Origin of the sequence: Bradyrhizobium sp. 482_C4_N1_8 (genome assembly GCF_052075965.1) — a bacterium.
Classification (GTDB): domain Bacteria; phylum Pseudomonadota; class Alphaproteobacteria; order Rhizobiales; family Xanthobacteraceae; genus Bradyrhizobium; species Bradyrhizobium barranii.
In genome coordinates, this window is record NZ_CP197231.1 from 1,352,428 (window position 1) to 1,408,127 (window position 55,700).

Genomic DNA, 55,700 nt, shown 5'->3' on the forward strand with positions numbered 1-55,700 from the left:
TTCATGTCGGAAGAGCCTACGCGTCAGCGCTATTGGGCGCGCAGCCTGATCGGCTGGCGGCGGTTCGGCCAGGCGAGGCCGAACGATGCGCATCATGCGCTCGCCCGTCTCGAGGCGAGCGGGCGCTGCGAGATGCTGCTGACCCAGAACGTCGACCGGTTGCATCAATCCGCCGGCCACCGGCAGGTGATCGACCTGCATGGCCGGCTCGATCTGGTGCGCTGCATGGGCTGCGGAGCGAAGACCCCGCGCAACGAATTCCAGGATAGGCTCGGCCGTGCCAATGCGGAATGGCTGACGCTCGACGCCGCCGATGCGCCTGATGGTGACGCCGATCTCGAGCATGCGGATTTTTCCTCGTTCAAGGTGCCCGCCTGCGAAGCCTGCGGCGGCATCCTCAAGCCCGACGTCGTGTTCTTCGGCGAGAACGTCCCGCGCGATGTGGTCGCCACCGCGCAGGATCATCTGGCGCAGGCCGACGCCATGCTGATCGTCGGCTCCTCGCTGATGGTCTATTCCGGATTCCGCTTCGTGCAGGCTGCCGCGAACCGGCAGATCCCGATCGCCGCGGTCAATCTCGGACGCACCCGCGCCGACGATCTCCTCACGCTCAAGGTCGAGGAGCGCTGCGAGGCGGCGCTTGCATTCCTGCTCTGAGCGCGTGGGCCGCACCCTTCTACCGCATAGGTGCCACGCAAAACGGCTCGGACGCTTCACCCCGGGCGTTGTCGCTGGTATGAAAATTGCTGCGGTTTTCGCACAGTTTGTCGATCAGCACGGAGAATTTGGAATGCTTGAGGGAGCCGAGGTGCGGCTTGCCGTTGATATCGGTGGCACGTTCACCGACATCGTGCTGGACGTGGGGCAGGATCGCAAGACGCGCAAGGTGCTGACGACGCCGCAGCGGCCCGAGCAGGCGGTGCTGGATGGCATGCGTCTCATTCTCACTGACGCGCGCGCGCATATGAGCGACATCGACGTCTTCATTCACGGCACGACGCTCGCGACCAATGCGATCATCGAGCGCCGCGGCGCCAAGACCGCGCTGATTGCGACCGACGGCTTTCGCGACGTGCTCGATATCGGCACCGAGAGCCGCTATGACCAGTACGATCTCAGCATCGACAAGCCGAGGCCGCTGGCGCCGCGGTCGCTCCGCTTCACCGTGCCGGAGCGGATCGACGCACACGGCGCCGTTCGCCTCCCGCTGGACGAGGCGGCAGTGCGTGCACTCGCGCCAAAATTGCGCGCGCTGAACGTCGAGAGCGTTGCGATCGCCTTCCTGCACTCCTACGCCAATCCCGAGCACGAGCGCCGCACGGCCGCGATCCTCAGCGAGGAGATGCCCGGCATCTCCGTGACCGTGTCCTCTGCGGTGTGTCCGGAGATCCGCGAATACGAGCGCACGTCGACCGCGGTCGCCAACGCCTATGTGCAACCCCTGATCGACGGCTATCTCGCCCGCATGGCGGATGCCTTGCAGGTCGAGCAGTTCCGCGGCGCGATCTATCTCGTCACCTCCGGCGGCGGCGTCACCTCGATCGAGACGGCGCGGCGCTTTCCGGTGCGCCTCGTCGAATCCGGTCCCGCCGGCGGCGCGATCTTCGCGGCGCAGATCGCAGCGCGGCTCGGCGAGAGCAAGGTGCTGTCCTTCGACATGGGCGGCACGACCGCAAAAATCTGCCTGATCGAAAAATACCAGCCCGAGACCTCGCGCGTGTTCGAGGTCGATCGCGCGGCACGCTTCCTGAAGGGCTCCGGCCTGCCGGTGCGCATCCCCGTGATCGAGATGGTCGAGATCGGCGCCGGCGGCGGCTCGATCGCGCATGTCGATGCGATGAAGCGCGTCACCGTCGGTCCCGAGAGCGCCTCGTCGGAGCCGGGACCTGCCTGCTACGGCCGCGGCGGCCAGCGTCCGGCCGTGACGGACGCGGACGTTGCGCTCGGTATGATCGATCCTGATGCCTTTGCGGGTGGCACGATCAAGCTCAGCCCGGAGCTTTCGAAGGCGGCGCTGTTGCGCGCCGTCGGCGAGCCGCTCGGCCTGTCGGCGGAAACTGCGGCTTATGCCGTGCACGAGGTCGTCTGCGAGAACATGGCGAGCGCGGCGCGCGTGCATGCGGTCGAGCGCGGCGAGATCGTCGGCCAGCACACGCTGATCGCCTTCGGTGGCGCCGCGCCGCTGCATGCGGCGCGTGTCGCCGAGAAGATCGGCGTCTCGCGGGTCATCGTGCCCTCGAATGCCGGCGTCGGCTCGGCCGTCGGCTTCCTGGCTGCTCCCATTGCCTATGAGCTGGTGCGCAGCCGCCATGTCCGCCTTGATGATTTCGACACGGAGGGGGTCTCGGAGCTGCTCCAGGAGATGGTGACTGAAGCGCGCGCGCTGGTGGAGCCGGGCGCGGCCGGTGCGCCGGTGCGCGAACGCCGCGCGGCCTTCATGCGCTATGTCGGACAGGGCCACGAGATCTCGGTCGAGCTGCCGAACCGGCGGCTGACATCGGCCGATCTCGCCGGCCTGCGCCAGAAGTTCGAGGCCGACTATTCGGCGATGTTCGAGCGGCCGATCCCGGGCGCCGCGATCGAGGTCCTGAGCTGGTCGGTGCTCGCGACCACCGATGCGCACAATCCTTCCGTCGTCGCTTCCGTTGCGCGCAAGCCCGCCGGCAAGGCCTCGGGCAGCCGCAAATTCTTCGACGGACGCGCGGGGGAAGTGATCGAGATCCCGCTCTATCGCCGCGAGGACATGGCACCGGGCGCGACCATTGCGGGTCCCGCCGTGATCGCCGAGGACGAAACGTCCACCTTCGTCTCCAACAGTTTTGACGCCCATATCGACGGTGCCGGCAGCATCGTCATGGAACGAAAGGCGGCCTGACCATGAGCAAGGCAAATGGCGCGAGCCTGATCGACCTCCAGATCATGTGGCACCGGCTGATCGCTGTGGTCGAGGAGCAGGCGCAGGTGCTGCTCCGCACCGCCTTCAGCCCGATCGTGCGCGAATGCGGCGACCTCTCTGCCGGCGTGTTCGACCTCAGGGGACGGATGCTGGCGCAGGCGGTGACCGGCACGCCCGGCCACGTCAACTCGATGGCGGAATCGGTCAAGCACTTCATTGCGCATTTCCCGATCGAGACGATGGAGGAAGGCGACGCCTACATCACCAACGATCCCTGGATGGGCACAGGTCATCTCAACGACTTCGTCGTCACCACGCCCTGCTTCAAGGACGGCAAGCCGGTCGCGCTGTTTTCCTGCACCAGCCACCTCATGGACATCGGCGGCATCGGCTTCGGCCCTGATGCCACCGACGTGTTCATGGAGGGGCTCTACATCCCCATGCTCAAGCTGATCGACCAGGGCGTCGTCAACGAGACGCTGATGGCGATGATCCGCACCAACACGCGGCTCCCGATCGATACCGAGGGCGACACCTATTCCCTGGCCGGGTGCAACGACGTCGGCTGCGAACGTCTGGTCGAGATGATGACCGAGTTCGAGATCGACACGCTCGACGAGCTCGGCGACTATATCTGCGATCGCTCGCGTGAGGCCGTGCTGGCCGAGATCGCAAAGCTGCCGAAGGGCAGCTGGCGCAACAGCATGGTCGTGGATGGTTACGATGCGCCGGTGACGCTCGCCGCGACGCTGACGATCTCCGAGACGGGCATCCATGTCGATTTCGACGGCACCTCGGCCGCTTCGAAGTTCGGCATCAACGTGCCCCTGTCCTACACCACGGCCTACACCGTGTTCGGCCTCGGCTGCGTCGTCGCCTCGCAGATCCCGAACAATGCCGGCTCGCTCTCGCCGCTGACGGTGTCGGCTCCCGCGGGCGCGATCCTGAATGCGCCGAAGCCGGCGCCCGTGGCGTCGCGTCATATCGTCGGACAGATGCTGCCGGACGTGGTGTTCGGCTGCCTGCGCCAGATCATTCCGGAGCGCGTGCCGGCGGAAGGCACCTCCTGCCTGTGGAATCTCAACGTCCGCGGACAGACCCGCTCAGGTGCCGGCGGCAATTACGGGTTCTCGATGGCGGTGACTTCGAATGGCGGTACCGGCGCGCGCTTTGCGAAGGACGGGCTGTCGGCCACCGCCTATCCGAGTGGTGTGCGCGGCACGCCGGTCGAGATCGCGGAGACGCAGACGCCGCTGATCTTCTGGCGCAAGGAGCTGCGCCCGGATTCCGGCGGGGCAGGGCGCACCCGCGGCGGCCTCGGCCAGATCATCGAGGTCGGCAGCGGCATCGATGCGCCCTTCGACATCCTCGCTGCATTCGATCGCATCGATCATCCGCCGCGCGGTCGCGACGGCGGCAAGAACGGCGAGGCCGGCTATGTCGGATTGAAGTCCGGCCAGAAGATGCGTGGCAAGGGCTTTCAGACCATTCCACCGGATGACCGGCTGCTGGTGATGACCCCGGGCGGCGCCGGTATCGGCGACCCCAAGGAGCGCGATCGTGCAGCGATCAAGGATGACGTTGAGAGCGGTCTCGTGTCGGCTGACAACGCTGTTGCCGTTTATGGGTAGCTAACGCTCCGGCAACGACTGCGGCGATTGCCCGCCGCAGTCGTTCGGCGCCGGCTTCCCGGTAAAGCGGTCGGTCATCCAGTTCACAGCGGCCATCGTGCTCGCCTGCGCGGCGCGGCCGTGTCCGATGTTGGGAAGGGTGACCATTTTCACGGGGCTGCCCGCCTTGCACAGCCGGCCCATATAGGCGCGCGTCACCGCGGGCCGGATGATCTGGTCGACAGTCCCTTGAGCGAGGAACACTGGCATGCCGGCGGGCAACGTGGCGGCGCTGTTCTTCTCCAGCAGCGAGCGCCAGGGCTCGCGCTTGGTCGGATCCGGCACGGTCAGAAAATATTTCTGGAGCGGCCGCTCGGTCCGCTGCCGGATGAAGATATCGAAGGGACCTTCGATGCATTCGCGCGCCAGCCGGTCGATCGCCGGAAGTGCGCGCGGATCGACGACACCGTCGAGCGCGGCGTCGTAGACGCGATGCCATGACCACAGCGTCATCGCTGTGATGTTCTTGCCGCCGACTGAGTTGATGTCGTCGCTCATCAGCGTGGCGAGATCCGTCGCGGGCGCCGCAGCGGCAACGCCGAGCAGATGGAGATCGGGCGCATAGGTCGGCGCCAGCTGCCCGGCAAACAGCACAGCCTGTCCGCCCTGCGAGTGTCCCCACAAGGCAAAATTCTTGGCCCCGCCGGCGCCCGGCAGATCGCGCGCGACGCGCACGATGTCGAGCACGGCGCGGCCCTCGCTCTCGCCGACGAGATAAGGATGCGGACCCGGCGTGCCGAGCCCGGGATAGTCGGTCGCCGCGACGATGTAGCCACGCGCCACCATCGAGCGCAGTCCCTGGATCTGCTGGAACAGGAAGATCGCGAGCGACGGCGCGCAGCGCGGCACGATGCCCGAGGTCGGATGCGCCCAGGCGACGATCGAGCGGCCGCCCGGTGGCGGCGGTCCTTGCGGCACGATGACGACGCCCGAGACGAGAATGGGCTCGCCCTTCAATCCGGTCGAGCGATAGAGCACGCGAAAGGCCGATGCGCCGAGCGGCGCGCCATCCATTGGCTCTTGCCGCACCAGACTGCCAGGCGGTCCGTCCGCAAGCGATGCCGGTGCGTCGTAAAATGCCGATTGCGCGTGGGCAGTCACGATGCCGGCGGCGAACATGACGAGTGCGGCCATCAGAGCGCGGGCGGCGACAAGCATTTGCGATCCGCTCCAGCGCACGATCACATCCCGTACAGGATTTTCAGCTCGCCGCTCGCGCGCAACGCGAGTGTGATCCCGTCGGCAAGCAGCAAGGCCTTGTCGAACTGCACCGAGGAGAGCTTGCCTTCCATACGGAAGCCGTCCTTGAGCGGACGCGTCAGCCGCTGGTTCGCCGCCATCAGCAGGTTCTGGTAGGAGACGCCATAGTCAATGTTCACGGCCTGCTTCAATTGCGCGACGATCGACTGCAAGCCGGGGTTTGCCTCTCCGTCCTGCGCGGCGAGATCGAGATCGGCAAGCGCGACGCTCTTGCTGGTATCGTCCACCTTCAGTGCGCCGGAGAGATAGCTCCATTGGCCTGCATTGGGGTCGCTGTCCGACGTCTTCGCAAGACGCAGGCCGATCACAAGCTTGCCCGCCGACGGATAGACCTGAACCTCGCGCAACGCGCTGTCTTGCGCCGGCAGCGCGGCGATCGCCTGGCTGATCTTGTCCTTGATCGCGTCATAGCCGAGCCGGACCGGAAGGATGACGTCGAACGTTCCCGGCGTGGTCACGTCGGTGCCAAGCGGCGGCAGCGATGTCGGGGTGACGCTCGTACCCTGCTGCCCAATCGACGTCACGGCGCTGCCGGAGAGTTCGAGCGAGCCGGACAACACCTTGTCGTTGGCCCGCACGCCGGCAAATGCGGCAGCTTGCGGCGTCACTTGCAGCCACACCGGCGGCTCGTCGGCGAGCTTCATCGGTTCGAACGCATGCGTCCAGGCAGCGGCCGCCTTGTCGCGCAGATTGAGTTTCCTTGCTGCGGCCAGGGCACGTGATCGCACGCGCGCGAGCTGCGTGCGGATGCGCGGCTCGACGTAGGGCGCAAGATCGACCTCGCGGCCGAGCACATGCAAATAAGGTGCTTCGCTCCAGTGGAAGGAGTCGCTGAAATTCAGGTCGAGCGACCAGTCCTTGCGCAGCGCGGGCCGTGCCTCGGCCTCGATCGTCGCGCGCGCTTCGGTCTGGCCGCGGATGCGCGCGGTGAAGCGGTTGGCGCCCTGGCCTTCGGCCGCGCCGTAGATCGAGACTGCACCATAGACTCGGTCGCCGCGGCCATAGAGCGAGACGCCGCTGGTGCGATTGACGAAGCCAAACACGTCGCAATTGGCGTTGACACGGAACATCAGTACGCGGCGGTGCACGCAGTTGACGCGCTCGTCGATGGTGGCAAGCCGCTTGGGGATATCCTGCTCGATCGCCTTGGCGAGCGCGGGAAGACCGAACTCGATGGTTGCGGACACTCGCGAGGTCGCGGCGAGCGGCGCCGGCGGATCGGGAGCGAGCGGCGGCTTGTCGGCGGCGTGCGCGACTTGCGCGAGTGCGGTGAGGGCGAGCGCAACAAGCCCGGCACGTTTCGTCGAACGAACAATTCGCAAAGAAACGGGCATTCTTCTTATTCCAGCTTGGCCCTGCTTCGCGCCCAGGCCGCCGGCCGCGGGGCCATTCGGTCTTCAGAGCAAAATCGCGGTAGGAGAGGGCGGTCGGTGGATCAATTATTGCTTGTATTCAATGGTCGCGTATCGCGGCACTTGTATGGCGCGGCGTCGCGCTTTGAGCAAGGCTTTGTATATCGCTCCGGCATGATGGCCGTTCTTGAATTGCTCAAAAGAGATTGACGCCGCCCCCGTCCAAATGATCACGCGATGAAGCTTCTCCGTGGGCGCTGCGATTTTTGAGTCCGAGATCTGCGGCCAAGACGAAACGGTCAGCGCAGCTGACGTTTCGAATTCGTGCTGCGCGTTAAATTCGCGCCGCTCGCGCATTCCATCTTTGCGCCCTCCCTCATCCGGCGTACTCTGTGAGAGCGAGCAGGAGTGCAACAGCAACCAGTCCAGGAAACGTAGCTCCTTTTGGCGATGTCCGCCGAGAGAGATCGAGAGCTGTTGGCAGCTCATATGCGATGGAGAAGAACCGACACTTAGCGAGCTGCAAACATCCCTCGCAGCGTCTGCGAGACACGAGTTCAACAAAACACAAAAGCGGGAGGAACGGATGAAGAAGCGTTGGTGTAATTCTGGTCTACCTCTTGTTGTCGGCGCGACACTTGCGGCGTCGGCGGCGTTGGCCCAATCCGTGGATACTGCCCGGATCGAGAACGCCGGTCAGAACGATTGGCTCACCTATCATGGTTCATACAAATCCCATCACTACAGCCCGCTCGCGCAGATCAATGCGAGCAACATCGGCAATCTGGGCGTAGCCTGGACGCACATTCCCGGACGATCGACGCGCGGCCTGCAGTCAATGCCGCTCGTGGCCGACGGCGTGCTCTATTATTCGGGTTCGTACAGCCGGGTCTTTGCGCTGAACGGCGCGACCGGCGAGGTCATCTGGTCGTTCTTTCCGGAACTCGATGAGGCGCTCATCAGCCGACAGACCCACTCGCCCTACAACCGCGGTGTAGCCCTTGGTGAAGGCAAGGTCTTCGTCGGTACGATGGATGGTCGTTTGTTCGGGCTCGATGCGAAGTCGGGAAAGGTTCTCTGGGAAACCAGGCTGATCGACTCGCAGAAGCTCACGGTCGGCTTCACCGGCGCGCCGCTTTACGCGAAGGGAAGCGTCATCATCGGCTCGCAGGGGGGTGAATGGCCAGGTCGCGGCCCGATCTTCGCCGTCGATGCCACCACCGGCAAGAAGAAGTGGGAGTTTCTGACGGTCGCGGGCACCGACGAGGCCATGAAGACCTGGGGCAACGATTCCTGGCGCACGGGCGGTGGCGGCGGCTGGATGCCGGGCACCTACGACTCCGAGACCAACTCCGTCCTGTGGGGCACCGCGAACCCGGCGCCGCTCTACGATTGGTCGGGCGCTGATTACAAGACGCAAGGTGCGCGTCCCGGCGACAATCTCTATACGAGTTCGGTCATCGCTCTCGATATCGATACCGGAAAGCTGAAATCCTACCATCAGGAACTGCCTCACGACGCCTGGGACTTCGACAGCGCCGTCGGCGAGTTCGTGATGCTTGAGCGCGATGGCCAGAAATACGTGGTTCATCCGAACAAGGGCGGCTTCGTCTTCGTCTACGACCGTAATCTTGGCGTGAAGAACGTCTGGCGGCTGGTTGAGAACATCAACTTCGTCAAGGATATCGATCCCAAGACGGGCGCGCTGATCGGCCGTCGCGATTTCCCTGTCGGGAAAGTCACTGAAGTACCGCTGTGTCCCTTCATTGGCGGCGGCATCAGCTGGAATGCCGGCTCGTACAACCCGAAGACCGGTCTTTATTACAAGATCGGCCAGGAATGGTGCATGACGCTGGATATTCAGAAGACGACGCCGGTCACCGCGCCCCAGGTCCAGCTCAACATCGGCGCCGACTTCAAGATGGTGCCGCCTCCGAGCGGCGAGATCTACGGACATCTCGACGCGCGCGACCCGATAACGGGCGCGAAAAAATGGGAGGTTCGCTTTCCCGAGCCGCCGCTTGGGAGCGTTTTGTCGACCGGGGGTAATCTTGTGTTCGTACCCGACTCCCGTGGCATCCTTCACGCCTACGATGCCGAAACCGGGGCCGAGTTGTGGAAGCACAACAACGGCACCGGCCACCAGGGCGGTATCGTCAGCTACTCCGTCGGCGGCAAGCAATATATCGCCGTGGCGGCCGGCTTCGGCGGCATGCTGGCGGACGAATATGCGCCAAACTTCGGCGGCGTCTACAAGAGCATGCCGCGTGACGACGGCGCCCTCGTCGTCTTCAGCTTGAAATAGTCTGTCTCAAACGATCTGCCGAGGAGCGGGTGGCAAACCCGCTCCTCGGTCGATTGCAGCGGCGGGCGTGATTCAGGAATGGAGCGGACGTGTTGAAACTGCATTTGAAGTCGCTTCCGGCGGTGCTGGGCGCTTCGTTGCTGTGCGTTGTGGTGGCTCGAGCTCAATCTGCCACGCCGGCGCCGGACAACGGGTCACTGGACGTCGAGCAGTTGTTCGCAGGCACCTGCGGCTTTTGCCACTCCGACGGCGGCCGAGCTGCTGGCAGGGGACCGCAACTGATGAATTCGCAACGAGACGACGAATTTCTGCACAACCGTATCAAGATCGGCAAGCAAGGTGCGATGCCGGCATTCGGCGAGAGCTTCAGTGACGCGCAGATCGACCAGATCGTCAAATATATCCGCGCCTTGAAGCCGCGCGAGGGCTGACCCGCCGGGACCTGATCCATCCAGATGAGACGCGGCATGAAGGCAATTGTCCTGATTATCGTCGGTGCCGCCATCGGGCTGTCCGGACCGGCGCAGGCGCGAACCCTGGAGGCGATCCGCGCGAGTGGCGCGCTCGGACTCTGCGCGCATCCCAACTCGCTTCCTTTTGCGCGCAAGGGCGGCGATCCATCCGGCTTTCAGGTCGAGTTGGGACAGGTGCTGGCACGCGAGCTCGGTGTCTCGCTACGGCTCGACTGGATCATCACGCAGTACCAAATGCGCAGCGCCAATTGTGACATTCTTCTGGATGTCATCGCCGATCGCGAAGCGCAAGGCGAGACCCGCTTGAGGATCTCGAAACCGTACTATCGCACGGGCGTCGCGCTCGCGGTGCCGTCATCCAGCGCGCTCACATCGTTCAAGAGCCTCGGCGAGCATACCAAGGTGGGGGTGCAGGTCGGCTCTGTCGCCGCCATGATCATCGGTCAGCGGCACGTGCCCATATCGATCTTCGGCTTCGAGACCGACAGCCTCGACGCCGTATCAAACAAGGAGATCGATGCGGCTGCGGTCACGCCCACCGCGGCGGGCTACTTCAATCTGACGCATCCTGACAAGGCACTCCGGATTCTGGATCGCGACGAGGGCGTGGCCGATCTCAACTGGAATGTCGCCGTCGGCATGGTCCGCCCGGATGATGCGTTGCGCGAGGCGATCGACGGAGCGCTGGAACGGCTGCGCAACGACGGCACGATCGATCGGATCTACGGTCGCTATGGGATCGTGCTGCAAGCGCCGAGGTAGCTGAATTGCCGAACGAACGACGCCGTCCCGGTTTGGCCAGGACGACGTCGTTATGAATATCTCGCTTTGGCTTAGGCCGCCGCTTTCTTCCGCGCCTGCTCGGCCTTGTACAGCTCGAACTCTTCGGCGATCGCCTTCGCGACCGACGGCCGCTGGCGCAGGCGGTCGTGGTACGCCTTCACGTTCGGCCATTTGGCGAGCTCGATCGGCGGGGTCGCCATGGTCCAGTTGATGACCGTGACGAGATAGGCATCCGCCACGCTGAAATGGTCGAGCAGGAAGTCGCGCCCCTTCAGGTAGTTCTCGAGATAGTCGAGCCGCGACAGGTTCTTCTCCAGCGCATAGGCCTTGGTTTCCTGCGGCGCCTTGCGGTCGAGCAGGGGGATGAACAGGCCCTTGTGCAGCTCGGTGCCGATGAAGCAGAGCCATTGATGCAGCCGGGTGCGATCGATACCCTGGGCCGCACCGAGGCCGGATTGCGGGAACCGATCCGCGACATATTGCAGGATCGCGGCGTTCTCGGTCAGCACCACGCCCTCGTCGGTGCGCAGCGTTGGCACGAGCCCGATCGGGTTGACCGTGCGGAAGTCGGTGCCGTCGTTCAGCACTGTCTTGGTCGGCGGATCGACTTCGAGATAATTCGCTTCGGCGCCGGCTTCATACAGCGCGACGCGGGTCGCCATCGAACAGGCGAGCGGCGAGAAATAAAGATCCATCTTGGGCCTCCTTGGGCAATTCCTCTTTGGGTGTCGCTCAACCTGGCCAGATTGATTTTTGTACCATCTTGTATAATATCGCGGCGGTCAAGGATTAATTTGCGAAATGGTACAAAAATCGAAGCCGCCAGCTGCCGCCAATGAACCGAAGCGGCGTGGCCGTCCGCGCGCCTACGAGCCCGACGTCGCGCTCGGCAAGGCGCTCGACCTGTTCCGCCGGCAGGGTTTTGCGGCGACGTCACTGGACGATCTCAGCGAAGCGACCGGCATGAACCGGCCGAGCCTCTACGGCGCCTTCGGCGACAAGCGCGAGCTCTACATCAAGAGTTACCAGCGCTACCGCGAGGACGCGCGCGCCTCGATGGTCGAGATCTTTCGCCAGGAGATGCCGGTGCGCCAGCGGCTCGAGCGCATCTTCGCGTCCGCGCTGAACATCTATCTCTCCGGCGAGACCGGTCCGCGCGGCTGCTTCACGGTGGTGACCGCGGCGTCCGAAGCCGTCGGCGATCCCGAGATCCGTGCCATGGTTCTGGATGGACTGACCGAGCTCGACAAGGCCTTTGCCAGTTGCTTCCGCCGCGCCAAGGAGAAGGGCGAGCTGCCCGCGAGCGCCGACCCGGCCGTGCTGGCGCAGCTCGCCTCCGCAACCGTGCATTCGATCGCCATCCGCTCCCGCGCCCGCGTGTCGCGCAAAGAGCTCGAGGCGATCGTGAAGGGTGCGATTGACGTGATGGTGGGGGCCAAAAGTTAGGCCGTCGTCCCGGGGCGCGCGCAGCGCGAGCCCGGGACCCATAACCACAGGGAGTGGTTTGGCGACGACTGGTCGTTCGGTACTGCGACCATCCGCAACGATAAATCACGCGGTATGGGTCCCCGCGTACGCGGGGACGACAGCGAGAGTGGGGCGCGTGCGTGCCTCTCTCAGTCTGCCGAAGCGTCTAATATCCCCGTGCCCGGTCCACCACGTTCTCCAGCGCCCCGCCGGCCTCGAACTTTGCGATTTGCTCGGCGACATAGGCCGAGATTGCATCCGCGTCGGTGTCGGCCGCGTTGTGCGGGGTCAGCAGCACCTTGGGGTGGGTCCAGAACCGGCTGTCGGCAGGCTGCGGCTCCTGCACGAAAACGTCGAGCGAGGCCGCGCCAAGCGTGCCGTCGTCGAGGCAGGCCAGGATGTCGGCCTCGTTCTGCAAGCCGCCGCGACCCGCATTGATCAGCACGGGCGCGCCGAGCGGGCTGTTGCGGTTGAGCTTGGTGAAGACGTCGCGGTTGAGGATGCCGTGCGTATCCGGCGTCAGCGGCAACAGTGAGACCAGGATGTCGGTCTTGCGCAGGAACGCATCGATCTGTGCGGCGCCATGGAAGCATTCGACGCCCTCGATCGTGCGCGGGCTGCGGCTCCAGCCGGTAACGCGGAAGCCGAGCCGGCGCAGCACGTCGGCGGCATCCGCCCCCAGCGTGCCAAGCCCCATCACGCCGACCGTGACGGCGCTCGCCGGCCACTGATATTGCGGCTCCCAGCGTTTTGCGCGCTGCGAGTCTCGCAAGTACAGCTCCTGGCGGTGGTGCATCAGCACGTGCAGCACGACATATTCGGTCATGCGATTGGTGAGATCAGGCACGGCGACGCGCACCAGCGGCACGTCGGGCAGGCTCTTGTCGGCCATCAGCGCGTCGACGCCCGCGCCCAGGTTGAAGATCGCACGCAGGTTCGGAAAAGAGCCGAGGTCGCCCGGCACCGGCTTCCATACCGCGGCATAGTGCACCTCGGCCGGATTGAGATCGGAATCCGGCAGCAGAACCACACGGCGACCGCCGCAGACCGCGTCGAACCGGGCCTTCCAGCGCTCCGGCAGCCAGTTCTGCTGCGTGCTGTTGATCAGGACGGCCAGTGTGCCCATGCTCATTCGAAGTGCCTCGTCGGTTCCGTTTTGAAAACCCTCCTTGGCACGATCCGACGGATTTTTCTCGCAAATTTTTTCCGCAGCCCTGTCGGGGCGGGGCATATTGGATCGTCTTAAAAACAAGCGTTCAGGAAGGTGCTGCCCATGCTTTATGCGATCCTCTGCTATCACGACGAGGACTTCGTCGGCTCCTGGAGCAAGGACCAGGACGAGGCCGTGATGAAGAAGCTCGCCGTGGTGCAGGACAAGCTCACACAGCAGGGCCGGCTCGGTCCGGTGGCGCGGTTGCTGCCGACCACGGCCGCGGCGACGCTGCGCAAGGAAGACCCGCCGCTGGTGCTCGACGGCCCCTATGCGGAGACCAAGGAGCAATTGCTCGGCTTCTACATCGTGGATTGCAAGAACCTCGACGAAGCCCTCGACGTCGCGCGCGACCTCGGCGCGGCCAATCCCGGCGGCGCCTATGAGGTGCGCCCCGTCGGCGTATTCCGGCCCGGAGGAATTTCGACGTGAGCGAGGCCGACACCGCCTGGATCGAGACCGCGCTGACCTCGGCGCGACCCCAGGCGGTCGGCGCGCTGCTGCGCTATTTCCGCGATCTCGACACCGCCGAAGAGGCCTTCCAGAACGCCTGCCTGCGCGCGCTCAAGACCTGGCCGCAGAACGGGCCGCCGCGCGATCCTGCGGCCTGGCTGATCATGGTCGGCCGCAACGTCGCCATCGACGAGGTCCGTCGCGCCCGCAAACAGCAGCCGCTGCCCGAGGACGACCAGGCCATCTCCGATCTCGACGACGCCGAGGGCGCGCTCGCCGAGCGGCTCGACGGCTCGCACTACCGCGACGACATTTTGCGGCTGATGTTCATCTGCTGCCATCCGCAGCTGCCGGCGACCCAGCAGATCGCGCTGGCGCTGCGCATCGTCTCCGGCCTCACCGTGAAGCAGATCGCGCGCGCCTTCCTGGTCTCGGAAGCGGCGATGGAGCAGCGCATCACCCGTGCCAAGGCGAAGGTCGCCGAGGCCGGGGCGCCGTTCGAAACGCCTGGCGCGGTCGAACGCTCCGAGCGGCTCGCCGGCGTTGCCGCAATGATCTACCTGATCTTCAACGAAGGCTATTCGGCCAGCGGCGACACTGTGGAGATCCGAAAGCCGCTGTGCGAGGAAGCGATCCGGCTGGCGCGGTTGCTGCTGCGGCTGTTCCAGAGCGAGCCGGAGATCATGGGGCTCGCAGCGCTGCTGCTGTTGCAGCATGCGCGCAGCGCCGCGCGCTTTGCCGCGGACGGCGCGGTGATCCTGCTCGACGACCAGGATCGTACGCTGTGGAACGGCAACATGATCGCGGAAGGCCTGGCGCTGATCGACAAGGCGATGCGCCATCGCCGCAGTGGTCCCTATCAGGTCCAGGCCGCGATCGCCGCGCTGCATGCGCGCGCGTCGACGCCCGAGGAAACCGACTGGACGCAGATCGACCTGCTCTACGGCGCGCTCGAACTGATGCAGCCTTCGCCGGTGGTGACGCTCAACCGGGCGGTTGCGGTCTCCAAGGTGCGCGGGCCGCAAGCGGCGCTCGAGCTGATCGAGCCGCTGGCGCCGAAACTCACCAACTACTTTCATTTCCACGGCGTGCGTGGTGCCTTCCTGATGCAGCTCGGCCGTAACGACGAAGCCCGCATCGCCTTCGACCACGCCATCGCACTCGCCAATACTTCGGCGGAAGCCGCCCATATCCGCATGCACATTGATCGCCTGATCCGGGACAGCCAGCCGAAGGGCGCCAATGGCGGCGCCAGGCAGGGCGCAAAGGCAAAGTGACGGCCAAAAATTTCGTCCCGCCGATTGTCGGCTCCCGCCGTTCCCCTTCGTCTTAATTCCATATCCAGGGAGCCACTCATGCTGAAAGCCATTGCCATCATCGCCGTCGTCCTCGCCGTCGGCATAGCCGCGGTCCTCGTCTTCGCATTGACAAAACCCGATACGTTCCGTGTCGAGCGCTCGCTCGCCGTGAAGGCGCCGGCCGATGCGATTTATCCGCACGTTGCCGATTTCCATTTCTGGATGAGCTGGTCGCCCTATGAGGATCGCGACCCCGGCATGAAGCGGACCTTCGGCAGAACCGCGTCAGGCAAGGGCGCGACCTATGCCTGGGATGGCAACAATAATGTCGGCGCCGGGCATATGGAGATCCTCGAGGCGAGCACGCCGTCGAAGCTTCGGATCAAGCTCGATTTCGAGCGCCCGTTCGAAGGCCACAATACCGCCGAGTTCACCTTTGTGCCGCAAGGCGATGCCACATTGGTCACATGGGCGATGTACGGTCCGGCGCCGTTCATGTCCAAGGTGATGCAGGTGTTCATCAACATGGACAACATGATCGGCAAGGACTTCGAGGCCGGCCTCGCCAGCCTGAAGAAGCTCACCGAGAAGTAACGAGGCTAGCTGCCCCAAGGAGCAGCCAAGGAGCAGCCAGGAAATCGCCAAGAAACTGCGAGGAACTGCCAAGGAATCGCCAAGAAAACGAAGAGGAGAGAAACGATGATCAATGCCTATCTGTTCTATCAGGACACCTGCGAAGCGGCGTTCAACTTCTACGCCAAGGTTTTGGGCGGCAAGATCGACGCCATGATGCGCTCATCGGAAGCGCCGCCGGACATGCCCGCCGCGCCCGGCCGCGAGAAGATGATCATGCATGCGCGGATGTCGTTGCCCGACGGCAGCGTGCTGATGGCCTCCGACGCGCCACCCGAGCATTTTCAGAAAGCCCAGGGCTTTTCGATCTCGCTCACGGTCACGGACCCCGCGGATGGTGAGCGCAAGTTCAACGCGCTCGCCGACGGCGGCACCGTCACCATGCCCTTCAGCAAGACGTTCTGGGCCAAGGGCTTTGGCATGTGCGTCGACAAGTTCGGCATTCCCTGGATGGTGAACTGCCCGGCCGAGGGCATGTGACGGGCGCGTCGGCCTGACACGCCAAGCCGCGATCCCACTCCCGTTGTTACGGGAGCGGGTCACTCATGCCGTCGTCATGTCACACGGCTGATCGCCGCGTGCTCGTTCACCGGAGCGATCCGGTCGCGTCATCGCTTGGCGGCGGCGATTCAACGCAGCGAGGGCAGATCACGAGTTTCGTGCCAAGCTGCCTGTCGTTCTCCGCCTCGATTTCGTCATGGACCACCCACCACGCCTCGGAGAACGGGCGCAACGTGCCGAGCACTCTTTCCCGCTCCTGATTGGGATTGTCCTGCGCAGGCGCCGGGTTCGCGGCGCGCCGCTTTGTGACAGAGGAGCGGTGAGGGGCCTGGTTCGGATCCCGGCCGAGGCCGTCCCATGCGATCGGTCGGCGCTCCTGCGCCGGCGCCGCCGCGCATCCGAGGAGCGCTGCGCAAAAAGTGAGCAAGACGAAGCCGTGACGCAGCATGCCGGACCCTTGGTGCGGTACGCGACACGCAAACTCCGCATGCGGAGCCTTGCGTCGCGCCGGTTAAATGGAACCTAAGGGAAACGACGTGGCCGCCATGGCCCAATATGGAATCGTGCTGTCGCATCACATTGCGAGAGCAGTGAGGCCGCTTCGTGAAATCATGCGGATCGCATCGCACAACAACTGGCGAAATATTAGGCTGTAAACTCCACGACAGAATCGCTAATAATTTCTTCATAAATTCTACAAACTGGGGTGGGCGTAACTTGGGAAGGGAGCGACCGATGGCAGCGGCGCTACAAATCAATTTTGCACTTTGGGGCATGCTCATCTGCGCGACCTTGGAATTGGCGCAGACCATCCAGAGGCTCTACTAGGCCCGACGAAATGCGTGACCGGCGCAATTTCGCCGTCGCGCTTGCCTGCTAGCTCACCAGCAACGCGATGAGCGTGAAGCTGACGCTCGCGATCACGATCATCGAGAGGATGTAGTTGCGCGGCCGCGCCGTTCGCGCACGCGGCGGTCTCCGCCGCTGCAGTGGCTCGCTCGCCTGCCATGCGAGCTCCGACGGCGCGAGCGCAGCCTCTGCGCCCGAGCCGATATATTTCACATAGAGCTCGAGCAGCCGCAGCTCGGACGGCAGGTCCATCAGACCCTCGCGGTGGCGCCGCGACAGCAATTCGAATTCGACGGTTTCCTGGGAGCTCAACTGGCCAAGGACAATGCGTCCTTGGTCCGACAGGCGGTAGTGAAAATCGATGGGCTGCACGGCCTGCGACCGGTTTGAAAATGTGTAATCTTGAAAAAGCGGAACCATCCTAGTCTGTGACCATTGCTGAGATTATGACGGCCCTGCAGCCATCGTGACCCGAGCGGCCTCAATCTGGACGGGGACCATCATAGACGGTCGGGAAAGGCCGCAAACCGCGTAAATTGGGCAGGCATTGCCAAGCGGTTGAGCGGATTTCGTGTCCGGATCGTCGGAATTTTGCAAAACTGCCTAATCGCCGGACAGCGGCGGATGCAACCGGTCACATCGCTGGCGGCCGCCTGTTGCTCAGCGGCAGCGCGGATAGATCGCCGCAAGGTCGCGGCCCTTCAGCAAAAGCAATCTGGACGAGAGGCCACCGTGCCGGCTGATCCAGTCGCGCACCGGGCCGGGATAGGCCTGCAGCACCGCGTCGGAGGCTTCGGGCTCGGCATAAAAACGCCCGCGCCGGTCGACCGAACGCGCCGCGTGGAAGCCGAGTACCGCGCGTTTGGTGACGCAGATGCGCTCGCCCGGCACGATGCTGAGCACCAGCGTGCAGGCGGACAGGCACGGACCGTCGATCACCACGCGCTCGCCGCTCTCGCGCACCTGCTCGAACAGGTCGAGGAACGGCCCGACCTGTCCGCCCGGCGACTGGATGATGCGGATTTCGGCCATGGCGGGGGTAGTGGTAAAGAGCGCAGATGCGAGCATCCAGGCACCCACAAAGAACATGCGTCGCATGGAGCACTCCACTAACTCGATCCCGTAGGGTGGGCAAAGCGTAGCGTGCCCACCAATGGCATCGCAAATCTGGAGGGAAGGTGGGCGCGGCGCTTGCGCGCCTTTGCCCACCCTACGACGTTCACCCGTTCCGCCGTTCGCCGCGCAGCGTCGGCAGGCCGATGCCAGCCGCATCGAAGCCGCCATCGACGGCCAAAATTTGGCCGGTGATGTAGCTCGATCGTTCCGAGCACAGGAAATAGATCGCTTCGGCGAGTTCCTCCTCCAGGCCGTAGCGGTTGAGCGGAATGGCGTCGTGATAGTCGGCGCGGATCTCCCTGCTGTGCACCTGCTTCGCCATCGCGGTGTCGACCGGCCCCGGCGCGACTGCGTTGACGCGGATGTTGAGCGAGGCGAGCTCGACCGCGAGCTGCTTGGTCAGGTGCGCAAGGCCCGCCTTGCTGGTGCCATAGGCCGAACGCAGGGTCGAGGCGCGCACCGCCGAGATCGAGGTGACGTTGACGATGGCGCCGCCGCCTTGCTCGCGCATCAGCGGCGCGGCCGCCTTGGTGCACAGGAACGGGCCGGTGAGATTGACCGCCATGATCCTGTTCCAGTCGGCGTCGCTGGTCTCCAGCACTGGCGCGAACACGGCGACGCCGGCGTTGTTGACGAGAGCATCGAGCCGACCGAAGCGGCTCATGACCGCCGCCATTGCAGCTCCTACGGCGGTTGCGTCGGACACGTCGCAGGTGATTGCCAGTGTGTTATCGGGATTCTTCAGGGCCGCCGTCGCGCCCGCCTGCAGCTCCCCCTCGATATCGAGCAGCGCGACGCGCCACCCTTCGGCCAGGAATTTCTTGGCCGTCGCCAGCCCGATGCCTCGCGCGGCTCCGGTGACGAGGGCGACGTTTTGTGGGGCCTGCGGCATTTGCTAATCTGTCCTGTGTTCGAAAGGGGGCGCGCACGAGCGCCGGCTCCTTTTACTTCGCTTTCGTCCCGGCAAGAAGGGCTCCAGGCCATGCTCATCGATCCCAGCACGATCCCGCTCGAGGAATGGCGGCCAGGTGTGAAGACCCGCATGGTCACATCCGCGCGCAACGGCGCGACCGCGCTCTGCATCTTCGAGCAATGGGTCGATCCCGGCGCCGGCGCGCCGACGCACAGCCACACGGTCGAGGAGGTGCTGACCGTGCGGGCGGGCGAGGCGGAGATGTGGATCGAAGCCCGGCGGATCACGGTGACGGCCGGACAGGTGCTGCTGGTTCCCGCCGGCCGCAAGCACGGTTTCCGTAATTCGGGAGCGACCATGCTGCATGTGCATGCGGTGTTGGCCTCGCCGGTCTTCGAGATGCTGCCGGAAGGGGCGAGTGAAGCGACGCGACGCTGGGAGCGGTAGGATAAGAGCGTCGGTCTCTCTCTCTCTCTCTCCGTCACCCCTGAGGTGGCCGCTTCTTCAGCGGCCCTCGAAGGATGACGGGGATCGTGATAAAGCGAGAGCTTACGCCAGTTCCGCGGATGCGCGCTGCATGTTCGACGACATGTCGGAGGTCACGATGCTCTGCTCCTCGACTGCGGCCGCGGTGGAGGCGATGAACTCGTTGACGCCGGCGATCGCGGCCTTGATCGCGGTGAGCGAGCTCGCAACGTCGCCCGAGATGGTGTTCAGCGCGTCGATTTCGGAGGTAATCGTGTCGGTGGCCTGCTTGGCCTGGCTGGCGAGGTTCTTCACCTCGGAGGCGACCACGGCAAAGCCGCGGCCCGCTTCGCCTGCCCGCGCCGATTCGATCGTGGCGTTGAGCGCAAGCAGGTTGATCTGACTGGTGATGCCCGAAATCATCTCGACGATGCCGCTCATGGCCTGGGCCGCTGCAGTCAACTTCTGGGCCTGACCGTCCGCGGACTCGACCCTGGTGGTCGCGACCTTGGAGGTCTCGCGCGATTTCGCCATGGTCTCGGAGATCTCGCGGATCGAGGCGCTCATCTGCTCGCTGCCGGCCGCGACCGCCTCGATCAGCCCGCGCGCATTGTCGGCCTTCTTGCGGCCGATCGCCTGCGCGGTGATGTCGGTGGCGTATTTCACCACCTTGTAGGGTTTTCCGTTGAGATCCAGAATCGGATTGTAGGACGCCTGGATCCAGATCTCGCGGCCGCCCTTGGCGATCCGCTTGTATTCGGCGGCCTGGTATTCGCCGCGGTTGAGCGTCTCCCAGAAATGGCGGTAGGCCGCCGAATTCTTCTCGTTCGGCTCGACGAACATGGAATGGTGCCGGCCCTTGATCTCGGCCAGCGAATAGCCCACCGCCTTGAGAAAATTCTCGTTGGCGGTTCGGATCGTGCCGTCCATGTTGAACTCGATCACCGCCTGCGACTTCTGGATCGCGGCGAGCTGGCCGTCATTGTCGGCGGCCTTCATCTTCTGCGCGGTGATGTCGGTTGCGAACTTCACCACTTTGAACGGCTTGCCGGTCTCGTCGAGGATCGGGTTGTAGGTCGCGAGAATCCAGATCTCCTTAGCCCCCTTGCCGAGCCGCTTGTACTCGGCCGCCTCGAACTCGCCGCGGTTCAGCCTGGCCCAGAACGCGGTATAGGCCGAGCTCGCGCGGTCCTCGGGCGTCACGAACATGCTGTGATGCTTGCCCCTGATCTCGTCGAGCGAATAGCCCATCGCGCCCAGGAAGTTCTCGTTGGCGGTGACGATGGTGCCGTCCATGTTGAACTCGATCACGGCCTGCGCGCGGTTGATCGCGGCGATCTTGCCGGAGTCTTCCATGGTCTTGATCTTGTACGCCGTGATGTCGGTGGCGAACTTGATGAAGCTGACCACCTTGCCGTTCTTGTCCAGCAGCGGGGCGTAGGAGGCATGAACCCAGACTTCCTTGCCGTTCTTGCCGAAGCGCTTGTATTGCGTGGTCTGGAATTCGCCGCGGTTCAGGCTGGCCCAGAAGTCGCGGTAGCGGGCGCTCTCGCGTTCGGCCGGGCTGACGAAGATGCTGTGATGCTTGCCCTTGATCTCGGCGAGCGAATAGCCGCTCATTTTCAGAAGGTTCTCGTTGGCATCGAGGATGGTGCCGTCGAGATCGAATTCGATGACGGCCTGCGAGCGATCGAGGGCGTCGACTTCTGCGAGCGCGTGCTGGATCCTGGCCTTGCTGTTGAAATTGAACACTTGAAGGTCCCCGGAATGGTTCAACTATGCGTCGGCCCAGCTGCAATTGGCCTTCCCGAAAAAGTTGCATGCACGCGTTGATCAACTGTAAACCCTTGCAGCAAGCTGCGCGGTCTCCGTAGTTCCGCGTGCGCCGGCCATGTTGTTCTACGCGCGAAGATTCTCGTCCTATAAGCACGGCGGTGGACATAGTCGGTCCGTAATCGTACGGACCCGCCTCGCGATATTTTCGCATGGTCTCTGTTGAAATTCGGCACGCAATGTCGGGGCACGCGTTCGTGCATCGTCTTCAAGAGGATCTTCTCTGCGGAGACCATCAATGCCTGACGACCGCGAGCGCCTGATTCGAGACCTCTTCGCAGCCTATCTCGGCAACGACCGGCAACGGGTCGCCGACGCATTGGCCGATGATTTCCGCTTCACCAGTCCGTTCGACGACGACATCGACAAGGCGGCCTATTTCGAGCGCTGCTGGCGGGACACCGGCTGGATCGCGCGACACGACATCGAGCGGATTTTCGTCCGGGGCGACGAGGCCTTCGTCACCTATCTCTGTCTGGCGAAAGATGGCAGGAGCTTTCGCAACACGGAGTTCTTCGCCTTTGCCGGTGGCAAGGTCAGCCGCATCGACGTCTATTTCGGCGCGGCCCGGAAGGATGGGCGTTTTCTGCCGCAGCCGCGCTAGCGGCCGGCGCAATGACCTCCGGAATAATTTTCATCACCTTGTCGGTTCCGTAAAGGTTGGTTCGTCTTAGAAGTAAGGGTGGGCGGCCCGGGCCGCCGCTCCCGTCCTTCCGGGGGTGGCGCCGCGCCGCGCAAACCCGAAACAACAAAGCAAGCAAGGACTGCTCATGCGATTCATGATGCTGATGATTCCGCTCGGCTACGAGACCGCGCCGCCGGACGTGCAACTCGATCCCGAACGCGTCGCCGCGATGATGCGCTACAACGAGGCGCTGAAGGATGCCGGCGTGCTGATCACGCTCGACGGCCTTCACCCGCCGTCGATGGGCGCGCGCGTCTCGTTCGCGACCGGCGAGCCCATCGTGACCGACGGTCCCTTCGCCGAAGCCAAGGAAGTCCTTGGCGGCTACTGGATGATCGAGGTTGCCTCGCGCGAGGAGGCGATCGCCTGGGCGAAGAAGTGCCCGGCTTCCGCCAATGAAGTCATCGAGATCCGGCAGGTGCAGGAGATGGCCGACTTTCCGCCGGAGGTGCAGGCAGCCGCCGCCGGCTTCGACGATCTGAAGACGTAGCCGAGACGGCCGCGGATCAACTCGCGGCTCGTCAATCCATCATCCATCAACAAAGGAGAGTACCAATGAGCACCGATACCTATCTCGCCGTTTTCCTCGGCAGCAAGACCAGCCCGCAATGGGCCGCATGGAACGCGATGTCCGAGACCGCGCGGAAGGCGAAGGAGCAGGAGGGCATGGCGGCCTGGAAAGGCTGGGTCGAGAAGCATCAGGGCGCGATCCAGGCCATGGGCGGCCCTCTCGGCAAGACCAAGAAGGTCGACGGCAAGGGCGTCGCCGACATCGCCAACGAGATGGGCGCCTTCACCGTGGTCCGCGCTGCGTCCCATGAGGCCGCAGCCAAGATGTTCGAGAACCACCCGCACTTCGCGATCTTCCCCGGCGAACGCGTCGAGATCATGCCGGTGCTGCCGATCCCCGGCGGCTAGGCCGTGTCATTCCGGGGGTGCGCACACGCGCGAACCCGGAAATCTCGAGATTCCGGGTTCGGCTCGTCGAGCAGCCCCGGGTCGAGCCGCCCCCGGAATGACGAGTTGGCCGGTTAATCAAATCCGGCCTGCGCTAGTGACTTCACGCCCGGCTCATGTAAAAGCTGTTCACATGAGCTGGCGTAAGGACCAGGGCCGCACCGAGCGCGGCTATCACCACGGCAATCTGAAGGAAGCCCTGTTGCAGGCTGCCCTCGGGCTGATCGCCGAGAAGGGCGCGGCCGGCTTCACCTTTGCCGATGCCGCGCGCATGGCCGGCGTCAGCGCGGCGGCGCCTTACCGGCATTTCCGCGACCGCGAGGAGTTGCTGTCCTCGATCGCGCAGCGCGGCTTCGAGCAGTTCGAGCAGCGCCTGACCGCGGCCTGGGACGACGGGCGCCCGGATACGGTCACGGCGTTCGAGCGCGTCGGCAAGGCCTATCTCGCCTTTGCCCGCGAGGAGCCTGCCTTCTACAACGCGATGTTCGAATCAGGCGTGCCGGTCGATTCAAATCCGGCCCTGCAGGCCGCCAGTGAACGCGCCTTCAACATCATTCGCGCCGCCGCCGAACGGCTTGCGGCGCTGGCGCCGCCCGGCACGCCGCGGCCACCGGCCATGATGATGGCGCTGCACATCTGGTCGATGGCCCACGGCGTGGCCTCGCTGTTCTCGCGTGGCGACGCCGCGCGGCGAAAACTGCCGATGTCGCCGGATGACCTGCTCGAAGCCGAGGTGCTGATCTATCTGCGCGGCCTCGGCTTCCCGACCGACCGCCGTCCGCCGGCACGAAGCGCCGAGCCGCCGCCGGTGCCACCGGAGGCATCCTCCGGTTCTGGCCTGCCGCCCGGCGGCCCCTGGGGCAAGCCGAAATAAAATTGCGCAAATAATTCGGCGACCCTGTCAGGCGGCCGGCTTGACAAAATCGCGGGATGGTCTAGCTATGTAAATGTTATTTACATTCACAACGGCGCTGGTGCCGTGATGGAGATGGAAATGGCCTACACCGCTGATGTCAATCGATGGCGCGGTTCCTCTGACGAACGCTATGAGCGCCCCCACATGCTCGATACGCCCTGGCATCCCGGCTGGATCGCCGTGACCATCCTCGGCTTCATCATCTGGTGGCCGATCGGACTTGCCCTTCTCTTTTTCACACTCGGGAGCAGAAAAATGGGTTGCTGGAGCCACCAGGATCGCTGGCAGAACAAGATGGAGCGGATGCAGTACAAGATGGACCGCATGCGCGGCCGCATGGAGCGCCGTGGTTTCGGCTTCGGCTTCGGCCCGCCCTCGAGCGGCAACCGTGCCTTCGACGAATACCGCACCGAGACGCTGCAGCGGCTCGAGGAAGAGCAGGTCGAGTTCAGGAACTTCCTCGACCGTCTGCGTCACGCCAAGGACAAGGAAGAGTTCGACCAGTTCATGGCGCAGCACAAGACGCGCCCGACCCCGCCGCCGACCGACCAGCCGCAGGGCTGATCTAAATAGGCTGATCCGGGGTCTGCCTCTCAAAGCCTTCAGGCGCATGCCCCCAAAGTCCTGATGGCCCCGAGCCGCCCGCCTGCGCAACCCGCAGGCGGGTGGTTTGGTTTTTGGGGACCCGAACCAACCGCCGAGGATCCGACACCAAGACTTGCGCGTGCCACCTCAATCCGCCGCGCTGCTGGACGACACGCATCATGGACCTCTACACCCGCCTGCTGCTTGCCGTGACCGCCCTGGCGGTGCTGGGCTACATCGGCTTGGTCTATGGCAGCTGCGCGTCCGATCCCGATTGCCATTTTCGCCTCTGCGCCGGCGGGCGTGCGTTCTGCGGCGTTGATCACGTACATGTGCAGGATCGGTAGAACCCGATCCGCACCACGCCCGACCAAGCCCTGACGGCGCATCTCCCGCGCGCTGACGGGTACGACCATGACCAACGCCGAACGCAAAAAGATCAGCCATAGCATCGCGCTCCTTGAGCGCGCCTCGGCGCTGTTCGACCGGTTCGGAAACACCGTGCCGGTGGCGATCGCGTTCCTCAATGGATGGCAGACGGAAGTCCAGCTCTATCCGCAGTGGCAGCTCGGCGAATCCTGGCGGTTCTTTCTCAGCCTTTATCTCTATTGGTTCGCCTCGTTCGCACTCAGCCGCGCGGTCTCGTTTGCAAAGGGGAGCATCGCCCCATGATCCTGCTCCGCGATGTCGCGCTCTTCGTCCTGCCGGTGCTCATCGCGGCGGGCGGCTGGCTCTACGCGCTCAGCCTGCGCAAGCGGGCCCGGCCCGGTCTTGAGGGCGAAAGCAAGCGCGTCCCGGCGGCGTGACTGGCGCCCCGACCCGGACCGCCTATATTCGCCTTCACAAGAGTGGGCGGACCGGAGGCGACAATGGCGGAAGCTGCGATCACGGCGAGCGACGGCCTCTGGCGACAGATCCGCAGCGAGGCGCAGCGCGCGGCTGATGCAGACCCCGTGTTCGGCAAGGCCCTTGCGAGTGCCATTCTCGCTCACGATGATTTTGCCGCCGCTTTGGCCGATTTGATCGGGCAGCGGCTCGGCAGCGGCTCCACCGGGCGCACGCGCTTCACGTCCTGTTCCCGCGACGCCTTTCAAGGCGAGCCAGAGCTGATCGAAACCGCCAGCCGGGATTTGCAGGCCATCGCATTGCGCGATCCCGCCATCACCGACCTGCTGCCGCCGCTGCTGCATTACAAGGGCTACGTCGCGCTGCAAGCCTGGCGCGTCTCGAACTGGCTCTGGCGTCATGACCATCGCGACGCGGCGCTGCTGTTTCAGAACGAGGCGTCCAACCTGCTGCAAATCAGCATTCATCCGGCCGCATCCATTGGATCGTCCGTCTATCTCGACCACGCCACCGGCATCGTGATTGGTGCGAATGTGGTGATCGGTGACGAGGTCACCATCCTCCAGAGCGTCAGCATCGGCCGTCGCGGTGAATTGCCGACGCGCTCGCCGCGTATCGGCCGCGGCGTCTACATCGGTGGCGGCGCGACCATTCTCGGTGACATCAATATCGGTGAATTCGCCAAGATCGGCGCCGGTGCTGTTGTGACCGGTGACGTGCCCGCCGGCTGCACCGCGATCGGCAATCCCGCGCGATTGACCAATTGCCCCGAGCCCGCCTCGGCGGCCTGACCCTATCAACCTTCGGAGAGTTGCAATGAAGACGGCAATCGTGATCGGCGTTGGACCGGACCGCGGGGTCGGGGCCCGGCTTTGCAAGCGTTTTGCGGCCGATGGGCTCAAGGCGATCGTCGCGGGCCGGACGCTGTCTGCCTTGCAGGCCGTTGTAGACGACATCACGAAGGCGGGCGGCGCAGCCGTGCCCTTCGTTGCCGATGCGACCAGGGAGGGGGACATCGTCGCGCTGTTCGATGCCGCCGGCGACAACCTCGACCTCGCCATCTACAACGCCGGCAACAACACGCCCGGCAAGATCATCGAGATGGACGCCGACTATTTCGAGAATGCCTGGCGCGTGGTCTGCTTCGGCGGCTTCCTGTTCGGCCGCGAGGCGGTGCGGCGGATGGTGCCGAAGAAGACCGGCACGCTGCTGTTCACGGGCGCCAGTGCCTCGCTGCGCGGACGCTCCGGCTACGGCGCCTTCAACTCGTCCAAGGCCGGCCTGCGCACGCTGGCGCAGGCGATGGCCAAGGAATACGCGAGCGACGGCATCCATGTCGGCCATGTCGTGGTCGACGGCGCGATCGCCGGCGACAAGATCTTTTCACGATTCCCGGATGCGGCCGGCCGCGAGGACAGCCTGATCGACATCGATGGCATCGTCGATGCCTTCGCCTTCCTCTATCGCCAGCCCGAGCGCGCCTGGTCGTTCGAGCTCGACGTGCGGACCTCGAAGGAGAAGTGGTAGAGGGGCGGCCCTCGACCATTTCTACCGCCGTCATTGCCCGCGAAGGCGGGCAATCCAGTATTCCAGAGACAGCATTGAGATGCGGAGGAGCCGCAGTGTACTGGATACCCCGCTTGACGCCTACGCTAAAGCTTCGGCGCCCCTGGACCGCAGCCCCGGCGAAGCCTTGGCGTAGCCGGGTCGCGGGGTATGACAGTCGTAAGGGTGGCGTAGATCAATACCCCGCCGCCAGCCCACTGTTGCGGCGTGGATCGTTCGCACCGTAGTAACGATTATTGCCGACTTGCTCGCCGTTCAGTGACGGCGCGCCCAAGATGATGACCGCCAAATGGTTCGCCGGTTGCGGCGGCCCGAATTTGTGCCCCATCCCTTCTAGAATCTTCTGCGTGTCCGGCGACAGCGCATAGTTCTCCACGTTGGTCATATCAGGCAGCCATTGCTGGTGGATGCGTGGCATGTCGACGGCCTCCTGCGCGTTCATGCCGTAGTCGATCGCATTGATCATGGTCTGCAACACGGCGGTGATGATGCGGCTGCCGCCGGGCGTGCCTACCACCATGACGGTCTTGCCGTCCTTGGTGACGATGGTCGGGCTCATCGAGGACAGTGGACGCTTGCCGGGAGCAATCGCGTTGGCCTCACCCTGCACCAGGCCATACAGGTTCGGCACCCCGACCTTGGCCGTGAAGTCGTCCATCTCGTCGTTCAGCAGCACGCCGGTCTTGGCCGCCGTCACCTTGGCGCCGAACCAATCGTTCAGCGTGTACGTCACCGATACCGCGTTGCCGTCCTTGTCCGCGATTGAATAGTGCGTGGTGTTGCTGCCCTCGTGCGGCGCGACGCCCGGCTTGATGTCCTTGGAGATTGCGGCCTTGTTCGGATCGATCACGGCGCGGATCTTGGTCGCGTAATTCTTGTCGAGCAGGCGGTCGAGCGGATTCTTCACGAAATCCGGATCGCCGAGATAGCTGTTGCGGTCCACGTAGGCATGCCGCATGGCCTCGATCTGCACGTGCACGGCCTGCGCGGAATGGTAGCCCAGCTCCTTCAGAGGATAGCCCTCCAGGATATTCAGGATCTCGCAGATGACGACGCCGCCCGAGCTCGGTGGCGGCGCGGAAATCACGTGATAGCCGCGATAGTCGCATTCGACAGGCGCGAGCTCGCGCGTCTTGTAGCCGTCGAGGTCGTCCTGCGTCAGGAGGCCCTTGCCGGCCTGGCTCGATGCCACGATGGCGCTGCCGACCCAGCCCTTGTAGAAGCCGTCGGTGCCCTTGCTGCTGATCTCGCGCAGGGTTTTCGCCAGTTCGGATTGCAGCAGTCGATCGCCCACGCCGAACGGCTGGCCGTTGTTGAGGAAGATCGCGCTCGATGCTGGATCGTCCTTGAAATCGTCGGTTGCCGTGCGCAGCAGGTCGATGTCGCCCTGGTCGAGTACAAATCCCTGTTCGGCGAACTGGATCGCGGGAGCGAGCAGGTCGGCGCGCTTCATGGTGCCGTATTTTTCGCGCGCATATTCCATGCCCGAGACGGAGCCTGGCACACCCACAGCCAGATGTCCCTTGGTCGAGATGCCCTTGATGACGTTGCCATCCTTGTCGAGATACATATTGGCCGTCGCCGCCTTGGGCGCGGTCTCGCGGAAATCGAGGAAGGTCTTGCGGCCGTCGGCGAGCTGGATCGTCATGAAGCCGCCACCACCGAGATTGCCGGCGGCCGGATAGACGACGGCCAAGGCATAACCGACGGCCACAGCGGCATCGACGGCATTGCCGCCGCGCTTCAGCACATCGACGCCCACCTGGGTCGCCAGATGCTGCGCGGACACCACCATGCCGTTTTGCGCGGCGACCGGTGCGACCGACGCCGCGCGCGCGGCGCCGAACGTGACGAGGCTGACCGATATGATCGCGGCGGCCATCCACCGCACATTGGTTTGTGGTTTCGGCACTGGACGCTCCTCAGGCTGGGCCGGTGATGCCGGCACGTTGTTGTCCGCGAGCGCAGCCTATCAGCTCGTGCCCGCCGTGAGATGCGAGATGGAGCATGTGGTCGTGGTGTAGCTGTGGCGCACGCTAAGCTCCCTGCGATTTCGGGCTGGGCAGGGGAGGAGGTTCCAGAAGGGGCGTCCGTTGTGCCCGGTGTCATAGCGCCACGAGTCCGACTGCGCTCCCTCCCCCTTGGGGGGAGGGGGGGCAGAGGGGTAACCCAGGAAAAGTGCTCGTTGCGTGCGTCCGATTTCATCACGGTGGGAGCCCCCGTGTGGTACCCCTCTCCCTAGCCCTCCCCGCAAGGGGGGAGGGAACCGACCTCGCCAGTGGACCCGGCTCCGATCCGTCGCCGCCATGTCCCGCGGCAAAGCGGCCAACCGCCTGCGCTGCCTACCTTTCCGGCAGCCAAATTCGGCCGTGGTAACCGCACGTTAACCATCGGCGGGCTCTGTAATTGCGGACAGTCGTGCCCGGAGCCGTGCTCGAGGCCCATAGTTTTGACATCTTGGCAGGGAATGCAGGCGGCCGGCTTTGGACGAGCCCCTGTACCCCAGAAAGACAAGGCTTTGAGCGGGCTTGCCGGCCGCGCCGGTGCTAGCGCGGCTGTTGGGGAACCGGCAGCCATTTGCTGGCCGGAGAGGTCAGGGAAATGATCGCCTTGAGAGGATACTGCTTATGAATCCGGCCGACGTGGCTCAGTCAGCCCTTCCGGTTGCCGCTTCCGCGGACGTGTCGCTGATTGCGCTGTTCTGGCAGGCTCACTGGATCGTGAAAGCGGTGATGCTGGGGCTTCTCGCCTGCTCGGTCTGGGTCTGGGCCATCGCGATCGACAAGATCTTTCTTTACGCGCGCACCCGCCGCTCGATGGACCGGTTCGAGCAGGCCTTCTGGTCCGGCGAGTCGATCGAGGAGCTTTATCGCACGCTCTCGGCCAAGCCGACGCATTCCATGGCGGCCTGCTTCGTCGCCGCCATGCGCGAGTGGAAGCGCTCGTTCGAGAGCCACGCCCGCTCGGTCGCGGGCCTTCAGATGCGCATCGACAAGGTGATGAACGTCTCGATCGCGCGCGAGGTCGAGCGGCTGGAACGCCGGCTGCTGGTGCTCGCCACCGTCGGCTCCGCCGGCCCCTTTGTCGGCCTGTTCGGCACGGTCTGGGGCATCATGTCGAGCTTCCAGTCGATCGCAGCGTCGAAAAATACCTCCCTGGCGGTGGTCGCGCCGGGCATCGCCGAAGCGCTGTTTGCGACCGCCGTCGGCCTTATCGCCGCCATTCCTGCCACTATTTTCTACAATAAGTTCACTTCCGAGGTGAACCGGCAGGCCCAGCGGCTCGAAGGTTTCGCCGATGAATTTTCCGCCATTCTGTCGCGTCAGATCGACGAGCGGGGCTGACGGACGGCATGTATAGTGTGAGGGGCAATTTGGGCACTCGATCATGGCGATGAACGTAGCTAGTTCGTCCGGAGGCGGCGGGCGTCGTGGCCGGCGCAAGCCCGTCGTGGCCGAGATCAACGTCACGCCGATGGTGGACGTGATGTTGGTGCTGCTCATCATCTTCATGGTGTCGGCTCCGATGTTGACGGTCGGTGTGCCGCTCGACCTGCCGCAGACCCAGGCCAAGAGCCTCGAAAACAACGACCAGAAGCCAATCCAGATGTCGGTCGACATCAAGGGCAAGGTCTTCATCAACGACGCCGAGATCGCGATCAACGAGTTGATCCCGAAGCTGAAGGCGATCACGGACGCGCGCGGCGGGCTCGAGGAGCGCATCTATCTTCGCGCGGACAAGAAGGCGGATTACGGAACGGTGGCCAAGGTCATGGGCCTGTTGTCCGGCGCGGGCTTCAAGAAGCTGGCGCTCGTGACCGAGGCGGATCAGGGGTAAACCGGTGAAGGTGAACGTCGACAAGACACTCGTTGCGTCGATTGCCCTCCACGTCCTCGTGCTTGGATGGGGACTGGTCACCTTTAGCAGCAAGGCCTTTGTCGCGGAAGAGTCGCTTCCGATCGACATCATCTCCACCGATCAGCTTGCGCAGATGATGTCGGGGCAGAAGACCGGCAAGAAGGAAGAGCCGAAGCCCAAGGTCGAGAAGATCGCCGAGGCCAAGCCCGAGGAAGAAGCGGTCGGCAAGGTCACCGAGAAGAAAGAGCTGATCAAGACCAACTCGACGCCCGAGCCGCCGCCGAAACCCGTCGAGAAGCCGGTCGAGAAGAAGCCCGAGCCGCCCAAGCCCGTCGCCGAGGCCAAGCCCAAAGAAGAGCCGAAGCCGCAGGAAAAGAAGCCTGATCCGGCGAAGGAAGATCCGATCGCCGAGCTCCAGAAGAAACTGGAGACCAAGAAGCCTCCGCCGAAGCCCGTCGAGCAGAAGGTCGCGGCGGTGCAGCCGCAGCAGCAACCGAAGCCCAAGGAGCGCAGCTTCGATCCCGCGCAGATCCAGCGCGACCTCGACAAGCGCGCGGCGACCCGGCACGAGCTCTCCGGCGCGGCGCTGAATGCATCGGCTGCGCTGGGATCGACGACCGGGACTGCTGCCAACAACGTTGCGACGTGGGGAGGCGCGTTCACGAATGCGGTCCGGCGCTGCTTCACGCCCACCTATAACGGGCAAGACGCCGAGCAATACGAGGCTGACATCGATATCCCGATGAAAATCGACGGCTCGCTTGCGTCCGAGCCGGTTATCGTCGCGGTTCGCGGCCCGTCTCGGTCGATTGCTCAGGCGGTGGCGGAGAGCGCCAAGCGCGCCATCGTGCAGTGTCAGGTCTATTCGTTCCTGCCGAAGCAGCAGTATGACACCTGGAAGACCATTCCAATGCGCTTCGGCCTGAAAGATATGTTGTGACATCCGAACAAAAGAATTTTGCGATGAATGACGTCCTATCGATGAACCGCCGCCGCTTCATGACGCTGACAGGATCGGCGCTCGCGACGCTCGGGGGCGGACATGCCCTGGCCCAGGGCCAAAAGCGGCTCGAACTCAATCCAACGGAGTTTCGGCCGATCCCGATCGCGATCTCCAACTTCGTGCCGGGCTCGCCCGCCGACGGCGACGTCAGCAACGGCGTCACCCAGGTCATCACCAACAATCTGAAGCGGTCGGGCCTGTTCGCACCGATCGACCAGGCCGCTTTCATCGAGCGCATCAGCAACATCGACGTCGCGCCGCAATTCCAGAACTGGAAGACCATCAACGCCCAGGCCCTCGTCACCGGCCGCATGACGCGGGGGCAGGACGGAAGGCTCAAGGCGGAATTCCGCCTGTGGGACGTCATCACGGGCCAGCAGCTTGCGGGCCAGCAATATTTCACCTCGCCGGAATATTGGCGCCGTATCGCCCACATCATCTCCGACCAGATCTATGAGCAGATGACCGGCGAAAAGGGCTATTTCGACAGCCGCGTGGTGTTCGTAGACGAGACCGGTCCAAAGGAGCGTCGCGTCAAGCGGCTCGCGATGATGGACCAGGACGGTGCCAATGTGCGCTATCTGACCCGCGGCTCCGACCTCGTGCTGACGCCGCGCTTCTCGCCGAACTCGCAAGAGATCACCTACATGGAGTTCGGCCAGGGCGATCCGAAGGTCTATCTCTTCAACATCGAGACCGGCCAGCGCGAGATCGTCGGCAATTTCCCCGGCATGACCTTCGCGCCGCGCTTCTCGCCGGACGGCCAGCGCGTCATCATGAGCCTGCAGCAGGGCGGCAATTCGAACCTGTTCGTGATGGATCTGCGCTCGCGCTCGACCACGCGCCTCACCGACACGCCGGCGATCGACACCTCTCCGTCCTACTCACCCGACGGCACCCGCATCTGCTTCGAATCCGATCGCGGCGGCAGGTCGCAGATCTATGTGATGGCCGCGGGCGGCGGACAGGCGCAGCGCATCTCCTTCTCCAAGGACGACACCAACGCCACCTATTCGACGCCGGTGTGGTCGCCGCGTGGCGATTACATCGCCTTCACCAGGCAGGGCGGCGGGCAGTTCTCGATCGGCGTCATGAAGCCGGACGGCTCCGGCGAGCGTCTGCTCACCTCGGGCTATCACAACGAAGGGCCGACCTTCTCGCCGAACGGCCGCGTGCTGATGTTCTTCCGCGATCCCGGCGGCAGCGGCGGGCCGTCGCTGTTCTCCGTCGACATCTCCGGCCGCAACGAGCTCAAGGTGCCGACGCCGGGCTTCGCCTCCGACCCGGCATGGTCGCCGCTGCTGTCCTCGACACCCGGCTAGAGCGCTTGCGAGCGAAGCGGATACAGGTTCGCGTGAAACATCGGGGCTAAGACATTGCGCGTTCAGACGCGCGATGTTTTCGAAAAAACATGCCGATTTTTTCGGGGTTTGGTGCAGGACGCAAGCTTTCCTTCACCTTGTGCCCGGCAACGCTTGCCTAGTTGCTTGATATTTCAGCGGAAACATGTTCGCTATTGCCGAAAAACAACTCGACTTTAACGATGTTCCCTCAGAAAGGCTTCATCAGGTCTGGGTAAAAGTACGCGCCAAACAGGACGCGTAACAAGCCGATGCAGCTGGCCGACCAGAAGCAGAGCGATCGAGACGAGCTGGAGCCGATACTCTACGCCGCTCTCATCAACTCTATGGTGCAGAATTTCTGGGCGATCTTCCTGGGCTCGGCCTCCGCGGCCGTGGCCGCGGTCATGACTGCGCTGAAGACAGGCGATGCCTGGCTGTGGCCGCTCGCATTTCTGCTGATCGCGATCGGCACCGCGCGCGCGTTCCAGATGCGCGGATACGAAAACCGCACGCACCCACTGTCGTTCGAGGAAGCCAAGCACCTGGAGCCGCGCTACTGGCTCGGCGCGCTCAGCTATGCGGCGGTGCTCGGCCTGTGGTCCTTCGTCGTCATCTACAACAATGACGATCCGATTGCCGACATGCTCTGTGTCGCCATCGGCATCGGCTACACCGCGGGCGGCGCCGCCCGCAATTACGGCCAGCCCCGGGTGATCCAGTGGCACGTCGCGCTCGCCTGCGCACCGATGTCGCTCGCGCTGCTGCTGCATGGCGGCTTCTACCACATCGGGCTCGCCGTCCTGCTCGTGTTCTTCTTCGTCGGGCTGAAGAACATCAATCTCAGCCTGCATGCGATCTTCGTCAAGGCGCTGACCTCGAGCTTTCGTGAGTCCGCGCTGGCAAGCCAGTTCGACACCGCGCTCAACAACATGCCGCATGGCCTGTGCATGTTTCGCGCCGACGGCCGCCTTGCGGTGATGAACCATCGCTTCGGCGAGCTGATGGCGTTGCCCGAAGATCTGGTCAAGCGTGGCGCCACCGCTGCCGACATCGTATCGGCCTGTATCGCCGCCGGCTCCATCTCGGCGGAGAGCGGCAAGCAGATCCTGGCCGAGATCGAGCATGCGCGGATCTGCGAGATCGTCACCACCGACCCGGATTCCTCGCGCGGCCGCGCGCTCGCCTGGACGTTCCAGCCGATGACTGGCGGCGGCACGGTGCTGCTGCTGGAAGACATCACCGAGCGTACCAACGCGGAAGCCCGGATCACCCATCTCGCCCGCTATGACGAGCTCACGGCGCTGCCCAACCGGGTCTCGTTCCGCGACGAGATCGAACGGCTGCTGGCGATCTCGCACGACGCCGAGCGTCTCTCCGCGCTGCTGTTCGTCGATCTCGACCAGTTCAAGCAGGTCAACGACACGCTCGGCCATCCCTGCGGCGACCAGCTCCTGTGCGCGGTTGCCAACCGCCTGCGCGAGATGCTGCGTCCCGAGGATTTCGTCGCCCGCTTTGGCGGCGACGAGTTCGTCGTGTTCCAGCAGAACATCAGCTCGGCCGAGGATGCCGCGAGCCTCGCCCGCCGCATCGTCGAACGCCTGAGCGAGCGTTATCGCATCGACAATCACCTGGTTGAGATCGGCGCCAGCGTCGGCATCGCGCTGACCTCGCCGGACGGCGACGTCAGGGCCGACACGCTGCTCAAGAACGCCGACATGGCGCTCTATCGCGCCAAGGCCGACGGCCGCGGCACCTTCTGCTTCTTCCGCGACGAGATGGCGGCCACCGTCGAGGCCCGCCGCATTCTCGAGCTCGACCTGCGCAAGGCGCTGGCCAACGAGGAATTCGAGCTGTTCTACCAGCCGCTGGTCAATCTGAAGTCCGGCAAGATCACCACCTGCGAGGCGCTGCTGCGCTGGAATCATCCGGTACGCGGCACGGTCTCGCCGGTCGACATCATCCCGGTCGCCGAGGACATGGGGCTGATCGTCGATCTCGGCCGCTGGATCCTGCGCCGCGCCTGCATGGAATGCATGAAGTGGCCCGACGGCGTCAGCGTCGCCGTCAACTTCTCGCCGCAGCAATTCCACCAGCGCGACGTGCTCAGCGAAATCCGCTACGCGCTCGAGGTCTCGGGGCTGCCGGCCCATCGGCTGGAGATCGAGATCACGGAGTCCTCGCTGCTTCGTAACACCCAGCTCACCCACGACACGCTGTCGCAACTGCATGCGCTCGGCGTGCGCATCTCGCTCGACGATTTCGGCACCGGCTATTCCAGCCTCAGCTATCTGCACAATTTCCCGATGCAGAAGGTGAAGATCGACCGCTCCTTCCTCGAGGGCATCGACACCGACCGGCCGCTGACGCTGCTGCGTGGCGTGGCGCGGCTGTCGGCCGACCTCGGCATGGCCGTGGTGGTCGAGGGCATCGAGACCAACGAGCAGCTCGAGCTGATCAGCGCAGACGGCACCGTCTCCGAGGCGCAAGGCTATCTGTTCAGCCGTCCGGTGCCCGCCGTGCGGATGCGCCAGCTCCTCAACGCCTCGCATGGACGGCGCGGCGAGGGCCTGCTCCAGGTTGTCAGCTCACGCTCCTTCGCCTGATTCCACATCCAGAAATTGCACGTCGTTTCAGACAGTTGCTGAACCGACCGTAGTGCTACGGGGGTTAACCCTATCGCGTCGATTGCTTTGCATCGTCGTTAAGGAGGTGTTAATAAATCGTCACGCGCGCGCAAGTTGTTCAGCGGCAAATGGCCCAGGTTCGCGTGGTGTTGTTGGTGGTGGGTAAGGAGTTCGAATGCAGTCCTCAGCCAGATCTGTCATTTCGGCTGTTGGACGGGGAGCGGAGCTTCTGACCGACGTCGACTATCATCTCGCGGCGACGGACGCGGAGAAGGAGCAAATCTACAACCTCCGCTACCGCGCCTATCTGCGCGAGGGTGCCGTCAGGGAATCCGCGGAAGCCCGCGTCACCGACCGCTACGACGAGCTGCCGAACGCGTGGACCTTCGGCGTCTATCTCCGTGGCCAGCTCTGCAGCTCCGTGCGCATCAGCGTGCTGACTTCGGAATGGCGCGAGTCCACCTCGGCCGACGTCTTCCCCGACATCCTGCTGCCGCGGCTCGATCGCGGCGAGGTCATGATCGACCCGACCCGCTTTGTCGCCGATCCCGACCAGGTGAAGCGGGTTCCGGAATTGCCCTATCTGACGACCCGGCTCGCCTACATGGCGTGCGAGCACTTCAATGCCGATCTCGGCCTCGCCATCGTGCGTCCCGAGCATCAGGCCTTCTACCGGCGGGTGTTCCTGCACGAGACGATCGCCGAGCCCCGCCTGGTGCCGGGTCTCACCAAGCCCTTCGGACTGATGGCGGCGGATTTCCCGACCTTCCGGAAGAAGGTGTTCGAGCGCTATCCGATCATGCGCTCCACCGCGTTCGAGCGGCGGATGCTGTTTGGGCGCGGCGGGCAGCGCGAGATCCCGCAGCGGTCGTCACTGGTGCCGGAAGCCGCTCACGTCTGATTGCCTGCCGTCACCGCCTCAAGCCGCCGCGCGCCTTTCGGCCGGGGCTCCGTTCATCCCCATCATCGTCCGAGCCCAAAATTCCAGCAAAAGCCTGCACTTTTGCCGGTTGCTGCAGGTTGCTTCACCCTCGCGCCACATTTAGAACCCATTAACCATGACGGTTGCTTTTCGCGGTTTGGGGGCATTTGACCGGCTGAAGCAAGGTTCCATCAAGGTTGACGGAACGTTCGCTTAACCAACCCCCTGTAGACCGGACAGCAGTGGACGAACGTGAGTGTGGAGGCTCCGGAATGAAATACCCTATGCGTATCCTCCAGGGATTGAAGCTGGCTGCGGTGGTTGCGATCGCGCTGTCGATGGGCGCATGCGCGAACAAGAACGCAGCGACGGATGCGATGGCCAATGCTGCGACGCCTGGCAGCCAGCAGGATTTCGTCGTTAACGTGGGCGACCGCGTGTTCTTCGAGAGCGACCAGACCGATCTGACGCCGCAGGCGATCGTGACCCTGGAGAAGCAGGCGCAGTGGCTCCAGAACTATCGGCAGTACAGCTTCACCATCGAGGGGCATGCCGACGAGCGCGGCACCCGCGAATACAACATCGCACTCGGCGCCCGCCGCGCCCAGTCGGTGCGTTCGTTCCTCGCCTCGCGCGGCATCGATCCGAACCGCATGCGCACGATCTCCTACGGCAAGGAGCGGCCGGTCGCCGTCTGTAACGATATTTCCTGCTGGTCGCAGAACCGTCGCGCCGTCACCGTGCTGAACGCGAGCTCCTGACGATCAGTCAGGCGCCGTTCATCTTCAGGAACCGATTATGCCGGCGCCCTCTCGGGCGCCGGTTTTGTTTCAGCCATCTGTGACCGAAACCCCGTGGTGCCAGTCACATTTTTGGCGTACTGCCTTTCAATGTGTGGCGCGTCGCATGTTCCGTCGCAGATTTCGTTTTCGTCGTCAGGGCAAGATGTCATCCAGATCCAAGGTCTTTACCGGCACCGTGGCGATCGCCGCGCTGTTCTCTTTGTGCTCGCCTGCACTGGCGCAGTCGGACGATGACCCCGAGATGCGGATCGAGCGGTTGGAGAACCAGCTGCGCCAGCTCACCGGCCAGAACGAGGAGCTGCAATATCGCAACCGCCAGCTCGAAGAGCGGCTGCGGGCGCTCGAGGGCGGCGCGCAAGCCGCGCCCGGACAGGTGCCGGTCCAGCCCTCGGTCGCAGCCGTACCGCCTGCGCAGTCCGCGCCGGCCTATCGCCAGCAGCAACAGGCTCAGCCGAATTACGAGCAGCCGCAGATCGCTGCTCCCGCGCCGATCGTTCAGGAGCAGCCGGCGCCCGGTGCGCCGGGCGTGCGCCGCCGCGGTGATTCCTTCGATCCGAACCAGAACCCGAATGCGCCCGGCGCGCCGCGCGCGCTTGGTGGCGGGCAGCAGCCGATGCCGGCAGGCGCCCCTGGCGGCGCGCCCGGCGGGCGCGCTGCCGGCGAGCCGCTCGATCTCGCCAACACCAGCCCGCGCTACCAGCAAGGCGTGCCGCCGGCAGCCCAGCCCGGCTATCCGCCGGCACAATCGGGCTATCCAGCGCCATCGGGCGGCACCGGCCTGACGACCCTGCCGCCCTCGGCAACGCCGCGCGACGAGTTCGACCTCGGCATCGGCTACATGCAGCGCAAGGACTATGCGCTCGCCGAGCAGACCATGAAGAATTTTGCGCAGAAACATCCGAGCGATCCGCTGCTCGGCGACGCGCAATACTGGCTCGGCGAAAGCTATTTCCAGCGCCAGCAATATCGCGACTCCGCGGAAGCCTTCCTCGCCGTCACCACCAAATACGACAAATCCGCCAAGGCGCCGGATGCCCTGCTGCGGCTCGGCCAGTCGCTGGCCGCGCTGAAGGAGAAAGAGGCCGCCTGCGCCGCCTTCGGCGAGGTCGGCCGCAAATATCCGCGCGCCTCCGCCGGCGTCAAATCCGCCGTCGATCGCGAGCAGAAGCGGGTGAAGTGCTGACGCGTGGTGTTTGCGCCCTGACAATGCGGATGGCGCCGCGCTAAATAGTCTGGTGATTGCCTGGGCAGCGTCATGTCGGACGACGACAACTCACCGATCTCGGCGCGCGCGGCGAAGCAACTCTTCGCCGAGCTCAGAAGTGCGCCGGCGCTGGTGCTCGCGGTCTCCGGCGGACCTGACTCGGTCGCGCTGATGTGGCTCGCCGCGCGCTGGAAGCGCGGCTTGGCACGCGGTCCGCAATTGACCGTCGTCACCGTCGATCACGGCCTGCGCCCGGAGGCGGCGCGCGAGGCGCGCGAGGTCAAGCGGCTTGCGGCCGAACTCGGGCTGGCACACCGGACCCTGCGCTGGCGTGGCGCGAAGCCGAACACGGGACTGCCTGCCGCTGCACGCGAAGCCCGCTACCGCCTGCTTGCACAGGCCGCGCGAAACGCCGGCGCGAGCCATGTGCTGACCGCCCACACCCGCGACGATCAGGCCGAGACCCTGTTGATGCGCCTTGTCCGCGGCAGCGGGCTTGCCGGGCTGTCGGCAATGACGCGCCTCACGGAGCGCGACGGCGTCGTGCTGGTGCGTCCGCTGCTCGATGTCCCGAAGTCGCAGCTGATCGCGACCTTGAGGCGGGCGAAGATCGGATTTGCCGATGATCCCACCAATCGCGACACCGCCTTCACCCGGCCGCGGCTGCGCGCGCTGCTGCCGCAACTCGCGGCCGAGGGGGGCGACAGCCGGAGCCTGGCGCGGCTCGCAGGCAGGCTGGCGCGCGCCAATGCGGCGGTCGACGTGCTGGTCGATGGCGCCGAACGCTTCCTTCAGCTTCGGGCGCGCGGCGATGCGCCGCAGGCGGGCGGTCGCAGCTTCGAGGCCTCGGCATTCGCCAATCTGCCGGAGGAGGTCCGGCTGCGGCTCCTGCTGCGGGCCGTCAATGCCCTCGGTCATGAGGGGCCGGCGGAACTCGGCAAGGTCGAGACTCTCCTGGCCGCGCTCGATCAGGCCATGGCTGCAAGTTTGGCTGAAAGCCCCCGCGCAGCCGCAAATGGCCGGCCGTTCCTGAAGCAGACCCTTGCGGGAGCCTTGATCAGCCTTGCCGGGGGGCGTATCCACATCGCACCGGCGCCGGCCCGGCGGTCCAAGGGACGGACGAGGGCGGATCAGGGCGGATCATGACACCGGCCGTTTCCGCCGCGCGCCGTCAGGACACCTTAACCAGGCAGGAAAAACCCCGGGCAGATCGCCATTATTTCAGCGGGAATCGCTCTAAGATGGGATAAATAGTCCCATCTCGTTCCCTTGGCAGCGACCGGGGCGGCACCTAAATTGTATCCGTCTAACCAAGAGGATTCCTTGGGGATTTCCTCGCACTGACAAAGTAACTGCTACCGCCCAAGGATCAGGCCGCGATCCGCGCGACCATGAAGGAAGATCGATGAACGCCAATCTGCGCAATTTCGCCCTCTGGGTCATCATTGTCTTGCTGCTGTTGGCGTTGTTCACGCTCTTCCAGAATCCGGGTCAGCGCGCCTCATCGCAGGACATCGCCTTCTCCCAGCTCTTGAGCGAAGTTGACCGCGGCAATGTGCGCGATGTCGTGATCCAGGGGCCGGATATCCACGGCACCTTCACCAATGGCTCAAGCTTCCAGACCTATGCGCCGAACGATCCGACGCTGGTGAAGCGCCTCTATGACAGCAAGGTCCAGATCACCGCGAAGCCGCCCGGCGACAACGTGCCGTGGTTCGTCTCGCTGCTGGTCTCCTGGCTGCCCTTCATCGCGCTGATCGGCGTGTGGATCTTCCTGTCGCGGCAGATGCAGGGCGGCGCCGGCAAGGCGATGGGCTTCGGCAAGTCGCGCGCCAAGATGCTGACCGAGGCCCATGGCCGCGTCACCTTCGAGGACGTCGCCGGCGTCGACGAAGCCAAGCAGGACCTGCAGGAGATCGTCGAATTCCTCCGCGACCCCGGCAAATTCCAGCGCCTCGGCGGCCGTATTCCGCGCGGCGTGCTGCTGGTGGGCCCTCCCGGCACCGGTAAGACCCTGATCGCGCGTGCGGTCGCGGGCGAAGCCAACGTGCCGTTCTTCACCATCTCGGGTTCCGACTTCGTCGAAATGTTCGTCGGCGTCGGCGCCTCCCGTGTCCGCGACATGTTCGAGCAGGCCAAGAAGAACGCGCCCTGCATCATCTTCATCGACGAAATCGACGCGGTCGGCCGTCACCGTGGCGCCGGTCTCGGCGGCGGCAATGACGAGCGCGAGCAGACGCTGAACCAGTTGCTGGTCGAGATGGACGGCTTCGAGGCCAACGAGGGCGTGATCCTGATCGCGGCGACGAACCGTCCCGACGTGCTCGATCCCGCGCTGCTGCGTCCGGGCCGCTTCGACCGTCAGGTCGTGGTGCCCAATCCCGACGTCGTCGGCCGCGAGCAGATCCTCAAGGTTCACGTCCGCAAGGTGCCGCTGGCGCCGGATATCAACCTCAAGACCATCGCGCGCGGCACGCCCGGTTTTTCCGGCGCCGACCTGATGAACCTCGTCAACGAAGCCGCCCTGACCGCCGCCCGCCGCAACAAGCGGATGGTGACCCAGGCCGAGTTCGAAGAGGCCAAGGACAAGGTGATGATGGGCGCCGAGCGCAAGTCGCTCGTCATGACCGAGGAAGAGAAGCTGCTGACGGCCTATCACGAGGGCGGCCACGCCATCGTCGGCCTCAACGTCGTCGCGACCGATCCGATCCACAAGGCGACCATCATTCCGCGCGGCCGCGCGCTGGGCATGGTGATGCAGCTGCCTGAGCGCGACAAGCTGTCGATGTCGCTGGAGCAGATGACCTCGCGCCTCGCCATCATGATGGGTGGCCGCGTCGCCGAAGAGCTGATCTTCGGCCGTGAGAAGGTGACCTCGGGTGCATCCTCCGACATCGAGCAGGCGACGCGTCTGGCCCGCATGATGGTTACGCGCTGGGGCCTCTCGGAGGCGCTCGGCACCGTGTCCTATGGCGAAAACCAGGACGAGGTGTTCCTGGGCATGTCGGTCTCGCGCACCCAGAACGCATCGGAGGCGACGGTCCAGAAGATCGACACCGAGATCCGGCGTTTCGTGGAAGAGGGCTACAACGAAGCGACCCGCATTCTCACCGAGAAGCGTGCCGACCTCGAAGCTCTCGCCAAGGGCCTGCTCGAGTTCGAGACGCTCTCCGGCGACGAGATCATCGACCTGCTCAAGGGCAAGAAGCCGAACCGCGAGTCCGTGCTCGAGCCGGCTACGCCGCGCGCCTCCGCCGTGCCCCCGGCCGGCAAGTCGCGGCCGCGGCCCGATCCGGATCCCGGCCTGGAGCCTCAGCCGCAGGCGTAATCGAGAGGCGCAGATCGAATTGAAAAACGCGGCGGAAACGCCGCGTTTTTTGTTGGCCGATGTTGATGCAGTTGCGCTTCAGACTGCGGTCTCGTGCCCCGGACGCAGCGCACCGCCCCTTCGGCGGTGCGCTGCGGAGCCGGGGCCCATGTCTCCGCATCTTGCCGTGTGGCCTTCTGGATCCCGGCTCAGCGCAGCAGCGTTGCACGCAGCAGCGCGTCCGGGACACGAGAGAGGTGCGTGTCGTCGGCCCGCAAACTCCGTCATTGCGAGCGTAGCGAAGCAATCCAGAATGTTTCCATGGCAGCAGTCTGGATTGCTTCGTCGCTTCGCTCCTCGCAATGACGGCGTGGATGCAGTTGGGCTCGTAATGGCTCTGCACCGGTCGCGTAGGGTGGGCAAAGGCGCGTAGCGCCGTGCCCACCATCTCTCGGCAATTGCGATAGACGCGGTGGGCACGCTTCGCTTTGCCCACCCTACGATATCTCACTTCGCTGCCGCTCCGGGCCACTCACCGCCACGTTCCAGAAAATGCAGCACGTCGTCGCTGAACTGCTCGGGATCCTGCAGGAACGAGAAGTGACTGACCTCCGGCTGGATCAGCAGTCCGGCGCCCGGAATGTTCGCCGCCATGAATTCGGTGTTCTCGCGCTTGATCGCCTCGTCGTGGTCGCCGTCCACGATCCAGGTCGGGACCTTGATCGTCGCGAGATCCGACGCCGTCCATTTCGGCTGGCTCTCCCACATTTTGGTAATCTCCGCGACGAAGCCCTTGTACTCGGTCGGGGTCGGCGACAGGCGCTTGTACTCCTCGCCAGCTCTCGCGATGTAGGCGTTGAAGACGTCGCTCGACGCAATGTCCGCAACGCCTGACGGATCCGAATTCGCCGCGAAGGCGAACAGCTTGCTCACCCGTTCCGGGTGCTTCATCGCGATGTCGAGGCCGATGATCGCGCCGTCGCTCCAGCCGACGATCGCAGCTTTCCTGATCTTCAGGTGATCGAGCAGGGCGACCACGTCCGAGGCCATCAGATCGTAGCCATAGGGCTCCTGATTGCGGCTGCTGCGCCCATGCCCGCGGCTGTCCATGACGATGACCTGATAGTGCCGTTGCAGCGCGCGGACCTGGCGGCCCCAATAGTTGGCGTTGGCGAGGCCGCCATGCAGCAGGATGACAGGCTCGCCGCGGCCGAAAATTGCGTACCAGACCTTGATGCCGTTGACGGGCGCGAAGCCGCTCTGCGTCGCCCTGGGCAGTGTCGGCGTCGGCGGCAGGTTCAGCCATTGCGGTGCCGCATGTGCCGCGCTGATCGCGATCGTGACGAGAAGCGCGGCGAGAAGATTGCGAAACATCATGATACGCCCTCCTGTTCGATCGGATATTTGCGCACGGCAAGTTGGGCGCGTCACGTCGCAACACGGTCCACCACCGAGACGTGAAGCCTCGTGATCTCCATTGCCGGGCAGACGACATCGATCCCACAACGCAACATCCGGGCTCAACTGGGTCGCGCGCTCGGTCTGACCTGTGTCATCGCCACGCCTGCGATCGCGAGCAGCCCGCCGGCGATCAACTTCGGGGTCATGCGCTCGCCAAGGAACAGCACGCTCGACGTCAAGGCGAACACCGGAAGCAGCAGGCCGAAGGGCGCGACGCGGCCCATGGAGCAGCGGGCGATCAGCCAGAACCAGAGGCCGAACCCGACAATTCCGCCGATGAAAATCGTGTAGGCGAGCGCCAGCCAGCCGCGTCCATCCGCCGTGACGAGGCTCGCCAGTTGTCCGTATTCGAGCAGCAGCGACATCAACATGACCTGCGGCACTGTGAACAGCGACGACCACCCCATCAACATCAGGGGATCGAAAGGGCCGTAGCGTTTCGTCAGGACGTTGGACACCGCGAATGCGAAGGCCGCCCCGACCACTAGCAGCAGCGGAAGCCCGTTGGCCGACAGGCCAGGCTCCGCTGCCAGCACGACAACGCCGGCGAATGCGAGCAGCACTCCGGCGGTCGTGGAGAGAGACGGCCGCTCGGCGAGCAACGGCCAGGCCAGCAGGACGGTGAAGGGCGTGGCGAGTTGATACGCGACGGCCGACATGCTTCCCGAGCCGAGCCCGAGGCCGACATAGAACAGCCCGAAGTTCAGACCGCCCAGGAAGATCGAAATGGCTGCGACAGGGCCGAGCTGCGCGCGCGTGGGCCTCTTCACGAACGGAACGAGCAGCAGCGCGATGGCCAGGAAGCGCAGCGCGAGGAAGAACAGCGGCGGAAACTCCGCGACGCCCACCTTGATGGCCACGAACTGATAACCCCAGAGCAGGGGAACGGCTACCGCGCAGACGATCTGGATGGCAGACATGGCATCCTTCCTTTCACGACCGATCGGTCCATATATTGACGCGCCAGGTGCGGAGGCGTCCGGGGGTAGTTGACCTGATTGGGTTGCTACCTGACGAACCGGTCGAGCAAAGCGTCAGCGGTGGCTTGCGATGTGGCCCGCGCCGGCGCCGTCTTGCCGACCACGCGCAGGCCCTCGACGAAACAGACCAGAATTTTGGCGGCACTCGCGGGATCGACACCGTCGGCCAGCTTGCCCGCCACCTTCGCGCGGGACAGGGCATCGGCCAGGCGGGCCTCCATGGCCCTGAAGAAGCCCGCTACGCGACGACCAATCGCGGCATCCTGGCCGGCCAGCTCCATGGCCGTGGCCACCAGCAGGCAGCCGCGCCGGCCGTTGGCACCGCTGGTGCGATCGACATAGCCGGCAAGATAGGCCCGCAGGGCGTCGACCGGCTCCCTGCGGGGGGCGAGTTCGACATCCATCCGCGTCACGGCATCGGCAATGTAGCGATCGAGTGCGCGCAGGAAGAGCGAGTGCTTGTCGCCGAACGCGGCGTAAAGGCTGCCACGCGAGAGTTTCGTGGCCCGAAGCAGGTCCGGCAGCGCCGTGGCGTGATAGCCGCGCGACCAGAACACCCCCATCGCGCGTTCGACCGCGGCATCCACGTCGAAGCTTCGGGGGCGGCCACGGGGCGACTGCACTGGGGTTGGGCGGCTCATCATCGACATATAGACCGATTGGTCTTTAAATCGCAAGTGCCCGTTTCGGGGCGAAAGCCGATGTCAGCTTTGAACGCGGAAATGGCTGCTATGGGCCAGTTGCAGACATCCGACAGCCGTGTGACCATGGCGGCCGTTGTTGCAGCCTACGATCGAGAAATTCCAAAAAGAGTTGGTTGGCTGAGACAAAGGCTCCGCGAGATCGACGAGTCATCGAGGCCCGACGGAGGGCATGCATTTGAGAAATTCAAGCAACGCTGCGTGTCCTAGCGAAGGTGCAGTCCAGATCGGCGGTCGATCACTGGCTTACCTTCAGGTCGGCGATCCGAACGGTCCGCTCGTACTTCACAATCATGGCGGACCATCGAGCCGGCTCGAAGCCAAGGTTTTTGCGTCTCACGCGCTCAAACTTGGTTTGAGATTTGTGTGCGTGGACCGTCCAGGCCAAGGCAAATCAGATCCTCAACACGGTCGCACCTTCGCAGGCTGGGCCGCAGACCTGGAAGCGATTGCCAACGCTTTTGAGACCGATCGCTTTGCGGTCACAGGCTGGTCTGAGGGTGGTCCTTGGGCGCTCGCGGCAGCGGCGTACCTTGATCCCGCGAAGCTGGTACACGTGACCAGCATCGCTCCCGGATCCTACGGCGCATTCGGTACGAATTGGGCAGCGAAGGATCTGTCCTCGACCGACGCCATAGGCGGGTTCCTTGCACTGCATTTCCGGCCGGGTTTCCAGCTGATGTATGACCTGATCGATCTCGCTGCGACGCGGTTTCCGGAGCAGTACAAGAAGGCATTGCTGAAGGCGAGCTGCCCCGCTGACCTCGCGGCGCTTGCTGATGACGATGTGCTGAGTGCCATCGTGGAGTCTGGACGCGAGTGTTTCCGGCAAGGCGTTGACGGTCTCGTGGCCGATGCGCAGATGCTCTATCAACAGTGGCCATTCGACGTCACGGCGATCCATAGGCCGGTTCATCTGTGGCAAGGCAGCGCCGATACGTTTGTGCCTTACGCAGTAAACAAACCGCTGGGTGAGCGGATGCCTGGAGCGGTATGGCACGAAGTCGCTGATGGCGGGCACTTTATCGCGAGTTCACACGCCGCCGAAATATTGGCAGTCGTTGCCAACGATCTGGCAGCAACGGCGTGATTTCGGTCTCCCATCGTCCCGATGGGAATGTCCGCTACGGGCCAAAATGCGAAGAACGCAGAGCGGGCAAAGTCAGTCCGCTCTACTCCACCAAGCGGACCTCAATGAAAGGTGTCGCCATTTCGCTGATGGGCCGAGAGCGGAAGTTGCGGCTCTCACTCTCTTGCCGCACCGTGGCCGTAGAGGTCATTCGGGCAGCCCGGCTCGCCGCAACCCTTCTTCGTATCGAGCGAGATCTTCGGCACGCCGATAGGGGCCGAGCACGCTTTTGAGATTGGAGACACGCACCGAAGGATTCAATTGCCGCAGCCGAGCCACCGCCTTTTGTGCCTGCTCCAGTCGTCCGGCCATTGCCTTGCTTGCGGCGTCCATACGTAACGCAGGTTGAAAGTCCGGATTGTCCTGCAACGCCATTGCAGCCCACGATGCCGCGTCGCCATAGTGGCCCAGGAAGAAATGGGCATGCGAGGTCCCAGTTCGTACCCCGCTCATAAACGGATCAAGCGGGTTGAGGCGGATGGCACGGGCGAAGCGCTCGATTGCCGTTTCCGGCTCGCCTAGCCAGTTCTTCACCCAGCCACTCCAAAACCATGCCTCGGCCCAATTGGAATTGAACACGAGCGCGCGATCGATCAAGGCGGCGCCTCCCCCGAGATCGAGTAAAACAAACGCTGATACATATCCGCTCGCCGCGAGGGCGATCACGTCGTCTTTTCCTAGCTCAACCGCTCTCTGAACGAGCTTTTCTACTTTGGCAGTCTCGCTCGGTGTGACTGAAATCCAGCCATTGGTCTTGGCAAAGGTGTAGCAAAGGGCGGCACGACCGTAAGCTGACGCAAAACCTGGGTCGAGCTTGATCGCCCTGTTGAATAGGCGTAACGCCTCTTCGTTCGCTTGCCGGTTAGCAAACTGATAAGAGCTGGCCAAACCGCGTAAGTAGTGATCATAGGCATCAAGACTCTCGGTAGGCTTGCGTTTGGCGCGCTCGATCTCGGCTTTTTCAACCGCCGGCGCGATCGCTCCGACTATGCTCTCGGTGACCTGGTCCTGCAGGTCGAAGATGTCGGTGAGTCCACCGTCAAACCGGTCTGCCCAGAGATGTCCTCCCGTAGGGGTATCGACGAGCTGTCCCGTGATGCGCACCCGGTTTGCCGCCTTGCGAACGCTTCCTTCCAGCACATAGCGCACGCCAAGCTCGCGCCCCACTTGCTTGATGTCGACAGCGCGTCCCTTGTATGTGAAGCTCGAATTGCGGGCGATGACGAACAGCGCCTTGAAACGGGACAGCGCGGTGATGATGTCCTCCGCTATTCCGTCCGCGAAGTATTCCTGTTCGGGATCGCCTGACATGTTCTGGAACGGCAGCACGGCGATGGACGGCTTGTCGGGCAGCGCCAGAGCCTGGGTGGTCTCGACCGGCGACCTTTTCGAGATTGCCGCAGAACCGTCCGCGTTTATCCTCAATCGCCACGCGCGCATCGGCTCAACAATGTTCTTCAGATTCTGCGGACCCATGTCCTCGAAGGCGATATCGACCTTGCCGCGGATTTGACGTTGCGTGTCCTCGGAGATGCAGATGCCGCCGGGTTCCGCGATGCCTTCAAGGCGGGCGGCGATATTGACGCCGTCCCCGAAGATATCATTTTCGTCGATTATGATGTCGCCGACGTGGATGCCGACGCGAAATTCGATCCGCTTGGCCTGCGGCACCGCGGCATTTCGCTCAACCATGCCGCGCTGCACCTCGATGGCGCATCGCGCTGCATCGACGGCGCTGGCGAACTCGACCAGCATGCCGTCGCCGGTCGTCTTGACGATCCGTCCGCGATGCGCGGCGATGGAGGGATCGAAAAGAGACTTTCTGGCGGCCTTGAGGCGAGCCAGCACGTCTTCTTCGTCCATACCCATCATGCGGCTGTATCCGGCAACATCCGCCGCCAGAATCGCCGCAAGCCTCCGTTCCACGCAATTGTTGGCCAAAACGGCCCCCGCGAGATCGGTAGATTCCGTCCCACGTATCAAAGCACAGGGTGTTCCTTTTGGGCTAGGGTCAATGTCAGGTCAGGGTCAAAATGCGAAGAACGCAGAGCGGGCAAAGTCAGTTCGCTCCACCCCACCAAGCGGACCTCAATGAAAGGTGTCGCCACTTTGCTGATGGGCCAGGAGCGGACTGGTGTTGGCGCGGGACACAAAGAGAGCCCTCCTCGCGTAACGGGGAAGGGCCAAGTCTTGCGCTCAAGCCTTGTGTTTGATCTTCACGGTGTTGATGGTGCCGGTGAAGGCGTTTTCCCAAGGATCGTAGTCATCGCACACTGGGGAGTAGGCATCCACGCCGATGTCGGCGGTCTCACCGGCCAGCGACCACACCGCGCCCTGCGTCTTATTGATGCGGCCTTCGCCGACTTTCCTGCCGTTGATCGACAGCACGCCGGTGCCGCCCTTGTGCAGGCCGCCGCCGTCATAGGTGAAATCATAGACCAGCGTGACCTTGCCTTCCGGTAGAGCCTCCTTGCCTTCGATGAAGTATTTCTCCCGCGCCAGCCAGTTGTAGGCGAGCTTGGGTCTTCCGTCCTTGACGTAAAGACTCCAGCCGCCGAACAGGCCACCCTGCGAGACCACGACGCCGTTGGCGCCGCCTTTGGGAATGACCAGGTCGGCGGTGACAACATAGGAACGGCTGAGCGTGTCGATGAAGACATTTTCAGCCATGCCGGTCATCCCGGCGTAGTAGGTCACCTCGGTACGGCCGGCCATAATGTCGGGCCGTCCGGCATTGGTCGCATTCAGCCGTGCGAAGGAGCGGTCATCCATCGGATAAACGCCGAACTTGATCGCCTCCTGATGGAATAGGTCCTGCAGTTCTTTCAGCTTCGCGGGATTTTGCGCGGCGAGGTCGGTAGCCTGTCCGAAGTCCACGGCCACATTGTAAAGCTCCCATTTGTCCTTGGCGTAGTCATCGACGCGGGGGCTGCTCTCCCATGGCGCGCGGTGCATCACGCAGGCCATCCAGCCGTCCTTGTAGATGCTGCGATTGCCGCTGCACTCGTTGTACTGGACGGTGTGGCGATCCTTTGCCGCCGCATCGTCGAACGAGTAGATCATGCTGGTGCCGGCCATCGGAATCTGCTCGACGCCGTTGACTATCTTTGGCTCGGGGATGCCGACGGCTTCAAGGATGGTGGGGCCGACGTCGATCAGGTGGGTATACTGCCTGCGGATTTCCCCTTTCGATTTGATGCCGCCGGGCCAGCGAATGACCATGCCCTGATTCTGGCCGCCGCCCTGACAGGCATTGATGCACCAGGTTGCCGGCGTGGAGCCGGCCATTGCCCAAGCCACCGAATAGTTAGGGTAGGAGTTCGGTCCGCCATACTCGTCCATTCGGGTCTTGAGATACGGGATGTCTTCGGGTGCGTCGTTGAGGTTGGACCATTCGTTGAAGGTTCCGTTTAGACCACCGATCGCGGTGCCGCCATTGTCGCCGGCGATATAGATCACGATGGTGTTGTCGAGTTCGCCGAGATCCCCGATGGCGTCGATCAAACGCCCGATCTCGCGGTCGGTATGCTCGGCATAGCCTGCATAGACTTCCATTTGCCGCGACAGCACCTTCTTCGCGTCGTCCGAAAGGGCGTCCCATTTTGGAATTTCAGGAGGGTTTTCAGCAATCTTGGTGCCCGGAGGCATCAGGCCCATCTTTATCTGACGCGCAAGAATTTCCCCGCGTAGCTTGTCCCACCCCTGATCAAATTTCCCCTTGTAGACATCGAGCCATTCTTTCGGCGGCGTGTGAGGCGGATGCGCGCCGCCCGTGGCGTAATACATAAAGAACGGACGATCCGGGGTCAGCGAGCGCGTACCACGTATCCAGCCTATCGCCTTGTCCGTGATATCGACGTTGAAATGATAGTTTGGGTCGCGCGGCACGCCGAGTTCGGTAGTGCCATCCACGAGGTAGGGCCGGAACAAGTTCTTCTCGCCGCCGATGAAGCCATAGAATTTTTCAAAGCCCTGTCGCGCTGGCCAGCGGTCGAACGGGCCGCTCATGCTGGTTTCCCACGGCGGCGTCTCGTGGCTTTTGCCGAACATCGACGTGCAATAGCCCCACTGTCGAAGAATTTCAGCGATAGGCGCAACGCTCTTTGGCCGCATGCCGGTGTCGCCGGGATATGAGGTCGCACCGTCAACTACAGCGGCTTGGCTATTTTGATGTTGATTGCGTCCGGTCAATAGCGCGGTGCGGCTCGGCGAACACAGACTGTTGACGTGAAAGTTCGTGTAGGTCAGCCCCTCTTTGGCGAGACGATCCATGGTCGGGAAGTTGATCGGTCCGCCGAAGGTCGATGGGTCCGCATAGGAAGTCTGGTCTTGAAGAATGACCAGGATGTTGGGGGCGCCCTTCGGCGGCCGGATCGAGACTGGCTTCGGCTGCGGCACCTTGCGCCAATCCGGCTCGGTGATGACAGGACGCGGCGGCTGCGGAAACGGCAGGATCTCGCCAAGCTTCGGCCCCGTCGATGCGGGTGCTGCTGCGGGTGCCGGTGCAGCCTGTTGCACTTGAGCGGTCGCTGGCGCCGTCGCCGCCAAAGCCGTCATCGCAGCGAGCGACGAACCACCCAACAAAAGGTCGCGTCGTTGCATGCCGTCATTGCCGCGCCTATTTTTTTCGAATGCGTTTGAGGAGGATTCGTTCGGGGGACCGTCTTCTGGATGATCGCTCATAAGCGTCCTCTCTTGTTCGACGATTGAACCAAACTTCCCGGATGTACCTCGCGTTGATCTAGATCAATGGAAGACCGCTATGGGTCAAAATGCGAAGAACGCAGAGTGAGCAAAGTCAGTCCGCTCTACTCCACCAAGCGGACCTCAATGAAAGGTGTCGCCATTTCGCTGATGGGCCATAAGCTGATTTTCGGATGATGACCTTTGGTGTTTGCTCATCCGGGAAAGGCTGCCTTGGAAATTGGTGCGACTGGCCTGAACGACGTGTGGGTTAGCCGGACAAGAACAGAAATTGATGCTTGAAAAGGGTTATAATCCCGCCGCGTTGAGCCGTGCCTGATTTACTTCATCCGCAGAGGACGAAGCCATGACCCAGCTGTATTTTGAAGATGCCGAAATTGGTATGACTAGCAAGGCTGGTCCTTATCTGGTCTCGAAGGAAGAGATCGTCCAGTTCGCCAAGCAATATGATCCAGCGCCCCGTCACCTCGATGAGGAGGCAGCAGCACGTTCAATTTTTGGGGGACTAACCGCATCGAGCGCCCATACGTTTTCGATCTTCATCTCGCTCACGCCGAAGCTCCAGCCTCGGCTCCATGTCCTCGCCGGAATGGGTTGGGATGAGTTAAGGCTGCCGAACCCGGTACGCCCAGGAGATGAACTCGATCTTGAGATGATTGTTCTGGAGAAGCGGGAGTCTAAGTCGAAACCTGATCGAGGCATCGTGCGCAACCAAATCAGAGTGCGCAATCAACAAAACGAAATCGTCTTGCAGTGTATAGCCAATATTCTCGTTGCGAGACGAGCGGGTCCATAGCAAGGAGCCATCGTCCGTCTTGGCGGCGCTTGCCAACACAAAATGTTCACGTCCGCTATGGGTCAAAATGCGAAGAACGCAGAGTGAGCAAAGTCAGTCCGCTCTACCCACCAAGCGGGCCTCAATGAAAGGTGTCGCCACTTCGCTGATGGGCCACAAGCTGACATCGCTGATGCCATACTCAATCACTTCATCTGCGATGCCCAGCGTGGGCGGTATCGTTACCCCCTAGCGCCTTCGCGGTCTTGCGGAAATTAGCGCGCGAATTTGTAGTAAGCGAACGCCGCCGAAGTGACCGTAAGCAATGCCGAAGCAATCCAGATCGGCCCCAGCATAAAGATGGCTATCGCGCCCTGCCCACAGGCACCGCATGCAACCCAGAACAATATTGGAAAAAAACATAACAGGATGACTACGGCAAATCCTGTACTGAGCCAAACTCCTCTCGACCCCCATCGCGCACCCAAAAACCATGGCATGGCGGGAAAGCCGAAGGACAGAATAACCAGGAGGGTCATCAGATCGTCGAACATGATTGGCTCTTGGTCGTTAACACGAGGCAGATGGTTCAAGCCCATACGAAAACCGCGCGAGCCCTTGTCATCGCTGCTACGCTGACTCCGGGCGCATAAGTCGAATTAACAGCAACTGACATTGCCGCTTGACGACCGCCTTGGGGCAAACGGCGAAATGGCCGGAATGCGTGCCTAGGTCCGCTTCACATCTTTAAGCGAACGTCGGATCTGAGAGGACGCGCCGGAAGTCGCTTCCTCACTTCGACGGCGGCGCCGCTCCGTCCGCATTGTCCCGCACATGGATCACCGCGATGTCATCCGTATAGATCCGCTTCCAGCCCTTGAGCTGATCGAGGATTTGCGGGCCCGGCGCATCGGCGACCAGGAGCGTCGCGTCGATCTTGTACTGGTCGAGCAGGCGCGGCAGCAGCTCGGGCTTCTTGCCTTCCGTCGCCTTGAAGAAGTCCATGACGAACTTTTCGCCATAGAGCTCGGCGCGGCCGTCGACGTACACAGGGACGTCGCGCGAGATCAGATAGCCGCCGAACTGATAGGCGTTGAAGATGCGCTGCACCCCGAGTTTTTCGAGCAGGTCGACCGCCGCAACCGGCGTCTGCGTCATCGTGAACGTGAAGCGATGGTGTCCCATGTAGAGCGAGGTCGAGGTCCAGCTCGCGGCCACGATCATGAGCGCGCCGAGCGCGGTGACATAGCGGGCCGGCCAGCGGTCTGCGTCGGCGGTGTCCGCTGGCGGGCGCGGGAACATCTCGCCGAGCGGCTTTGCCAGCACCAGCGGCACCAGGAAGGCGAAGGCCTCGATATTCCTGACATGGGTCAGCGCGGTCCAGGTCAGGAACAGGATCAGGAAGATCCGCGGCGCCGACAGCACGAGGCCGCGATAATAGCCGAGCGCGATCAGGCCGAGCAGTGCGCCTTCGAACCCGGTGAAGGTGGCAAAGTTCGCCGGCATCCATTCGAAGATCAGTGACAGCAATTCGCCGAGGCTGAGGATGTTGGTCGCGCCCATCAGCGTCCGCCAGCCGTAAGGCGTGCAGCAGGCAGCGATCAGCGCGCCGACGCCGAACAGCACCCAGCGCATGAACAGCTTCAGCCGCTGTCCCTTCTCGGCATGCTCGACCGCTTCGAGCGAGATCGGGCCGATCAGCGCGAGGCCCAGCACGAAGCCGCCATGCAAATTCGCCCAAAGCGCCATCAGCGGCAGCCAGGTCCAGGACGGCGCGCTTCGGCGGTCGGCAGCCGCCATCAGCAGGCCGACCCACGCCACCATGACGGGCAGCGCCAGAATATGCGGACGCGCCAGCACGTGATGGATCGACAGCAGCAGCGCCAGCATCGCGAACAGCACCGCGCGCGGCGCCTCGATCTGCGCGTCAAGGAGATAGACGAAGACCGCAGCGGTGAGCGCCATCCCGGTCGCGGTGAGGATCACGGGTCCGGCCCAGCCCCATTGCGCGTAGGAGAAGGCGAACAGCACCTGTGACAGCCACGACGTCGAGATCCAGGATTCCCCTGGGCGCGTGAAAGAATAGAAGTCGGTGTAGGGCAGGGCACCGTGATCGAGGATCCATTGCCCGATCCTGATCTGCCAGAACGAGTCGGAGTCCTGAAGCAGCGTGTCGCCGACGAAGAGGAAGAACAGATAGGTGCCGGCACCGACGCAGAGCGGCAGCAGTGCGCGCGCGCGGCTCTGCATCGCAATGCTGTTGGCAAAGGAAAGGGACATGCCGCCTCGTCGTCCTGCTTGTTCTTGTCGGTCGGAGCATGATCCGGAAAAGTGTGTAGCGGTTTTCCGAGAAGATCATGCTCAAACAATAACCTGAAGCGCGATGAACGATTCATCTCGTCGTGCTTCAGGCCGAGCGGGCGGCATTGGACCATGCGCGGTCATAACTTCGGGTAAATCGCGCCGCAGCGGCGTCGCCGCGGATAGCTACGATTTAACGGATTGTTTTCAATTCTCCTTTACCATCGTCGAATACGTGCAATCCGCTTCGTGTTTCCGCAGTCGAATTAACTGCGGCGCAATTCTTTGCCTCTAGGTTCGGTTCCATGGTCGGGCGGCGCTGGGAAGCCGAGAAGACCAGACCATTTGTAAGCCTCGTGTACTCTTTGGGAGCAGTCTATGAAGAACCTCGTTTCGCGTTTCGTGAAGGACGAATCCGGCGCCACCGCCATTGAATACGGCCTGATCGCTGCCGGCATCGCGCTGGCGATCATCACCGTCGTCAACAACCTCGGCAGCTCGCTGAACACCAAGTTCGGTTCGATCTCGTCCAGCCTCAAGTAAGACCGGACGATCTGAGAGTTTCGAGAGCCCCGTCCCGGACGGGGCTCTTTTCTTTTGCGGGGTGGAGTGAGCCGGAGGCTGCTCGGCCTGCATGGTTCGCCCGGCGATGCGGAGCATCGTCCGGAGATGCCCGCTTTGGCGAGCTCCTCACCAAGAGGGTCTGATATCTTGCCGCGAAACGCGACCTCATCCCGAGGGCCCGCCGTAGGCGGGCGTCTCGAAGGATGGGCCCGCAGGCAAGCTTCCCCGCACGTTCTTCTTCAAAGCCCTCCAGCCGGCGTCAGCAGGCTTGGCGCTCCCGTCCGTCCGGCGTGACGTTCTACGCATTTGCATCTTGTCATTCACTTTGAATAGTTGTTCAGTCCTTGCGGGACGATTTGCATCTATTGCAGGGACGACGCGTTCGGCCGCGCGGGGCGTGCGGCTGGCGTGTGGGACAGGAAGCGCGCCATGGTTTATCGGCGAACGCATCAAGTGGTGAAGCGCCTTGCGGCCAGGCGCAGTGCGATTCTTGCTGCAGCGCGGGAAGCTGCGGCGGAAGGCGGGATGGCGGCGGTGCAGATCGCGCCGGTTGCGGTCCGGGCCAGTGTCGCGGCCGGAACGGTCTACCGCTACTTCCCGTCCAAGTCCGAGCTGATCTCCGAATTGATTGCCGAGGTGTCGCGCGACGAGCTCGCGGCGATCCGCCGGGCGGCCGATGCCGCGCCCGGCCCATCCTCGGCGCTGGCGGCGGCCGTCACCACCGTGGCGGTCCACACGCTGTCGCAGCGCAGGTTGGCCTGGGGCATCCTGGCCGAGCCGGTCGACGTCGATGTCAGCGCGTCCCGCCTCGCCAGCCGCCGCGAGATCGCCGGCGAGATGGCCGCGCGGATCGACGCCGCCGTGCGGGCCGGCCATTTGCCGGCGCAGGATACCGCGCTGGCGGCCACCGCGCTGTTGGGGGCGCTGCATGAGGCCCTGGTCGGGCCGCTCGCGCCCGACAATCTCGACGATCCCGCCAGGATGCGCGA

Annotated in this window: 54 protein-coding genes (2 of these 54 only partly in view); 37 read left to right on the forward strand and 17 right to left on the reverse strand. The window is 63.7% G+C overall.

Features of this window, described 5'->3' with window-relative positions:
• From AB7Z56_RS06330 to AB7Z56_RS06340, 3 genes are all read left to right on the forward strand, one after another.
• Positions 1 to 657 carry the 3' portion of an NAD-dependent protein deacetylase gene (locus AB7Z56_RS06330; RefSeq protein ID WP_028151461.1) on the forward strand. The gene continues 165 nt to the left of window position 1, outside the view, so only the last 657 of its 822 coding nucleotides appear in the window; its start codon lies off the left edge, out of view; the stop codon is at positions 655 to 657.
• Between the two features lie 133 nt (positions 658 to 790).
• Positions 791 to 2,875 (forward strand): hydantoinase/oxoprolinase family protein, encoded by a 2,085-nt coding sequence (locus tag AB7Z56_RS06335; RefSeq protein ID WP_063981070.1) that lies wholly within the window; start codon positions 791 to 793, stop codon positions 2,873 to 2,875.
• 2 nt (positions 2,876 to 2,877) lie between these two features.
• Complete coding sequence (locus tag AB7Z56_RS06340) at positions 2,878 to 4,527, forward strand: hydantoinase B/oxoprolinase family protein (RefSeq protein ID WP_063981071.1); 1,650 nt, start codon at positions 2,878 to 2,880, stop codon at positions 4,525 to 4,527.
• Here AB7Z56_RS06340 and AB7Z56_RS06345 read toward each other — a convergent pair whose 3' ends face one another.
• Both AB7Z56_RS06345 and AB7Z56_RS06350 read right to left on the reverse strand, forming a co-directional pair.
• Positions 4,528 to 5,724: an alpha/beta fold hydrolase gene (locus AB7Z56_RS06345; RefSeq protein ID WP_441256177.1), complete on the reverse strand. Its 1,197-nt coding sequence runs from the start codon at positions 5,722 to 5,724 to the stop codon at positions 4,528 to 4,530. It abuts the gene before it with no gap.
• A 23-nt stretch (positions 5,725 to 5,747) separates the two neighbouring features.
• Positions 5,748 to 7,160, reverse strand: a complete 1,413-nt coding sequence (locus AB7Z56_RS06350; protein ID WP_063981073.1) for a DUF4403 family protein — start codon at positions 7,158 to 7,160, stop codon at positions 5,748 to 5,750.
• A 96-nt stretch (positions 7,161 to 7,256) separates the two neighbouring features.
• Between AB7Z56_RS06350 and AB7Z56_RS06355 the strand changes: the two genes are divergently transcribed.
• The 4 genes from AB7Z56_RS06355 (at position 7,257) to AB7Z56_RS06370 (ending at position 10,718) form a co-directional block, all read left to right on the forward strand.
• Positions 7,257 to 7,388: a hypothetical protein gene (locus AB7Z56_RS06355; RefSeq protein WP_256376460.1), complete on the forward strand. Its 132-nt coding sequence runs from the start codon at positions 7,257 to 7,259 to the stop codon at positions 7,386 to 7,388.
• A 376-nt stretch (positions 7,389 to 7,764) separates the two neighbouring features.
• Positions 7,765 to 9,483, forward strand: a complete 1,719-nt coding sequence (locus AB7Z56_RS06360) for a pyrroloquinoline quinone-dependent dehydrogenase (RefSeq protein ID WP_063981075.1) — start codon at positions 7,765 to 7,767, stop codon at positions 9,481 to 9,483.
• A gap of 89 nt (positions 9,484 to 9,572) precedes the next feature.
• Complete coding sequence (locus AB7Z56_RS06365) at positions 9,573 to 9,914, forward strand: c-type cytochrome (RefSeq protein ID WP_135214749.1); 342 nt, start codon at positions 9,573 to 9,575, stop codon at positions 9,912 to 9,914.
• Positions 9,915 to 9,950: 36 nt separating this feature from the next.
• Positions 9,951 to 10,718, forward strand: a complete 768-nt coding sequence (locus tag AB7Z56_RS06370; RefSeq protein ID WP_063981076.1) for a substrate-binding periplasmic protein — start codon at positions 9,951 to 9,953, stop codon at positions 10,716 to 10,718.
• A gap of 71 nt (positions 10,719 to 10,789) precedes the next feature.
• Here the strand turns inward: AB7Z56_RS06370 and AB7Z56_RS06375 are convergent, their stop codons facing one another.
• On the reverse strand, positions 10,790 to 11,434 hold the full coding sequence (locus AB7Z56_RS06375) for a glutathione binding-like protein (protein WP_063981077.1): 645 nt from the start codon (positions 11,432 to 11,434) through the stop codon (positions 10,790 to 10,792).
• Between the two features lie 106 nt (positions 11,435 to 11,540).
• On the opposite strand from AB7Z56_RS06375, the gene AB7Z56_RS06380 reads away from it, so the two are divergent.
• A complete protein-coding gene (locus tag AB7Z56_RS06380) occupies positions 11,541 to 12,185 on the forward strand; it encodes a TetR/AcrR family transcriptional regulator (protein WP_028151469.1) in 645 nt (214 codons plus the stop codon).
• Positions 12,186 to 12,372: 187 nt separating this feature from the next.
• On the opposite strand, the gene AB7Z56_RS06385 is transcribed toward AB7Z56_RS06380, so the two are convergent.
• On the reverse strand, positions 12,373 to 13,338 hold the full coding sequence (locus AB7Z56_RS06385) for a 2-hydroxyacid dehydrogenase (protein WP_063981078.1): 966 nt from the start codon (positions 13,336 to 13,338) through the stop codon (positions 12,373 to 12,375).
• A gap of 141 nt (positions 13,339 to 13,479) precedes the next feature.
• On the opposite strand from AB7Z56_RS06385, the gene AB7Z56_RS06390 reads away from it, so the two are divergent.
• From AB7Z56_RS06390 to AB7Z56_RS06405, 4 genes are all read left to right on the forward strand, one after another.
• Positions 13,480 to 13,848: a YciI family protein gene (locus AB7Z56_RS06390; RefSeq protein WP_063981079.1), complete on the forward strand. Its 369-nt coding sequence runs from the start codon at positions 13,480 to 13,482 to the stop codon at positions 13,846 to 13,848.
• Positions 13,845 to 15,146 carry an RNA polymerase sigma factor gene (locus AB7Z56_RS06395; RefSeq protein WP_063981080.1) on the forward strand — a complete coding sequence of 434 codons (1,302 nt, stop codon included), beginning with the start codon at positions 13,845 to 13,847 and terminating at the stop codon, positions 15,144 to 15,146. The genes AB7Z56_RS06390 and AB7Z56_RS06395 overlap by 4 nt, the downstream gene beginning before the upstream one ends.
• 78 nt (positions 15,147 to 15,224) lie before the next feature.
• The gene (locus tag AB7Z56_RS06400; RefSeq protein WP_063981081.1) at positions 15,225 to 15,761 is read left to right on the forward strand and encodes an SRPBCC family protein; all 537 of its coding nucleotides are present in this window, start codon (positions 15,225 to 15,227) and stop codon (positions 15,759 to 15,761) included.
• Between the two features lie 105 nt (positions 15,762 to 15,866).
• A complete protein-coding gene (locus AB7Z56_RS06405; protein WP_063981082.1) occupies positions 15,867 to 16,280 on the forward strand; it encodes a VOC family protein in 414 nt (137 codons plus the stop codon).
• A 106-nt stretch (positions 16,281 to 16,386) separates the two neighbouring features.
• Here AB7Z56_RS06405 and AB7Z56_RS06410 read toward each other — a convergent pair whose 3' ends face one another.
• The 4 genes from AB7Z56_RS06410 to AB7Z56_RS06425 form a co-directional block, all read right to left on the reverse strand.
• The gene (locus tag AB7Z56_RS06410) at positions 16,387 to 16,749 is read right to left on the reverse strand and encodes a hypothetical protein (protein ID WP_063981083.1); all 363 of its coding nucleotides are present in this window, start codon (positions 16,747 to 16,749) and stop codon (positions 16,387 to 16,389) included.
• Between the two features lie 428 nt (positions 16,750 to 17,177).
• A complete protein-coding gene (locus tag AB7Z56_RS06415; protein ID WP_063986089.1) occupies positions 17,178 to 17,522 on the reverse strand; it encodes a hypothetical protein in 345 nt (114 codons plus the stop codon).
• Between the two features lie 288 nt (positions 17,523 to 17,810).
• Complete coding sequence (locus AB7Z56_RS06420; protein WP_371498094.1) at positions 17,811 to 18,239, reverse strand: hypothetical protein; 429 nt, start codon at positions 18,237 to 18,239, stop codon at positions 17,811 to 17,813.
• A gap of 130 nt (positions 18,240 to 18,369) precedes the next feature.
• On the reverse strand, positions 18,370 to 19,158 hold the full coding sequence (locus AB7Z56_RS06425; RefSeq protein ID WP_063981085.1) for an SDR family NAD(P)-dependent oxidoreductase: 789 nt from the start codon (positions 19,156 to 19,158) through the stop codon (positions 18,370 to 18,372).
• Positions 19,159 to 19,248: 90 nt separating this feature from the next.
• On the opposite strand from AB7Z56_RS06425, the gene AB7Z56_RS06430 reads away from it, so the two are divergent.
• Complete coding sequence (locus AB7Z56_RS06430) at positions 19,249 to 19,626, forward strand: cupin domain-containing protein (RefSeq protein ID WP_063981086.1); 378 nt, start codon at positions 19,249 to 19,251, stop codon at positions 19,624 to 19,626.
• A 102-nt stretch (positions 19,627 to 19,728) separates the two neighbouring features.
• Here the strand turns inward: AB7Z56_RS06430 and AB7Z56_RS06435 are convergent, their stop codons facing one another.
• Positions 19,729 to 21,396 (reverse strand): methyl-accepting chemotaxis protein, encoded by a 1,668-nt coding sequence (locus tag AB7Z56_RS06435; protein ID WP_063981087.1) that lies wholly within the window; start codon positions 21,394 to 21,396, stop codon positions 19,729 to 19,731.
• A gap of 319 nt (positions 21,397 to 21,715) precedes the next feature.
• Here AB7Z56_RS06435 and AB7Z56_RS06440 point away from each other — a divergent pair, with 319 nt between their 5' ends.
• From AB7Z56_RS06440 to AB7Z56_RS06485, 10 genes are all read left to right on the forward strand, one after another.
• Positions 21,716 to 22,081: a nuclear transport factor 2 family protein gene (locus AB7Z56_RS06440; RefSeq protein ID WP_063981088.1), complete on the forward strand. Its 366-nt coding sequence runs from the start codon at positions 21,716 to 21,718 to the stop codon at positions 22,079 to 22,081.
• A gap of 166 nt (positions 22,082 to 22,247) precedes the next feature.
• Complete coding sequence (locus AB7Z56_RS06445) at positions 22,248 to 22,652, forward strand: YciI family protein (protein ID WP_028152208.1); 405 nt, start codon at positions 22,248 to 22,250, stop codon at positions 22,650 to 22,652.
• A gap of 65 nt (positions 22,653 to 22,717) precedes the next feature.
• The gene (locus AB7Z56_RS06450; protein WP_063981089.1) at positions 22,718 to 23,080 is read left to right on the forward strand and encodes a YciI family protein; all 363 of its coding nucleotides are present in this window, start codon (positions 22,718 to 22,720) and stop codon (positions 23,078 to 23,080) included.
• Between the two features lie 172 nt (positions 23,081 to 23,252).
• Positions 23,253 to 23,993 carry a TetR/AcrR family transcriptional regulator gene (locus AB7Z56_RS06455; protein WP_063981090.1) on the forward strand — a complete coding sequence of 247 codons (741 nt, stop codon included), beginning with the start codon at positions 23,253 to 23,255 and terminating at the stop codon, positions 23,991 to 23,993.
• A 120-nt stretch (positions 23,994 to 24,113) separates the two neighbouring features.
• Positions 24,114 to 24,599 (forward strand): DUF2852 domain-containing protein, encoded by a 486-nt coding sequence (locus tag AB7Z56_RS06460; RefSeq protein ID WP_028152211.1) that lies wholly within the window; start codon positions 24,114 to 24,116, stop codon positions 24,597 to 24,599.
• Between the two features lie 200 nt (positions 24,600 to 24,799).
• Complete coding sequence (locus AB7Z56_RS06465; protein ID WP_144030761.1) at positions 24,800 to 24,967, forward strand: hypothetical protein; 168 nt, start codon at positions 24,800 to 24,802, stop codon at positions 24,965 to 24,967.
• 67 nt (positions 24,968 to 25,034) lie between these two features.
• Positions 25,035 to 25,292, forward strand: coding sequence for a hypothetical protein (locus AB7Z56_RS06470; RefSeq protein ID WP_063981091.1), 258 nt, complete (start codon positions 25,035 to 25,037; stop codon positions 25,290 to 25,292).
• Complete coding sequence (locus tag AB7Z56_RS06475) at positions 25,289 to 25,426, forward strand: hypothetical protein (protein WP_187387923.1); 138 nt, start codon at positions 25,289 to 25,291, stop codon at positions 25,424 to 25,426. The genes AB7Z56_RS06470 and AB7Z56_RS06475 overlap by 4 nt, the downstream gene beginning before the upstream one ends.
• Before the next feature lie 63 nt (positions 25,427 to 25,489).
• Positions 25,490 to 26,257, forward strand: coding sequence for a serine O-acetyltransferase (locus tag AB7Z56_RS06480; RefSeq protein WP_063981092.1), 768 nt, complete (start codon positions 25,490 to 25,492; stop codon positions 26,255 to 26,257).
• Between the two features lie 25 nt (positions 26,258 to 26,282).
• Positions 26,283 to 26,993: an SDR family NAD(P)-dependent oxidoreductase gene (locus tag AB7Z56_RS06485; RefSeq protein WP_283017562.1), complete on the forward strand. Its 711-nt coding sequence runs from the start codon at positions 26,283 to 26,285 to the stop codon at positions 26,991 to 26,993.
• A 214-nt stretch (positions 26,994 to 27,207) separates the two neighbouring features.
• Here AB7Z56_RS06485 and ggt read toward each other — a convergent pair whose 3' ends face one another.
• Positions 27,208 to 28,914, reverse strand: a complete 1,707-nt coding sequence (gene ggt, locus AB7Z56_RS06490; RefSeq protein WP_354123592.1) for a gamma-glutamyltransferase — start codon at positions 28,912 to 28,914, stop codon at positions 27,208 to 27,210.
• A 745-nt stretch (positions 28,915 to 29,659) separates the two neighbouring features.
• Between ggt and tolQ the strand changes: the two genes are divergently transcribed.
• From tolQ to ftsH, 10 genes are all read left to right on the forward strand, one after another.
• Entirely contained in the window at positions 29,660 to 30,376 is a 717-nt protein-coding gene (gene tolQ, locus AB7Z56_RS06495; protein ID WP_014492404.1) for a protein TolQ, read from the forward strand.
• A gap of 43 nt (positions 30,377 to 30,419) precedes the next feature.
• On the forward strand, positions 30,420 to 30,869 hold the full coding sequence (tolR, locus tag AB7Z56_RS06500) for a protein TolR (protein ID WP_028152217.1): 450 nt from the start codon (positions 30,420 to 30,422) through the stop codon (positions 30,867 to 30,869).
• A 4-nt stretch (positions 30,870 to 30,873) separates the two neighbouring features.
• Entirely contained in the window at positions 30,874 to 31,830 is a 957-nt protein-coding gene (locus tag AB7Z56_RS06505; protein ID WP_084794964.1) for a protein TolA, read from the forward strand.
• A gap of 41 nt (positions 31,831 to 31,871) precedes the next feature.
• A complete protein-coding gene (gene tolB / locus AB7Z56_RS06510) occupies positions 31,872 to 33,215 on the forward strand; it encodes a Tol-Pal system beta propeller repeat protein TolB (protein ID WP_049807612.1) in 1,344 nt (447 codons plus the stop codon).
• Between the two features lie 290 nt (positions 33,216 to 33,505).
• Positions 33,506 to 35,839: a putative bifunctional diguanylate cyclase/phosphodiesterase gene (locus tag AB7Z56_RS06515; protein ID WP_063981095.1), complete on the forward strand. Its 2,334-nt coding sequence runs from the start codon at positions 33,506 to 33,508 to the stop codon at positions 35,837 to 35,839.
• Between the two features lie 196 nt (positions 35,840 to 36,035).
• A complete protein-coding gene (locus AB7Z56_RS06520) occupies positions 36,036 to 36,761 on the forward strand; it encodes an N-acyl amino acid synthase FeeM domain-containing protein (RefSeq protein WP_063981096.1) in 726 nt (241 codons plus the stop codon).
• A gap of 293 nt (positions 36,762 to 37,054) precedes the next feature.
• Positions 37,055 to 37,543 (forward strand): peptidoglycan-associated lipoprotein Pal, encoded by a 489-nt coding sequence (gene pal / locus AB7Z56_RS06525; RefSeq protein ID WP_028152222.1) that lies wholly within the window; start codon positions 37,055 to 37,057, stop codon positions 37,541 to 37,543.
• 184 nt (positions 37,544 to 37,727) lie between these two features.
• Positions 37,728 to 38,768, forward strand: coding sequence for a tol-pal system protein YbgF (gene ybgF / locus AB7Z56_RS06530; RefSeq protein WP_166344448.1), 1,041 nt, complete (start codon positions 37,728 to 37,730; stop codon positions 38,766 to 38,768).
• 72 nt (positions 38,769 to 38,840) lie between these two features.
• Positions 38,841 to 39,935: a tRNA lysidine(34) synthetase TilS gene (gene tilS, locus AB7Z56_RS06535; RefSeq protein WP_063981097.1), complete on the forward strand. Its 1,095-nt coding sequence runs from the start codon at positions 38,841 to 38,843 to the stop codon at positions 39,933 to 39,935.
• A 259-nt stretch (positions 39,936 to 40,194) separates the two neighbouring features.
• Positions 40,195 to 42,117 carry an ATP-dependent zinc metalloprotease FtsH gene (ftsH, locus tag AB7Z56_RS06540; RefSeq protein WP_063981098.1) on the forward strand — a complete coding sequence of 641 codons (1,923 nt, stop codon included), beginning with the start codon at positions 40,195 to 40,197 and terminating at the stop codon, positions 42,115 to 42,117.
• A gap of 486 nt (positions 42,118 to 42,603) precedes the next feature.
• On the opposite strand, the gene AB7Z56_RS06545 is transcribed toward ftsH, so the two are convergent.
• From AB7Z56_RS06545 to AB7Z56_RS06555, 3 genes are all read right to left on the reverse strand, one after another.
• Positions 42,604 to 43,473 (reverse strand): alpha/beta fold hydrolase, encoded by an 870-nt coding sequence (locus AB7Z56_RS06545; RefSeq protein ID WP_199877122.1) that lies wholly within the window; start codon positions 43,471 to 43,473, stop codon positions 42,604 to 42,606.
• 143 nt (positions 43,474 to 43,616) lie between these two features.
• Positions 43,617 to 44,477, reverse strand: coding sequence for a DMT family transporter (locus tag AB7Z56_RS06550; protein ID WP_063981099.1), 861 nt, complete (start codon positions 44,475 to 44,477; stop codon positions 43,617 to 43,619).
• A gap of 86 nt (positions 44,478 to 44,563) precedes the next feature.
• A complete protein-coding gene (locus AB7Z56_RS06555; RefSeq protein ID WP_187388042.1) occupies positions 44,564 to 45,178 on the reverse strand; it encodes a TetR/AcrR family transcriptional regulator in 615 nt (204 codons plus the stop codon).
• Positions 45,179 to 45,410: 232 nt separating this feature from the next.
• On the opposite strand from AB7Z56_RS06555, the gene AB7Z56_RS06560 reads away from it, so the two are divergent.
• Positions 45,411 to 46,328 carry an alpha/beta fold hydrolase gene (locus AB7Z56_RS06560; protein ID WP_063981100.1) on the forward strand — a complete coding sequence of 306 codons (918 nt, stop codon included), beginning with the start codon at positions 45,411 to 45,413 and terminating at the stop codon, positions 46,326 to 46,328.
• 186 nt (positions 46,329 to 46,514) lie between these two features.
• Here AB7Z56_RS06560 and AB7Z56_RS06565 read toward each other — a convergent pair whose 3' ends face one another.
• The gene (locus AB7Z56_RS06565; RefSeq protein ID WP_346283384.1) at positions 46,515 to 48,308 is read right to left on the reverse strand and encodes an adenylate/guanylate cyclase domain-containing protein; all 1,794 of its coding nucleotides are present in this window, start codon (positions 48,306 to 48,308) and stop codon (positions 46,515 to 46,517) included.
• Between the two features lie 255 nt (positions 48,309 to 48,563).
• A complete protein-coding gene (locus AB7Z56_RS06570) occupies positions 48,564 to 51,050 on the reverse strand; it encodes an arylsulfatase (RefSeq protein WP_283017561.1) in 2,487 nt (828 codons plus the stop codon).
• A 367-nt stretch (positions 51,051 to 51,417) separates the two neighbouring features.
• Here AB7Z56_RS06570 and AB7Z56_RS06575 point away from each other — a divergent pair, with 367 nt between their 5' ends.
• On the forward strand, positions 51,418 to 51,867 hold the full coding sequence (locus AB7Z56_RS06575; RefSeq protein ID WP_063981102.1) for a MaoC/PaaZ C-terminal domain-containing protein: 450 nt from the start codon (positions 51,418 to 51,420) through the stop codon (positions 51,865 to 51,867).
• Between the two features lie 254 nt (positions 51,868 to 52,121).
• On the opposite strand, the gene AB7Z56_RS06580 is transcribed toward AB7Z56_RS06575, so the two are convergent.
• Positions 52,122 to 52,400 carry a hypothetical protein gene (locus AB7Z56_RS06580; protein WP_187387924.1) on the reverse strand — a complete coding sequence of 93 codons (279 nt, stop codon included), beginning with the start codon at positions 52,398 to 52,400 and terminating at the stop codon, positions 52,122 to 52,124.
• Positions 52,401 to 52,638: 238 nt separating this feature from the next.
• Entirely contained in the window at positions 52,639 to 54,126 is a 1,488-nt protein-coding gene (locus AB7Z56_RS06585; protein WP_063981104.1) for a hypothetical protein, read from the reverse strand.
• 399 nt (positions 54,127 to 54,525) lie between these two features.
• Between AB7Z56_RS06585 and AB7Z56_RS06590 the strand changes: the two genes are divergently transcribed.
• Together AB7Z56_RS06590 and AB7Z56_RS06595 are read left to right on the forward strand one after the other, a co-directional pair.
• Entirely contained in the window at positions 54,526 to 54,690 is a 165-nt protein-coding gene (locus AB7Z56_RS06590; protein ID WP_014492421.1) for a Flp family type IVb pilin, read from the forward strand.
• A gap of 450 nt (positions 54,691 to 55,140) precedes the next feature.
• Positions 55,141 to 55,700: the 5' portion of a TetR family transcriptional regulator gene (locus AB7Z56_RS06595; protein WP_063981105.1), read on the forward strand. Its footprint extends 121 nt past the window's final position; 560 of the gene's 681 nt are visible here — the first part of the coding sequence; it begins with the start codon at positions 55,141 to 55,143; its stop codon lies beyond the right edge, outside the window.

What these genes read in the sequence shown, in the direction of transcription:
- AB7Z56_RS06335 (WP_063981070.1), top strand. Translation starts at nt 791, where the DNA reads ATGCTTGAGGGAGCCGAGGTGCGGCTTGCCGTTGATATCGGTGGCACG.
- AB7Z56_RS06340 (WP_063981071.1), top strand. Translation starts at nt 2,878, where the DNA reads ATGAGCAAGGCAAATGGCGCGAGCCTGATCGACCTCCAGATCATGTGG.
- AB7Z56_RS06345 (WP_441256177.1), bottom strand. Translation starts at nt 5,724, where the DNA reads ATGCTTGTCGCCGCCCGCGCTCTGATGGCCGCACTCGTCATGTTCGCC.
- AB7Z56_RS06350 (WP_063981073.1), bottom strand. Translation starts at nt 7,160, where the DNA reads ATGCCCGTTTCTTTGCGAATTGTTCGTTCGACGAAACGTGCCGGGCTT.
- AB7Z56_RS06360 (WP_063981075.1), top strand. Translation starts at nt 7,765, where the DNA reads ATGAAGAAGCGTTGGTGTAATTCTGGTCTACCTCTTGTTGTCGGCGCG.
- AB7Z56_RS06370 (WP_063981076.1), top strand. Translation starts at nt 9,951, where the DNA reads ATGAAGGCAATTGTCCTGATTATCGTCGGTGCCGCCATCGGGCTGTCC.
- AB7Z56_RS06375 (WP_063981077.1), bottom strand. Translation starts at nt 11,434, where the DNA reads ATGGATCTTTATTTCTCGCCGCTCGCCTGTTCGATGGCGACCCGCGTC.
- AB7Z56_RS06380 (WP_028151469.1), top strand. Translation starts at nt 11,541, where the DNA reads ATGGTACAAAAATCGAAGCCGCCAGCTGCCGCCAATGAACCGAAGCGG.
- AB7Z56_RS06385 (WP_063981078.1), bottom strand. Translation starts at nt 13,338, where the DNA reads ATGAGCATGGGCACACTGGCCGTCCTGATCAACAGCACGCAGCAGAAC.
- AB7Z56_RS06390 (WP_063981079.1), top strand. Translation starts at nt 13,480, where the DNA reads ATGCTTTATGCGATCCTCTGCTATCACGACGAGGACTTCGTCGGCTCC.
- AB7Z56_RS06400 (WP_063981081.1), top strand. Translation starts at nt 15,225, where the DNA reads ATGCTGAAAGCCATTGCCATCATCGCCGTCGTCCTCGCCGTCGGCATA.
- AB7Z56_RS06405 (WP_063981082.1), top strand. Translation starts at nt 15,867, where the DNA reads ATGATCAATGCCTATCTGTTCTATCAGGACACCTGCGAAGCGGCGTTC.
- AB7Z56_RS06410 (WP_063981083.1), bottom strand. Translation starts at nt 16,749, where the DNA reads ATGCTGCGTCACGGCTTCGTCTTGCTCACTTTTTGCGCAGCGCTCCTC.
- AB7Z56_RS06420 (WP_371498094.1), bottom strand. Translation starts at nt 18,239, where the DNA reads ATGTTCTTTGTGGGTGCCTGGATGCTCGCATCTGCGCTCTTTACCACT.
- AB7Z56_RS06425 (WP_063981085.1), bottom strand. Translation starts at nt 19,158, where the DNA reads ATGCCGCAGGCCCCACAAAACGTCGCCCTCGTCACCGGAGCCGCGCGA.
- AB7Z56_RS06430 (WP_063981086.1), top strand. Translation starts at nt 19,249, where the DNA reads ATGCTCATCGATCCCAGCACGATCCCGCTCGAGGAATGGCGGCCAGGT.
- AB7Z56_RS06440 (WP_063981088.1), top strand. Translation starts at nt 21,716, where the DNA reads ATGCCTGACGACCGCGAGCGCCTGATTCGAGACCTCTTCGCAGCCTAT.
- AB7Z56_RS06445 (WP_028152208.1), top strand. Translation starts at nt 22,248, where the DNA reads ATGCGATTCATGATGCTGATGATTCCGCTCGGCTACGAGACCGCGCCG.
- AB7Z56_RS06450 (WP_063981089.1), top strand. Translation starts at nt 22,718, where the DNA reads ATGAGCACCGATACCTATCTCGCCGTTTTCCTCGGCAGCAAGACCAGC.
- AB7Z56_RS06455 (WP_063981090.1), top strand. Translation starts at nt 23,253, where the DNA reads ATGAGCTGGCGTAAGGACCAGGGCCGCACCGAGCGCGGCTATCACCAC.
- AB7Z56_RS06460 (WP_028152211.1), top strand. Translation starts at nt 24,114, where the DNA reads ATGGCCTACACCGCTGATGTCAATCGATGGCGCGGTTCCTCTGACGAA.
- AB7Z56_RS06465 (WP_144030761.1), top strand. Translation starts at nt 24,800, where the DNA reads ATGGACCTCTACACCCGCCTGCTGCTTGCCGTGACCGCCCTGGCGGTG.
- AB7Z56_RS06470 (WP_063981091.1), top strand. Translation starts at nt 25,035, where the DNA reads ATGACCAACGCCGAACGCAAAAAGATCAGCCATAGCATCGCGCTCCTT.
- AB7Z56_RS06475 (WP_187387923.1), top strand. Translation starts at nt 25,289, where the DNA reads ATGATCCTGCTCCGCGATGTCGCGCTCTTCGTCCTGCCGGTGCTCATC.
- AB7Z56_RS06480 (WP_063981092.1), top strand. Translation starts at nt 25,490, where the DNA reads ATGGCGGAAGCTGCGATCACGGCGAGCGACGGCCTCTGGCGACAGATC.
- AB7Z56_RS06485 (WP_283017562.1), top strand. Translation starts at nt 26,283, where the DNA reads ATGAAGACGGCAATCGTGATCGGCGTTGGACCGGACCGCGGGGTCGGG.
- ggt (WP_354123592.1), bottom strand. Translation starts at nt 28,914, where the DNA reads ATGGCCGCCGCGATCATATCGGTCAGCCTCGTCACGTTCGGCGCCGCG.
- tolQ (WP_014492404.1), top strand. Translation starts at nt 29,660, where the DNA reads ATGAATCCGGCCGACGTGGCTCAGTCAGCCCTTCCGGTTGCCGCTTCC.
- tolR (WP_028152217.1), top strand. Translation starts at nt 30,420, where the DNA reads ATGGCGATGAACGTAGCTAGTTCGTCCGGAGGCGGCGGGCGTCGTGGC.
- tolB (WP_049807612.1), top strand. Translation starts at nt 31,872, where the DNA reads ATGAACCGCCGCCGCTTCATGACGCTGACAGGATCGGCGCTCGCGACG.
- AB7Z56_RS06515 (WP_063981095.1), top strand. Translation starts at nt 33,506, where the DNA reads ATGCAGCTGGCCGACCAGAAGCAGAGCGATCGAGACGAGCTGGAGCCG.
- AB7Z56_RS06520 (WP_063981096.1), top strand. Translation starts at nt 36,036, where the DNA reads ATGCAGTCCTCAGCCAGATCTGTCATTTCGGCTGTTGGACGGGGAGCG.
- pal (WP_028152222.1), top strand. Translation starts at nt 37,055, where the DNA reads ATGAAATACCCTATGCGTATCCTCCAGGGATTGAAGCTGGCTGCGGTG.
- ybgF (WP_166344448.1), top strand. Translation starts at nt 37,728, where the DNA reads ATGTCATCCAGATCCAAGGTCTTTACCGGCACCGTGGCGATCGCCGCG.
- tilS (WP_063981097.1), top strand. Translation starts at nt 38,841, where the DNA reads ATGTCGGACGACGACAACTCACCGATCTCGGCGCGCGCGGCGAAGCAA.
- ftsH (WP_063981098.1), top strand. Translation starts at nt 40,195, where the DNA reads ATGAACGCCAATCTGCGCAATTTCGCCCTCTGGGTCATCATTGTCTTG.
- AB7Z56_RS06545 (WP_199877122.1), bottom strand. Translation starts at nt 43,473, where the DNA reads ATGATGTTTCGCAATCTTCTCGCCGCGCTTCTCGTCACGATCGCGATC.
- AB7Z56_RS06550 (WP_063981099.1), bottom strand. Translation starts at nt 44,477, where the DNA reads ATGTCTGCCATCCAGATCGTCTGCGCGGTAGCCGTTCCCCTGCTCTGG.
- AB7Z56_RS06555 (WP_187388042.1), bottom strand. Translation starts at nt 45,178, where the DNA reads ATGAGCCGCCCAACCCCAGTGCAGTCGCCCCGTGGCCGCCCCCGAAGC.
- AB7Z56_RS06560 (WP_063981100.1), top strand. Translation starts at nt 45,411, where the DNA reads ATGCATTTGAGAAATTCAAGCAACGCTGCGTGTCCTAGCGAAGGTGCA.
- AB7Z56_RS06570 (WP_283017561.1), bottom strand. Translation starts at nt 51,050, where the DNA reads ATGAGCGATCATCCAGAAGACGGTCCCCCGAACGAATCCTCCTCAAAC.
- AB7Z56_RS06575 (WP_063981102.1), top strand. Translation starts at nt 51,418, where the DNA reads ATGACCCAGCTGTATTTTGAAGATGCCGAAATTGGTATGACTAGCAAG.
- AB7Z56_RS06580 (WP_187387924.1), bottom strand. Translation starts at nt 52,400, where the DNA reads ATGTTCGACGATCTGATGACCCTCCTGGTTATTCTGTCCTTCGGCTTT.
- AB7Z56_RS06585 (WP_063981104.1), bottom strand. Translation starts at nt 54,126, where the DNA reads ATGTCCCTTTCCTTTGCCAACAGCATTGCGATGCAGAGCCGCGCGCGC.
- AB7Z56_RS06590 (WP_014492421.1), top strand. Translation starts at nt 54,526, where the DNA reads ATGAAGAACCTCGTTTCGCGTTTCGTGAAGGACGAATCCGGCGCCACC.